The following is a 56705-nucleotide window of genomic DNA, read 5'->3' on the forward strand; positions in this document are numbered from 1 at the left end:
CCCCCCCCCCCCCCCCCCCCCCCCCCCCCCCCCCCCCCCCCCCCCCCCCCCCCCCCCCCCCCCCCCCCCCCCCCCCCCCCCCCCCCCCCCCCCCCGCCGAACGGGTCACGCGAATCGCGCCCCGGCGGTCGCTGCCCGAGGGTGGGGGTGTGAAGGCCACCGAGAGCTCCCGGGACGACGTCCCGGCCCCCGACGACCATGTCGTCGTGCTGTTCGGCGCCACCGGCGACCTCGCCCGGCGCAAGCTGCTGCCGGGGCTCCACCGCCTCGCCCGGGCCGGGCTGATGCCCGCCGGTTACCGCGTCGTCGGGTCGGCGCCCGCCGCGGCCGCGCTGACCGACGACGAGTTCCGGGCGCACGCCGAGAAGGCCGTCACCGAGTTCGGTGGCGGCCGGCCCACCGGGCCGGACTGGGAGGACTTCGTCGGCCGCCTGAGCTTCGGCGCCAGCGACCCCGAGGACTCCGGGCCGCTGCTCGACGCCGTCCGGGCCGCCGAGGCGGCCCTCGGCGGCACCCCGCGCCGGCTGTTCCACCTCGCCGTGCCGCCCAGCGCCTTCGCGTCCGTCATCGGCACCCTCGACGACACCGGGCTGGCCGAGGGCGGCCGCGTCATCATCGAGAAGCCGTTCGGCACCGACCTCGACTCGGCCCGGGCCCTCGACGCGACCGTCCACGCCGTCTTCGACGAGTCCCGCGTCTTCCGCATCGACCACTTCCTCGGCAAGGAGTCGGTCGACAACATCCTCGCCCTCCGCTTCGCCAACGGCCTCTTCGAACCCATCTGGAACCGCGACCACATCAGCCACGTCCAGATCGACGTCCCCGAGACGATCGGCATCGAGGGCCGGGCCGGGTTCTTCGAGGAGACCGGCACCTTCCGGGACATGATCGTCACCCATCTGTTCCAGGTGCTCGGCTTCGTCGCCATGGAGCCGCCCGTCTCCTTCGACGCCACCTGCCTGCGCGACGAGAAGGCCAAGGTCTTCCAGGCGATGCGGCCCATCGACCCGGCGCACGTCGTGCGCGGCCAGTACACCGGCTACCGCTCCGAGCCCGGCGTCGCCCCGGACTCCGACACCGAGACCTTCGTCGCCCTGCGCGCCGACGTCGACAACTGGCGCTGGGCCGGCGTCCCCTTCTACCTGCGCTCCGGCAAGGCGCTCGGCCGCCGCCGCCAGGTCGTCACCCTCCACTTCCGGCAACCGCCGCTGCGCATGTTCGAGGCCGCGCCCGGCACCCACGGGACGCGCGGCAACGCCCTCGTCGTCGACTTCGACGACCCCGGCTGGATCGCCGCCGACTTCCTCGCCAAGGAGCCCGGCCCCGCCATGCGGCTGGGGCCCGCCCGGATGACCTTCCGGTACGCCGACTCCTTCGGGGCCCGGCACGGCCTGGAGGGCTACGAGCGGCTCATCCACGACGCGATGCTGGGCGACCAGTCCCTGTTCACCCGCTCCGACGGCATCGAACGCCTCTGGGAGGTCGCCACCCCCTTGCTGCGCGCCCCGCGCCCCGTCGAACCGTACGCCCAGGGATCGTGGGGCCCGCCGTCCGCCGACGCGCTCATCGCCCCCCACCACTGGTACCTGCCGGACGACATGTCCGCCGACGCGCGGGGAAGCGGAACATCATGAGCAGACTCGGCCTTCCGGACCATATCCACGCCTGCCTCTTCGACATGGACGGTGTCCTCACCCGGACGGCGACGGTCCACGCCGCCGCCTGGAAGGAGACGTTCGACGACTTCCTGCGCCGGCGGGAAGGCCCCGGCTTCCGCCCCTTCGACCCCGTCGCCGACTACGACCGCTACGTCGACGGCATGCCCCGGGCCGACGGCGTGCGCTCCTTCCTCGCCTCCCGGGGTATCGAGCTGCCCGAGGGCGACGACGCCGATCCGCCCGCCCCGGACACCGTGCGCGGCCTGGGCGACCGCAAGAACGACCTCGTCCTCCGCAAGATCCAGGAGCTGGGAGTGGAGGCCTTTCCCGGCTCGGTGCGCTACGCCGAGGCCGCGCGCGACGCCGGGCTGCGCCGCGCGGTGGTGTCCTCCAGCGCCAACTGCGAGGCCGTGCTCGTCGCGGCCGGCATCGACCACCTCTTCGAGGTGCGGATCGACGGACTGGTCGCCGCCGAGCGGAAGCTGCCGGGCAAGCCCCACCCCGACACCTTCCTCGCGGCCGCCCTGGCCCTGGACACGCCCCCCGACCGGGCGGCCGTCTTCGAGGACGCCCTCGCGGGCATGGAGGCCGGGCGCGCCGGGAGGTTCGGTTTCGTCGTCGGGGTCGACCGGGCCGGGCAGGAGGAGGAACTGCGCCGGCACGGCGCCGACGTGGTGGTGGACGACCTCGCCGACCTGCTGGGAGACCTCCCGTGATCACACATCCGGCCTATATGGTCGAGCCCTGGTGTCTGCGCGAGACCGAGCTCAACCTCGACGTGCTCTCGCAGAGCGAGTCCGTCTTCGCGCTGTCCAACGGGCACGTCGGCTGGCGCGGCAACCTCGACGAGGGCGAGCCGCACGGCCTGCCCGGCACCTACCTCAACGGCGTGTACGAGTTCCGGCCGCTGCCGTACGCGGAGGCGGGCTACGGCTACCCGGAGTCCGGACAGACGATCATCAACGTCACCAACGGCAAGCTGGTCCGCCTCCTCGTCGACGACGAACCCTTCGACCTGCGCTACGGAAAGCTGCACAAGCACGAGCGCGTGCTGGACTTCCGCTCGGGACTGCTGCACCGCATCACCGAATGGACCTCGCCGAGCGGGCGCACCGTCCGCGTCCGCTCCAGCCGGCTGGTCTCGTTCACCCAGCGGGCCGTCGCGGCCGTCTCCTACGAGGTCGAGCCGCTCGACGGCGACGTGCGCATCGTGGTCCAGTCCGAGCTGGTCGCCAACGAGCAGCTGCCGTCGACCGGCGGCGACCCGCGGGCCGCCGCCGTCCTGGAGCAGCCGCTGACGTCGGAGCAGCACGCCGCCCACGGCCCCAAGATCCGGCTGCTGCACCGCACCCAGCACAGCGGACTGCGGGTGGGGGTGGCCGCCTCGCACGTGGTCAGCGGCGGCGAGCGCACCGAGATGTCGTCCGAGAGCAGCGACGACCTCGCCCGCTTCACCATCACCTCCCGGCTGAAGTCGGGGCAGCGGCTGCGCGTGGAGAAGTTCGTCGCGCACGGCTGGTCGGCGATGCGCTCGGCGCCCGCCGTGCGCGACCAGGTCGACGCCGCCCTGGCCGGCGCCGTCAGCACCGGCTGGCGGGGGCTGGCCGACGAACAGCGGGGCTTCCTGGAGGACTTCTGGTCCCGCTCGGACGTGGAGGTCGACGGCGACGCGGAGATCCAGCAGGCCGCGCGGTTCGCGCTCTTCCACGTCCTGCAGGCCGGCGCGCGCGGCGAGGCGCGGGCCCTGCCGGCCAAGGGGCTGACCGGCCCGGGCTACGACGGGCACTGCTTCTGGGACACCGAGACCTTCGTGCTGCCCGTGCTGACCTACACCGCGCCCATGGCCGTGGAACAGGCCCTGCGCTGGCGCTACAACACCCTGCCCGCGGCCCGCGAACGCGCCCGGCAGCTGGGCCTCCAGGGCGCCGCCTTCCCCTGGCGGACCATCAACGGCGACGAGTGCTCGGGCTACTGGCCGGCCGGTACGGCCGCCTTCCACATCAACGCGGACATCGCGGACGCCGCCGTGCGCTACACCAAGGCCACCAACGACGAGGCGTTCGAGAAGGAGGTCGGGCTGCCGCTGCTGATCGAGACCGCCCGGCTGTGGCGCTCGCTCGGCCACCACGACCACCACGGCGACTTCCACATCGACGGCGTGACGGGCCCCGACGAGTACAGCGCGATCTCGGACGACAACGTCTACACGAACCTGATGGCGCAGCACAATCTCCAGGAGGCCGCGGCCGCCGTCGAACGCCACCCCGACGTCGCGGCGCTGCTGGGCGCCGACGACGAGGAGGCCGCCGCCTGGCGCGACGCCGCGACCCGCATGACGCTGCCCTACAACCCCGAACTGGCCGTGCACGAGCAGTCCGAGGGCTTCACCCGGCACCAGCTGTGGGACTTCGCGCGCACCGGCGACGACCAGTACCCGCTGATGCTCCACTTCCCCTACTTCGACCTCTACCGCAAGCAGGTCGTCAAGCAGGCGGACCTCGTCCTCGCCATGTGCCTGCGCGGCGACGCCTTCACCCCCGAGGAGAAGGCCCGCAACTTCGCCTACTACGAGCAGCTGACCGTACGGGACTCGTCGCTGTCCGCCTGCGGGCAGGCCGTCATGGCGGCCGAGACCGGCCACATGCGGCTGGCCTACGACTACCTGGGCGAGGCCGCGATGATGGACCTCTCCGACCTGGAGGGCAACACCCGCGACGGCATCCACATCGCCTCGCTCGCCGGCACCTGGTTCGCCCTGGTCGTCGGCTTCGGCGGGATGCGGGAGTACGACGGCATGATCGCCTTCACCCCGCGGCTGCCCGAGCAGCTCGGCCGGCTGGCCTTCACGGTGCAGTTCCGCGGCCAGCGCCTGCGGGTGGAGATCACCGGCAGGACCGCGACGTACAGCCTGCTGGACGGCAAGGCCCTGGAGATCCTGCACTGCGGCGAGCGGCTGCGGGTCACCTCCGACGCGCCGGAGGCCCGCCAGGTGCCGCCCATCCCCACCGGCCCCGCCCCCGAACAGCCCGCGGGCCGCGCCCCCACCCGCCGCGGCCGCGCCGTCGGCCACGGCGAACAGGAGCCCGCCCTCCGCGCCCCCTAGGACCCGGTCAGCGTCGGCTGCTCCGGCGCCAGCCGTAGCCGCTGCGGCGCAGCCGGCGTCTGACGCCCGCCAGCACCGGATGCCGGTCCTGCTGCTCGCGGGAGCGGCGGTCGAGCTCCTCGGCCAGGCGCTCGGTGCGCTTCTCCACGTCCAGCTCGTCCAGGATGCGGTCCACCTCGGCCAGCAGCGCCCCGTGCAACTGCCACTGCCGGGGGTGCCGGCGCACCCCGTCGAGCAGCAGCAGGGCCGCCCGGTTCCGGGCGGCCCGGCCGGCGGCCAGCTCCCGTACGAGCCGGTCCTCGGCCTCCTCGGCGTTGGTCGTGACCTGAGTGGTGATCAGCACGGCGAAGGCCTCCACCGCGCGCCCCAGATGGTCGAACAGCTCCTCCAGGGCCGCCCCCACGTCCGGCGCGAACAGCTCCTCCTCGGTGCGCTCCTTGGCGAGGTCGGTCAGGGTCCGGCAGATCACCCGGAGCACGACCGCGGCGATCTCCAGGGCGTCCAGGCCGGTCCGCAGCACGACCCGGAAGAGCAGCCCCTCCCTGACCCGGGGGTTGAGGCGCAGGCTGTCCTCCGCCTGCCGGAGCGAGGCGTCCACCTGCACGATGTCGTGGTCCAGCCGCCGGGCCTCGTGCAGCCGGGCCGCGGCCTCGGCGACCGGCGTATGGCCGGTGACCTCGGCCCCGACGCGGTGCAGCAGCACCCGCATGCGGCGCGCCAGGTGCTGGATGGCGTCGCCCGCCGGCTGCACCCACACCGGTGGCACGAACAGCACGTCGAAGAGCAGCCCGACGACGGCGCCGATCAGCGTCTCCAGCACCCGGTCCCACGCGGTCTCCGCCACCCGGGTCACGCCCAGCACCAGCATCGCGCTGATCGCGACCTCGGGCACGAATTCACCCGCCCGGACGACCCGCCCGATGACCAGCGAGGCCAGGATGATCAGGCCCAGGCTCCACCAGGTCAGCCCCACCAGCGCGCTGAAGCCGATGGCGATGAGCACGCCGGCCACCACGGAGTTCACCCGGCGGATGCTCGTGGTGAGCGTGGAGTAGAGGGTCACCTGGACGACCAGCAGGGCCGTCAGCGGGGCGGTGAGCGGGGCGGGCTCGCTGCTCAGTTGCAGGGCCGCCACGTAGGAGATCACCGCGGCCAGCGTGGACCGCACCGCCTGCACGAAGGCGGGCTCCCTGCCGCGGCGGACCAGGGTCGTCAGGGGATCCGAGAAGTCGGGCACCCAGTGCGTCTTCCCGCCGGGCGGTGCCGGGGACACGAGGCCGTCACCGGCCTGGAGTAGTGGCACACCCCGCCGAGGGCGGTCACAGCGCCCGGACGACCCGCGCCGGATTCCCCACGGCGAGCACACCGGCCGGCAGGTCCCGGACGACCACGGACCCGGCCCCGACGACCGTGCCGGCGCCGATGGTCACCCCGGGGCAGACGATCACTCCGCCGCCCAGCCAGACGTTGTCACCGATCGTCACCGGAACGGCCTTCTCCCAGCCCTCCCGCCGGCGCGCGGGATCCAGCTCGTGCACCGGCGTCAGCAGCTGCGCACGGGGACCGATCTGGACGTCGGCGCCGATGGTGATGGGCGCCGTGTCGAGGAGGACGGCACCGAAGTTCACGAAGGTGCCCGCGCCGACGCTGATGTGGTGGCCGAAATCGCAGTGGAACGGCGGCCGGATCCGTACGCCGTCCCCCACGGCCCCCAGCAGCCGCCGGAGGATCGCCAGACGCTCGGCGGGGTCGGTGAGCCGGGGGTCGTTGTACGCGGCGCAGAGCGCCTCACGGCGCCGGGTGTCCTCGGCCAGCTCGGGATCGTCCGGGAGGTACCACTCCCCGGCCAGCATCCGCCGCTTGTTCTCACCCACGTCCCGCCCCCTCCGTCCGCCGGCCCGCCGTACCGCCGTCCCGCCCCGCGTACGCTCCCCGAGGCCGGTGGCGGCGTCAAGGCCTGCTTGAATCACCGGATGGACGATGTGACGGTGCTTCGGGTGTTCACCGGTCCGGACGGCACGGGAGGCAACCCGCTCGGGGTGGTCACCGACGGCGGCGCCGTGCCGGAGGGGCCCGGACGACGGGAGCTGGCCGCCCGGCTGGGCTTCAGCGAGACGGTGTTCGTCGACGACGCGGCGCGCGGCCGCGTCGACATCCACACCCCCGGCACCCGGCTGCCGTTCGCGGGGCACCCCCTGGTCGGCGTCGCCTGGCTGCTGCGCCGCCAAGGGCGCCCGGTGGACGTGCTGCGCCCGCCGGCGGGCGAGGTGCCGGTCTGGGAGGAGGGGGAGACCACCTGGATCCGGGGACGGGCCGCGTGGGCGTCCGACCGGCGCACCGAGCGGTTCGCCACGGCGGCCGCCGTCGAGGCGCTGCCCGGCCCACCGCCGGGGGAGGGCTGGCTGTACGCCTGGGCCTGGGAGGACGAGGCCGCGGGGCGGGTGCGGGCCAGGGGCTTCCCCCGGCGCGGCGACGGCATCGTGGAGGACGAGGCCACCGGCGCCGCCGCGCTGGTGCTCACGGCCCGGCTGGGGCGGTCGCTCGTGGTCCGGCAGGGCACCGGCTCGGTGATCCTGACACGTCATCACCCCGACGGGACGGTGGACCTCGGCGGCCGGGTGACGACATGACCGTTGGCTGTACGGGTGCGTCGCCGTGTGGCGTATGCCACGGCGATCCGTGCTCAACTTTCCCTGTCGTGCGGGAATGCGATGGGAGACAAAGGGGTTTCGCCTATGTCATTGGCTTGACGTAGCGAGCGGAGGACCATCCACCATGGCGACCACGAACCCCACGATCCCCGGAGCCGGTACCGACTCCCGTGCCGCGCGACTGCTCGGACGGCCCCTGGCCCTCGGCGATCTCACCCTGGCCAACCGCATGGTGATGGCGCCGATGACGCGGCGCTTCTCGCCGGGCGGCGTGCCGGGCGAGGACGTCGCCGCGTACTACGCGCGGCGCGCGACCGGCGGCGTGGGCCTGATCATCACCGAGGGGACCTACGTGGCCCGCGAGGCCGCGGCGGCGTACGACAATGTGCCGTACTTCCACGGCGAGGAGGCCCTGGCGGGCTGGGCCCGGGTGGCCGAGCGGGTGCACGAGGCGGGCGGTCGCATCATGCCCCAGCTGTGGCACACCGGCATCGCCCGCACCGACGGCGTCGCGCCGCTCGGCGTACCCGCCGACACCCCGTCCGGGATCGACCTCGGCGGCGACCCGCACGGCAGGGCGATGACGCAGGCCGACATCGACGCGGTCGTCGGCGCCTTCGCGCGGGCGGCCGCCGACGCCGAACGCGCCGGCTTCGACGGCGTCGAACTGCACGGCGCCCACGGCTACCTGATCGACAGCTTCCTGTGGAACGGCACCAACAGGCGCACCGACGCCTACGGCGGCGACGAGGCGTCCCGCGCCCGCTTCGCCACCGAGATCGTCACGGCGGTACGCGCCGCCGTCTCGCCCGGCTTCCCCATCGTCTTCCGCCTCTCGCAATGGAAGGCCGACCACTACGACGCCCGCATCGCCGGGACCCCGCAGGAGCTGGAGCGGCTGCTCGCCCCGCTCGCGGCGGCGGGCGTGGACGCCTTCCACGCCTCCACGCGCCGCTACTGGCTCCCGGAGTTCGAGGGCGCCGACCTCAATCTGGCCGGCTGGACGAAGAAGCTCACCGGCAAGCCCGCCATCACCGTCGGTTCGGTGGGCCTCGACCAGGAGTTCACCAGCGCGCGCCGGGGAGGCACCGACCGGGCGGGGGTCACCGGCATCGACGCGCTCCTGGACCGCCTGGAGCGCGACGAGTTCGACGCCGTCGCCATCGGCCGGGCCCTCATCGCCGACGCCGAGTGGCCCGCCAAGGCCCTCACGGACCGGCTCCACGAGGCGGCCCCCTACAGCGCGTCGCTGCTCGGCACACTGGTCTGAGCACGGCGCACCAGCACACCGAACAGCCCGGAAGGACGGTTCACACGATGACCTGGCCCGCGACCGCACGTTACGGCCTACGGGCGGCTCCCGGCGGCCTCGGGCTCGTCCAGGACCTGCTCAACACGGCCGCCGTGGAGGCGCCCGGAGCGGTGGACCTCCTGGCCGGCCCGGACGACGCCCAGGCCTGGGCGGACGCGGCCGTCGCCGGGTGGACGGCCGTCACGGGGCAGCCCGTGCCGCCGGTGGTCCTGGGCCCCGACGGCCCCGAGGAGCTGCGGGTGCTGCGCGACGACCTCCGGCGGCAGACCGCCGAGGGGGCGGGGGACGCGGCCGGGGCCGCGCCCCTCGCCCTGGTCCTGCACTGCACGGCGGCGGCGCTCCAGCTCGGCGAGGACGGCGTCGTCCGCCTGGAGCCGCGCGGCACGGGCTGGCGGCGGCTGGCCGCCCTGGTGCTGGTGGCGGCCTTCGAGGCGCAGCGGGACGGCACCCGGCACCGGCTCAAGACGTGCCGCGAACCGCGCTGCGCCGTCGCGTTCTACGATCGTTCGCGGAACAACTGCGGCGTCTGGCACGAGGTCAGGACCTGCGGAAACGCCGCCAACCTACGGGCGTCCCGCGCCCGCCGGCGGGCCCTGGAGTCCTGACCCAGGGGGCCGTGGCGCGCGGCGCCCGGCCTCACCAGCGGCAGTGCCGGGACGCCGGGGCGCGGTGCGAGGCCACGGCCCGGTCGAGGTTGGTCGCCGCGCTGATGAGCGCGAGGTGGGTGAGGGCCTGGGGGAAGTTGCCGAGGGACTCCCCGGCGGCGCCGATCTCCTCGGCGTACAGGCCGAGGTGGTTGGCGTGGGTGGTCATCTTCTCGAAGACGTAGCGGGCCTCGCCCACGCGCCCGGCCCGGGCCAGGGCCTCGACGTACCAGAACGAGCAGAGGTTGAAGGTGCCCTCGTGCTCCGGGAAGCCGTCCGTGCCGTCGGTCCGGTAGCGGTGCACGAGGCTGTCGCTGACCAGCCCGTCCTCCAGCCGCCGCACCGTGGACAGGAACCGCGGGTCGGACGGTCCCACGAACTTCACCAGCGGCATGACCAGCAGGGACGCGTCCAGGGTGGTGCCGCCCGCGTACTGCGCGTAGGCGCCGAGGTCCGGTTCCCAGCAGTGGTCCTGGACGTACCGGTAGGCGGCCGCGGCGGCGTCGCGCCAGCGCTCGACGGGCGCCGGCATGCCGCGGTGGCGCGCGATGCGCATCGCACGCTCGAAGGCCACCCAGGTCATGAGGGCGGAGTAGGTGAAGCGCCGGCGGCCGCCGCGGGTCTCCCAGATGCCGTCGTCGGGCTCCTCCCAGTGCTTCTCCAGCCACTCCAGCTGGCGGCTCAGGGCCTCCCACAGTTCGTAGGAGATGGGCTCGCCGTGCTTGTTGTAGAGGTAGACGGAGTCCATCAGCTCGCCGTGGATGTCGAGTTGCAGCTGCTCGGCCGCGGCGTTGCCGACACGGACCGGCCGGGAGCCGCGGTAGCCCGCGAAGTGCTCCAGGACCGTCTCCGGCAGGTCGGACCGGCCGTCGATGCCGTAGAGCACCTGCAGCCCGGTGTCCGGCGGCGCCTCGACGCAGCGCTGGTGGAGCCAGTCGATGAACGCCGCCGCCTCCTCGGTGAACCCCAGCCGCATGAGCGCGTAGAGGGTGAACGCGGCGTCGCGCACCCAGGTGTAGCGGTAGTCCCAGTTCCGGGAGCCGCCCAGGCTCTCCGGCAGGGAGGTGGTCGGGGCCGCGACGAGGGCTCCGGTGGGCTGGTGGACGAGGAGCTTGAGGACGAGCGCCGAGCGCTCGACCGTCTCCCGGTAGCGGCCCCGGTAGGTGGAGTTGCGCAGCCAGCCGTCCCAGTAGCGCAGGGTGTCGTCCAGCAGTCGTGAGGCCTCCTCACGGTCGAGGGGCCGGACGTCGCCGCCCCACTGCGCGGCCAGCTCCAGTGTCCCGCCGGGTTCGAGCGTCACCGTGGCCGTCGCGGCGTCGCCGTCGGCGCGCAGCGGCACGGACGAGCGCAGCAGCAGCGTGCCCGCCGGGCCGGAGAAGGCGGCGCCGACGCCCTCGATGACGGTGACCTCGTGCGGGGCCCGCGCGTAGTCGAACGCCGGACGGCAGACGATCTCGACGGTGCCGCTCCCGCGTACCATCCGCAGCTGCCGGACGATCTGCCGTACGTCGGAGGACGCGTAGGAGGGGTGGTCGGGCACCATGAGGTCGTAGAGCTCGGCGACGGCCTGCTGCGCGAGGAAGCGGGTCAGCAGGACGTTGGAGTCGGGCAGGTACATCTGCTTGGTGCGCTCGGTGCCGCGCACCCGTACGGAGAACGAGCCGCCGTGCCGCGCGTCGAGCAGCGACCCGAAGACGGAGGGCGCGTCGAACCGCGGCAGGCAGCACCAGTCGATCGTCCCGTCGACCCCCACCAGCGCCACGGTGTGGAGATCGCCGATGACGCCGTGGTCCTCGATGGGGAGGTAGTCGACCGGGAGGCAGGTGCCCTCGCGGGGCCTGGTGTCGTGCTTCATGGCCGGTCCCTTCCGTCCGCCGGAGCCGGGACACGCGACACCTTCCGTTATACCTCCGCGGCTGTGCCTCCGCGGCGGGGCCCGGGGCGTCGCGTCGGCGGGGGCGCGGGCGGGCCCGCCGCACGGATGGCCGTGACCGCCGCGCACGAGCGCGCCACGGGCCGTACCGTCGGCAGGGAGAGCCGACGGCAGCGGAGCGCAGAGGAGCACGGCGATGAGCGGTCCCGAGAGCGCGGACCATGTCAGCGTCCACCTGACCGAATGCGCCGACGGCGACGCGGCCGCGGTGTTCGCCGTCCTGGAGGACGCCTTCCCCGAGGTCACCGGCGAGCCCCGGACCGAGAACCGTCCGTCGCGCCCGGGAGCCGCGGCGCCCACCGTCTGGTGCATGGTCGTCGACGCGCGCACCCGCCGCGCTCCCCGGGGCGAGGGCGCTGGCCTGGCCGGCGCCGTCACCGTCGACCTCTTCGGCGCCGCCGACCCCGTGCGCCAGGTCAAGGAGGAGCTGGCCACGGCCTTCGCGCTGGAGGACCACGGCACCGTGCCCGGCGAGCACGAGCTGGAGGCCCGGCTCAAGCTCACCGCCAAGCCGGCCGGCTGACCGCTCGCCGACGAGGATCGTTGCACCGTACAGGAGTTGAGGGTGGCGGGCCTATGATGCCCTTCGGGCACCGGACGCCGTCGCCGGCCCGGTGAGGCGCGCGCGGTGCCACGAGCCGCTCCTGGAGGCACCGCAGTGTCGATCGAGCTCAACCACACCATCGTCCTCTCCCGCGACAAGCGCGAGTCCGCCGACTTCCTGGCCACCGTCCTGGGCCTGGAGAAGGGCGTCCCCTTCGGCCCGTTCGTCGCCGTGGCGATGGGCAACGGCGTCACGCTGGACTTCATGACCGCCGAGGAGGGCGAGACGATCGCGCCCCAGCACTACGCCTTCCTCGTGCCCGAGGAGGAGTTCGACGGGATATTCGAACGGATTCGCGGGGCCGGGGTGGAGTACTGGGCCGACCCCCACCGCACGCTCCCGGGGCGGATCAACCACCACGGCGGCGGCCGGGGCGTGTACTTCCCCGACCCGAGCGGCCACTACCTGGAGGTCCTGACCCGGACGTTCGAGGTGCCGGGGCAGGAGGAGCGGGAGTAGCGGGCCGCCCCGACAGGACCTCAAAGGCGCTCTTATTCCCAAAGAAATCCTTTGAGGTCGTGTCGGAATTCATTATTCGACTTATAGCGCCGTTCTCGGTAGCTTCGGCGATGTCCGCATCCCCGACCGAGACCGAAGGCGGTGTTTCCGGTGATGGACGAGCGCCGAACGGCGACCCCTTGGACGCTCATGGCCGCGACGGCGGTGCTGTGGGGCTCCGCGTTCCCCGCCATCCGCGTGGCGCTGGACGACTACCCGCCGACGGCCATGGCCGTCCTGCGCCTGGCCGTCGCCGTCGTCCTGCTGCTCCCCTTCGCCCTCACCGGCCGCGTCAGCCGGCTCCGCCGGGGCGACGTACCGCGCATGGCGGCCTTCGGCCTCACCGGCATGACGGCCTATCAGCTCCTGCTCTACGCGGGCGAGCGGCACGTGGAGGGCGGCACGGCCGCCATGCTCGTCGCCACCTCCCCGGTCTTCGTCACCGTCCTGGGCATGCTCTTCCTGCGCGAACGCCCCGGCGCCTGGGGTGTCACCGGACTCCTCACGGCCCTGTGCGGCGCCCTGATCGTCGCCACCTCCGGCGGCGACGGCGGCGGCTCGTGGGGCGGCATGGCGATGGTCGTGCTCGCCGCCGCCTCCCAGGCGACCTCCTTCGTCCTCCAGAAGCCCCTGCTGCGCCGCTACTCGGGCATGGACTGCATCTTCTACGGCAGCCTCTTCGGCCTCGTCCCGCTGCTCGCCGTCGCCCCCGAGGCGGCCGGGCACGTCGCGGCGGCCGGCTGGCAGCAGACCGCGGCCGTGATCTGGCTCGGGCTCGGCTGCACGGTCCTCGCCTTCTGCACCTGGTCGCGCGTCCTCGCCGTCGCCCCCGCCTCGACGAGCTCCCTCGTCCTGTACGCGGTCCCCGTCGCCGCGCTGGCCCTGGACGCCGTGCTCCTCGGGGTCCTGCCCACGCCCCTCGCGGGCCTGGGCGGCCTGACCGTACTGGCGGGCGTCGGCATAGCCGCCGTCCGCCGCCCGCCGGCACGCCCCACCCCGCCCGCACCGTCGCGGGAGACGGCGGAGGCGGAGCACGAGGAACGCACGCCGGCGGGGGTCTGAGGCCCGTAGGCCCCCTGAACGAACCAGCGACCTGAACGAGTCAGCGGCCGGACGCCCCGGAGGGGAGGCGTCCGGCCGCTCGGCGTTCCCCCGGTGATTCCCCGGTGATTCCCCGGTGATTCACCCGCGCGGGCGAGCCGGGTGCTTCGGGCGGGCGGCGGCGCGGAAGGAAGGGAGACATGTTCGAGAACACCCGGGCGTTCAGCGGATTCGCCGTACGGGACACCGACCGGGCCAAGCACTTCTACACCGAGACGCTGGGCCTGGACGTGTCCGAGGAGAACGGGCTGCTCTGGCTGCGTTTCCCCGGCGGCACCCGCGTGCTCGTCTACCCCAAGCCCGATCACACGCCCGCGACCCACACCGTCCTCAATTTCCCGGTGCCCGACGTCGAGGCGGCCGTCGACGAGCTCGGCCGGCGCGGGGTGACCTTCGAGCGCTATCCCGGCATGGAAGCCGACGAGAAGGGCATCTTCCGCGGCGGCGGCCCGCTGATCGCCTGGTTCACCGACCCCTCCGGCAACGTCTTCTCCGTCCTCCAGCAGGACTGATCCTCGTACAGCCGGGGGAGTGTCAGACCCGGGTGCGAGACTCCGTACGTGAGATGGGCACTGGCGGAAGCGGGGGACGAGGGCGTCCGGATCTGCCCGCTGGACGACGAGGGGCGGGCCGCCGGCCCGGTGGAGACGGCACCGGACGCGGCCGCGGCGGTGCGCGCCCGGCCGGACGCCGACCGGTGGGTGTGGCGTTCCACGGCGCGGCTGTACGACCGGATGCTCGCCGCCGGCGTCCGCGTCGAGCGGTGCTACGACGTCGAGGCGGCCGAGGCGCTGCTCATCGGGCACGAGGAGGGCCAGTCGGGCCAGCCGCGCTCGCTCGCCGCTGCCTGGGCGCGGGCGCGCGGCCTGCCGGTGCCGCCGGACCCGCCGCTGCGGGCCGCGGACGCCCAGCCGTCGCTGTTCGAACCGGGGCCGGTGCCCCTGCCGCCCGGCACGGACGAGCTGGCGGCGCTGCTGGAGGTCTACGCCGGCCAGCTGGCCCGCACGGACCGGACCGGGCACCCCGGGCGGATGCGGCTGCTCACCGCGGCGGAGTCGGCGGGCACACTGGTCGCCGCCGAGATGGGCCGCGCGGGCCTGCCCTGGCGCGCCGACGTGCACCGGGAGCTGCTCCACGAGCTGCTGGGCGAGCGCTATCCCGGCGGCCAGGACACCCGCCGGCTGGCCGAGCTCGCCGACGAGGTGTCCCGGGCCTTCGGCGACGACGTGCGGGTCCGCCCGGACCTGGCCACCGACGTCGTGCGGGCCTTCGCCCGTGAGGGCATCACCCTGTCGTCCACCCGGGCGTGGGAGCTGCGGGACATCGACCACCCGGCCGTCCCACCCCTGCTGGAGTACAAGAAGCTCTACCGCCTCCACACCGCCCACGGCTGGGCCTGGCTCCAGGCCTGGGTGCGGGACGGCCGCTTCCGCCCCGCGTACCTGCCGGGCGGCACCGTCACGGGACGGTGGACCACCAACGGCGGGGGCGCGCTGCAGATCCCCCGGGTGGTGCGGCGGGCGGTCGTCGCCGACCCGGGCTGGACGCTGGTCGTCGCGGACGCCGACCAGATGGAACCCCGCGTCCTGGCCGCCGTCTCCCGCGACCCCGGCCTGATGGACGTCGCCGGCAGCGGCCGCGACCTCTACGCCGACCTCGCCGACCGCGCCTTCTCCGGCGACCGCGACCGCGCCAAGCTCGCGGTGCTCGGCGCGATCTACGGCCAGACCTCGGGCGACGGCCTCAAACACCTGGCGGACCTGCGCCGCCGCTTCCCCCGGGCGGTCGCCCACGTCGACGACGCGGCCCGAGCGGGCGAGGAGGGCCGCCTCGTCCGCACCTGGCTGGGCCGCACCTGCCCGCCCGCCTCGACCGCCGTCCCCGAGGAGGCGGGCATCCCTCAGGAGGACCCGGCGGAGACATCCACCGCCGGAGCCCGCGCCCGCGGCCGCTTCACCCGCAACTTCGTGATCCAGGGCAGCGCGGCCGACTGGGCCCTGATCGTGCTCGCCACCCTCCGCCGGTCGATCGCCGGCCTCCGCGCCGAACTGGTCTTCTTCCAGCACGACGAGGTCATCGTCCACTGCCCGAAGGAGGAGGCCCCGACGGTCGCCGAAGCGATCCGCACAGCGGGCGACGAAGCGGCCCGCACAGCCTTCGGCGACACCCCGGCGCGCTTCCCCTTCACGACGGCGGTGGTGGAGTGCTACGCGGACGCGAAGGCGTAGAGACGTGAAAGGAGGGGACCGCGCCTCGCACCGACATCAGGTACGGTCCCCGAGCGCCTCCCGCACGGCGGACGGCCCCGGGAAGTCGGCCGGCAGGGCGTCCATCAACAGCTCGTCCACGGGCCGACCCAGCCAGAACCCGGACTGACGCAGCCGCCCGGAGTGCCGGAAGCCGGCCTTCTCGTAAGCCGCGATCCCGGCCCGGTTCGGCTCCAGCACCTTCAACCACACCATCCGCACCGCGCCCGCGTGGAAAGCCCAGTCCAGCGTGAGACGTGCCGCTTCCGCCGCGTACCCTTTCCCACGCTCCGCAGGAGCGATCACCAGAACGAACTCGGCGGTCCGGACGAACGTGTTGACGGTGAGGACCGCCATCCCCACAGCGGTCTCGTCCTTGAGACGAACGACCTCGAACTGCACGTAGTTGTGATTCGATCGCTGCCGCTCCCAGCCGGCATCACGAACCTCCCAGGACTGCGGGAACTGATTGCCGTAGCCCACCACTGTCGCCACGTCGTTCTCCCACCGGTGATACTCGGCCAGCATCTCCCGGCGCGGCTGCCCCAGGCCCAGAGTGTCGCCGGCCAGGAGGATCTGCGGACTGCTCATACCGTGCTCCCTTCGGACACCGGCCGGACCGGGCCGTCCGGCGTGAAAGTCGGGGTGTACAAGGCCGTGTCAGCCGGTTCTTCAACAGGAACGCCGTCCCGGTCTGCTATCCAGGCATGCAGCCGCCATGGATCAGCAGCGGCCCCATGCCGCCACTCCGCCCGTCGCCCCACCGCCGCCAACAACAGCACCGTCGCCGCCGACTGTTCCAAACACGCCCACCGCGCCGGAATCACCGCCGACGCCCAGCGGACAGCGCGCACCGCCTGCTCGGCCTGATGCCTGCTCGCCGGCCTCAGGGCATGCCCACAGCAGGAGAGCCGCACCATACGCCGGAACCGTCCTCGACGAGGCCCCGCCACCCTCACCACAGCCGTGACCGCCAGGACAGGCACAGCGCCCATCCGCCACGGCAGTGAAGCTCTCGGGAGCGGCTCCAGGATCGTGGAGACCTCGTTCGTCCCCCAGGACATCGGCGCGTCCCCGTGCGGGACCACCACCCCGACCGATGGAGCCCAGGTCCCATCCTGTGGCGTCGACAGCACCTGCGTCCGACCGGACCCGTAGTCGATGACGAGGCACGCGAAGGGCGTCACCACAGCCACGGACACGGTCATCACGCACCACCCTCTGCAAGCGGCGCCCATTCAACAGACGGCGCGGCCTCGACGGCTTCCAGCCACGCCTCGGCCGCCAACGCGGACAATAGCGGGGGCCACACAGTCCGCACACCCAGCGCCGCCCCACCGAGCGCGGCTCGCAACGGCCCCGGATCGATCAGCCCCAGGCCGGCCAGCCGCTCACCAGCCCGGGACAGCCGCCGCAGATTGACCCGGACGCCGCGGTGGAAGTCACCCGCGAACACACCTTTCGTCGCCCGCCGACGATGCATCGTCGGCAGCAGATCCCCGGCGGCGTCCACCAGCAGCGGTTTGTAGCGGCGCACACAGAATCGCTCCCACGGGGGAATCGACGCCACGGCATCCAGCAGCGCCCCGTCGAAGTACGGGTTGTGCAGTTCGAGACCAGCCGCAGCATCGGCCACCTGCACGTCCGCGTAGGCCAGGCGTGCTGATCCCCGCACCCCGGTGACGAGACGGTCACCGACGGACGCGCCCTCGCTCGTGGTGACGGGCACCGACAGCCAGGGCGGCCGCCTCATCCATGGCCGCGCCAACTGCTCCGCGTCCTGGCGCAACGCAGCACCGATCAACGGCCAGGGACTCACCCGCCGCAGTCGCGCCCATGCCAGAGCATCCGCCGCCAACCGCATCAGCCGGCCACGCCGCGCCAGATCGGCAAGATGCGTCGGTGGCGACAGAAACACGTTGTCCCCACCGTCCCCCGTCAGATGACAGGACGCTCCCGCATCCGCCGCAGCCCGCAGTTGCGCCGAGAACATCGCCCACGACGCCGAGCACGGAGCGGGCTCATCCGTCGCCGGCAGCCGATCCTCCGCCGGACTGAACGGAAGATGCCCGGACCGCAGAGGCAACAGCCGGTGTTTCAGGTCCGGCGAAGTGAGGCCGCGCGCATATCGCACATCACCGCCCTCGGTCACACCCTCGGGATGCACGGTCATGCCCATCACCGGGCCGTGCCGCAGCGCGATGGCCACGACTGTGGTCGAGTCCATCCCCGCCAGATCACAGGAGACCGCCATGCCCTCCACGCGAGCCCTGACACCCTCGAACAGTGCGCGCCGCACCAACGGCACAGCCTCGCCGTATGAGCCTCGCGACGGTGACCACCACGGCACGACCGCGGCGACTCCGCTCGGCCCCATCGCCAGCCGATGGCCCGCCGGAACCGGGACCACACCCTTCCACGCCGAGTGCCCCGGCAGAGCAGCCCGCTTGTCCCACAGATAGGAGGCCAACCACTCCTCGTCCAAACCACCACCCGTCAGCCCGGACAGAGCCCTCGAACTCGAACTCCATGCCGTGCCGTTGCGGCCGGAGACCGTGTACAGCGGGCAGGCGTGCGCCGCATCCGCGAGCACCTCGACCACACGCCCCCTGGCCCGCACCACCGTGTAGGAGCCGGCCCACGCACGACCCACGGCCGCCGGATCCTCCACTGCCAGGACACGCCTGAGATCCTCCGCCGACGCAGCACACGGCCCGAACACAGCAAGCCGCACGGGGCCCTCCGCCACCGTCCGCACCAGGCGCGCCGACCACGTCCCCACCGTCCACAGTGGCGGGTCCTTCCACAACAACCGGGCACCCACGGGCACAACGGGCTGACCGCCCGGTGAGCATCCCCCGAACCAGCCCATTCGACTTCTCCTTCGAACGAGTTGAGGCGCGGAAACGGCGACCCCCTCTCGGGTGGCCGCCGCAAGCGATCAGCTGTACGGTTCCTGTTTGCCTTCGACGGACTCGTTGTCGTTGCCCGTCGTCAGCTCGGCCGCGTCACCGAGATCGATCGCCATCGCATCATCCGTGTGCTCCACGTCAGTTCACCCCCTCTCGTCGTCAAGAGCGCAGTTGGCACGGGCGGATCAGGCGTGGAACAATTCTTGATCTTCAACTTGGATATCCAAGTAGCTCTCCGAAGGTAGCGCCGCTGTCACGGATCGTGCAAGTAGTGCGAGGGCGCGGGTGGTCGTGGGTACCGTCGCGGCATGGGACTCACTGATGACGAGCTGCGGGGGCGCTTCGCCGCGGCCAGAGTGCTGCGCCTGGGGACGGTGGATGCGACGGGTTCACCGCACCTTGTGCCCGCCACGTTCGTTGCCATGGGTGACACCGTGGCCATCGCGATCGATCACAAGCCCAAGCGGCATGCGAACCTGAAGCGTCTGAGCAACATCCGCGAGAACCCGGCCGTCACTCTCCTTGTCGATCACTTCGACGAGGACTGGGACCGCCTGTGGTGGGTGCGCGGGGACGGCGAAGCGCGCGTGGTCGAGAACGAACTGGCGCATGAACTTGTCGACGCGTTGGTGGACAAGTACGAGCAGTACCGCGATCACCGTCCAGCTGGTCCTGTGATCAGAGTTCATGTGAACCGCTGGTCAGGATGGGTGGCAAGGCAGGGGTAGGTGCAGTGCCATGGCGCCCGGTTACGCTCACTTGTGCAGCTGGTCCAGTCAGGAGCGTGATGTCAGGGAAACCGGCACGAGAGCACCCCTACGAGAAGGTCGCCAACCAACTGCGCGCGGAGATCCTCAGGGGACTCCTCGCGCCTGGCGTCAAGCTCCCGTCGGAGAACGAGCTGAAAGATCTCCATGGCGTCACCCGGGCCACGGTCCGGAAGGGGATCGCTCTGCTCCGCATGGAGGGCCTCGTCATCTCGTCCCAAGGCAAGGGCGCGTTCGTTCGCGAACGGCCGCACGTCAGCATGCGCCAGGCGGGGAGTGTCTACCGCGCTCGCCGGACCACCGGCGAGGCGAACTACAACGCGGAGGCCAAGGCCCAGGGGCAGAGGCCCAAGCAGGTGATCCGCGAAGTCGTCGAGTCGGCAGCGCCGGAAGAGGTGGCGGACCGCTTCGGCTTCGAGCCGGGCGCGCCGGTGATCGTGCGGCGGCTGCTCTTCACGGTCGACGACCGGCCCATGCAGCTGTGTGACGGCTACTACGAACGCTCCCTCGCCGCCGGCACGCCGCTCGCCGAGCCCAAGTTGATCAAGGGTGGGGCCAACGCCTTCATCGAGAACCCTGAGGGGCCCATCGGACGCCGCATCGTCCAGTTCGTCGAAGACCTCGACATCCGCATGCCGTATCCGCACGAGATCGACCAGCTCGACATCCCGGCCGGCGTGCCCGTCGCCAAGGTGATGCGCACGGCCTACGACTCGGCGGGCGACGTCCTTGAGGTGCTCGACTCGGTCGTGCCCTGTGATCGCCACACCTTCCGGTACGTGATTGACGTGCCGTGATGACGATGTGCTTCCTCGGGAGCGCTACTGCCCACCGACTGGCGTGAGTCGGTGTACCGTGGGGCGCGGGTTGCTTAACTAGAACTTGCGCACTACGAATTCGGCCATGCGGAGAGAAGGTATGGCGAAGCCCCCGCCGCGGTCGGTTACCGCGACGAGGGCCCCAGAGCCGGTCGGGGCTGGTTATCGGCCAGCCCCGACCTACCTCCCGAAGGCGGCGCCGTAGATCGCGGCTACCGCGGCGACCAGCTGCACGACCGGAAGCCATGCCGTTGCCGCGTACCTGAACTGCCGTAACGTCACCTTCCGCCGTCTCCTGCGGTTCATCTGCCACCCCTTTCTGTCAGGCTCGGGCGGGGTGGTGCAGTCGCAGGTCAGTCGTGCCAACAGCGTTGCCGTGGCCGACTGATGACGCTTATATTACTCGCCCCGAAATCCAGCCATCAGGGCAGGGATGTATTAATGGACACCGCCCAAAGCGTCTTTCCTGGTCTTAGTTAGCCTTTTCTATTAGTAGTTTCTCGTTGTCAGAACGGCAAGGTCAGCGCAGGTTGGGGATGCATGCTGCCTTTCGCCTGGTCTTGAAAGACTTCGACTCGGCTCATGAAGAAAGCGCTATGTCCTGGGGCGACAGCCAAGCGGTTGGCTTGAACCGAGCCATCACCTGGTGGACCATGAAGGCTTGATCAACTTTTCTGTGACGGGAGATTTTCGATGCGTCTGTTAAGGGTCCTGGCCGCGGCCGTTCTCGCCTGGGCGGGGTTGTCCCTCCCCGCCTTCGCGGCGGACGGCGCGGGCGGTGCTGTCCGCTACACCGTCTGGCAGTGGAACGTCTCCGGCGATGCCATGAACCACAACTCGACCACGAACGGCATGGTCGACGCCGCCGTCGCGTCGATCCGTGGTCGTGACGCCGACTTCGTCGCGCTCAACGAGCTGTGCGCAGGGCAGTACCGGGCGCTCGCGGCCAGGTTGCGGGATGCCGGCTGGCCGGTGGACGGTGCGAACTTCGCGCGTTTCGAGGGAGCCTACCCCGCGGGGTACACGGTGTGCGGTGGGGAGGAGTCGGGCGTCGCGATCTTCAGTAAGCGGCCGCTGGGGGTCGCGGAGCGGTTCCCGCTGCCCGACGACGGGAAGCGGGAGAAGCGCAAGCTCCTGTGCGCGGCCTTGAAGGACAGGCCGCACGCGAGGTTCTGCGCCACCCACATGACCGCCGTGGACGCCTACCGGAAGAGCCAGGCCGACGCCGTGCGCGCACAGCTGGAGGACTACCACCGCAAGGGCGACACGGTCATCGTCGCCGGCGACTTCAACATGCGGCCCGACTGGGGCCGGATGGACGACTTCTACTCGGCGAGCGTGAACACGCCCCACAACGACCGCAACACCGGGCACTACCACGAGCTCGACGACAACGACGCCGCCCACTGCGCCGGCTACGGGGAGTCGACCGTCAGCACGCCCGATCCCCAGGACGCCGGCCCGTGCGGCGGCGGCGCGAAGCTCGACTTCATCTTCGTCCGCGAGGACAGGATCGCGGGTGCCTACGAGGCCGACTCCCTGGCCCCGGCCACCCAGTGCGGCGGTGCGCTCTGTTCGGACCACCGCGTTCTGGTCGGTTCCGTCACCGTCTCCGTCGACGACGGGGCGTGAGCGGCCCCGCCGCCCACGCCCCTCGGTACCGCCGCCGAGCCGCTACGCGGACGCCAAGGCGTAACGATCCGCCGCGGTCCGGCGCAGTGCGTTCTTGTCGGGCTTGCCCGCCTCGGTGAGCGGCAGGGTCTCCGCGAAGGTGATGGACGCCGGCTCGTACATCGCGCCGCGCGCCCCGCGCACCAGCTCCCGCAACTCCCGCTCGCCGACACCGCTTCCGGGGCGGGCCACGACCACGGCGTGCACCTGCTCCATGTGGTCGGCGTCGCGGACGCCGAAGACGGCGCTCTGCTGGACGTCCGGGTGGGAGTTGAGGAGGTCCTCCAGCTCGGAGGTGTAGACGTGGCCGCCGACCACGATGATCATGTCCTTGAGGCGGTCGACGACGGTCAGGAAGCCCTCCGCGTCCAGCCGGCCCACGTCGCCGGTGTGCAGCCAGCCGTCGCGCAGCACCTCGGCGGTCAGCCTGGGCTGCTTCCAGTACCCCCGCATGACGTGCGGCGAGCGCACGCAGATCTCGCCGTGCTCGCCGTGCGGCAGGGCCCGGCCGGACTCGTCACGGATCTCCACCTCGACGCCGGGCAGCACCTGTCCCGCGGTCCGCAGGAGTTCCGGACGCCCGTCCGGGTCGTGGTGATCGGGCATCAGGATGCTGATGCCGCCGATCTCGCTCTGCCCGTAGAACTGCACGAGCACGGGCCCGAAGCGGCGGACCGCGTCGGCCAGCCGGGTGGGGGAGGCCTGGCAGCCGCCGTACATCAGGGCGCGCAGGCTGGAGGTGTCGGTGGTGGCCGCGTCCGGGTGGTCCATGAGGCGGTAGAGCAGCGGGGGGAGGAGGAAGAGGTCGGTGACGCGCTCGCGCTCGACCGCGGCGAGCACGGCGGCGGGGTCGAAGTCCTCCTGGAGCACGACGAGGCCGCCCATCCCCAGCGTGAGGTCGGCGAACATGCCCCCGACGTGGGCGATGGTGGTGCACACCAGCTGCCGGCGGTCGTACGGCTCGGACTCCAGCCGGAAGCCCTTCATCTGCTCGAACGTGGTGCATATCCCCTTGGGGTGCCCCGTCGTGCCGCCCGTGTGGCGGATGGTGCACACATCGTCCGGGAGCGCCTGGCCGGCCACCGGCTCGGCGGAGAGCCCGGCGGCGGCCGCGACCAGGTCGTCGCCCAGCGGCGCGGGGCCGAGCGTGAGGACGAGGTCCACCGGCGCCCGCCCGGTCACCTCGGCGGCGCGGTCCGCGTACCGGGGGTCGACGATCAGGGCGCGCGTCTCGACGTCCTGGACGATGACCGCCTGGGATTCGGCCGAGAGCTTGTTGTAGAGGTGGTTGACGCGGCATCCCAGCAGATGGGCGGCGTAGCGTACGGCGAGGGTCTCGGGGAGGTTGCCGCAGAGCAGGGTGACGGTCGTGCCCCGGCCGAGACCGCGCTCCCGCAGGGCACGCGCCAGCCGGTGGACCAGGGCGCGGAAGTCGCCCGCGGTGACGCGCCGGTCCCCATGGGCTAACACCTCGCGCTCGGGGACGGTGCTGAGGTGGTCGAGGATCTCCTCCGCGTAGGTGCGGAACGTGGGCTGGGTGCCGTGCATGGCGTCTCCTGGCGGCGGTCCATAGGGGTACCGGGGTACCTAGGGATGGTTACCTCGGGCAATCATATGGAGGGGGTGTACATCCATTCAACGCGCCATGATCCATTCCGGCCACGGCGCGTCCCACCGGGTGAGGGCGCCCGCCGGGCGAGGATGGGGCCCATGAACCCGCAGACACGGCTGACCCACATACCCGCCCCCGAGGGCGTCGCCCCCGCCACCGGCTACACCCACGTCGTCACCGGCACCGGCCGCCTGGTGGCGGTCTCCGGCCAGATCGCGCTCGACGAGCACGGCGAGGTCGTCGGCGCCGGGAACGCGGCCGCGCAGGCCCGGCAGGTCTTCGAGAACCTCCGCCGCTGCCTCGCCGCCGCCGGCGCGACCTTCGCGGACGTCGTCAAGCTCACCTACTTCGTCACGGACATGGCCCACCTGCCCGCCGTCCGCGTCGTCCGTGACGAGTACTTCGGCCCCGCGCCGCTACCCGCCGGCTCGGCCGTCCAGGTCGTGGCGCTCGTCCACCCGGAACTCCTGCTGGAGATCGAGGCGTTCGCGCTCGTCGGAACGGACCCCGCCGCGCCCTGACCCGCCCTACCCCCGTCCGGCGCCCATCACCCGGGCGAACGTCGCCGGGTCCGTGTCGAAGCCCTCGACCGTGCCGCGGAACTCCCACGCCCCCGAGCCGTCGCGGACGAACTCCGCGACGGTCGCGGCCGTGGCCGCCCCGACCCCGGCGAGGTCGTCCCGCAGCAGCTCGTTGCGCCCGTCCGTCACCCGCACACCCGTGCCGGCGATGTCGGCGAAGATCCGGCGCCCCGACCCCTGCTGGATCGCCACGCCCACCACCACCCGCCCGTAGCCGGCCGACAGGCGGTCGATCTCCAGGGTCATGACCTCGTCGAAACCGAGACCCTGCCCCGTCCGGCTGTCCCGGTCGAGCGCGATGGTCCCGTCGGGCGAGCGGCTGTCGAAGTGCACCACGTACGCGGGCGCGCCGTACGGGGCCTCCGCCGCGTAGACGGCGGCGATGATGTCGAGGTCGTGGTCGGGGGCGCCGTTCGGACTCGGGTCCCACCTGAGCGACACCACGGCCTTCCCGATCCCCTTGTTGGGACTGCTCATCGGACTCCCCTTCCGCTGAACGATCCTGCCGCGCAGGCTTCCTGGCGCCGCGTCAGCACATCACGCGGGACGTCACGCGGGACGTCACGCGACGCGTCGTGCAGCGCATCATGCCACGCGCCCGTCCCGCCGTGGGCGCCCTGTGGACGAGGGCGGCCGGGCGGGCGGTACCGAGCGGTTTCGACGTCCGACGAACACCGGTGACCGGCCGTGCGCGGGCGCCGCATCATCGCGCCACGGATGCCGTGCCGACCCCGGGAGGAAAACGTTGTCCAGTGCCCGTACACACCCCGACGTGCCGCCCGGAGTACGCGCCGGAATCGCCGTGTTCGACCGCCGCACCCGCGAGTTCACCGTCCGGGCCGACGCCCGCGCGCGGTTCCGCTCGGCCTCCGTGGTCAAGCTGCTGATCGCGCTGGACCACCTGTGGCACCGCGGCCCCGGCCACGCCGTGGACGCCGCCGACGGCGAGCGGCTCGACCTCATGCTGCGCAGCAGCGACGACGACGCGGCCAGCCACTTCTGGACGGTCAACGGCGGCGACGCGATCGTCACGCGCATGACGGAGCGGCTCGGTCTGGCCGACACCGTGCCGCCGCCCGCGGAGCACCCCGGCTACTGGGGCTACACCGGCCTCTCGGCGGCCGACACGGTGACGATCTACCGCCACCTCCTGGAGGCGGCCCCCGCGCCGGTCCGCGACCGGGTGATGGGCGGGCTGCGCCGGGCCACCCCGCTGGGCACGGACGGCTTCGACCAGTCCTTCGGCATCCCCGCGGCCTACCGCCGGCCCTGGGCGGTCAAGCAGGGCTGGTCCGGCTTCGACGAACAGGGCCGCTCCCCGGCGGCGCCCAAGGAACGCCCGGTCACGGCGGCCGGCGTGGACCTCGTGCGCGGCGCCCTCCACACCACCGGCACCGTCGGACCCGCCGACCGCTGCGTCGTGGCCGTCCTCACCCTGCATCCCGAGGGGACCTCCTACCGCACGGCGTGCGCGACCGTCGGCAGGCTCACCCGAGCCCTGGACGTGCCCGGCGGCGTCCCCACGAGCTGACCGGTCCCGGGACCGTACGGAACCGGGCCCACCCCCGGGCCGTACGGAACCGGGCCCACCCCCGAGCCGGACGGTGGGCCCGCGAGGCGGACGGCCGACGTGCCGAGGCCGCCGGGCACCCCCCACCGCGGCGCGTCCGGCCGCGCCGCGTGCCGCCGCAGGTCGGCCTCGCCGTAGCGGTGGCAGCCCTGGTGCCAGGTGACGATGGCGGACATCCAGTTCCGCAGCTCCCGGGCGTACCCGTCCAGCGCGGCCCGCGCCTCCGCGTCGAGCCCGAACTCGTCGCAGAGCGCGGGGAGCTGCGTGGACACGACATGGCGGAACTCGCGCATACGGGAGCGCATGAGGTCGGCGACGACGGCCAGGGCCTCCTCGCGCCCGCAGTCGAAGAACTTCTCGACGACGAGCACGGCGTTGTGCGTCTCGCCCTCGAACTCGATCTCCTTCTGGTACGAGAAGACGTCGTTGACCAGGCAGCCGTAGTCGGCGGCGGCGTCCTCCATGGCCCGTACCGGGCGCGAGCGGAGGATCTCGGGCGGGACGGCGTCGCCGTGGCCGATCCGGCCGAGGGCCATGGTGAGGTCGGAGCCGAAGGTCCTGCGGCGCATCTCGATGTAGTCGACCGGCTCGGGGACGCGGTGGAGGATCTGGTTGGAGAGCTCCCACAGCCAGCTCTCCAGCATGGCCGCGACGGCGTCCCGGAAGGCGCGCCGGGCCTTGGTGGTCAGGGCCGCCGCCGTGCGCGGCCACAGGTCGGTGAGCGCCAGTTCGAGGGCGTTCCGCGGACGGGGCATGTCGGCGGGGTCGTCGGGCATGAAGGCCGGCAGGCCCTCATTGCAGGCCTTGGCGGCGGCGAGGTCCCCGCCGCGGCCGAAGACGGCGGGGTAGAGGTCGTCCCCGTAGGTCCCCCAGGCGAGCCAGTCCGTGGCGAGGTCTAGGGTGGCGGCCGTGGCCTCGGGATGGATGCCCGCGGCGCACAGCGCGAAGTCGAAGTCCTTGATCTTCTCCTCGGTCCACACCCCGGAGAGGGGCAGATCGGGGCTGGGGGCGAGGAACCCCACCCCGTGGGCCCACCCGACGGTGTGCCGCCGGGAGCCGTCCAGATGGGGATTGAGCGTCGTCGCGTACGGCATCGCCAGGTCGGGCAGCGGCAGCGGCCCGGTCGGCCGGTACGCCTCGTGGGTGTGGCGGCGCGCCCGGGCGGGCAGGGTCGCGGCGAGCGAGGGGAGGATCCGGGACGCGGAGGTGCCCAGCCCGAGCGGTCCGCCCAGTGGCCGGCCGGTGACGGCGGGGGAGGCGCCGGCGTCGTTCATGTAGCGGCTGGAGCGCAGGTGCCATTCGTGGCCGCCCGCCTGCCAGTCCTGCAGCCCCTTGGCGTAGGCGAAGACGGCGGCGCACTCGGCGGGGCCGAGACCGTACTCGAGCAGCAGGGGGCCGACCTCGGTCAGGGCGGTGTGCTCGAACTGCTGGAGCCGGGAGGTGAGCAGGTCGTTGACGGTGTCGGCGGCCTGCTGGGTGTCGCAGTCCAGGAAGCGTTCGAGGACCAGCACGGCGTTGGCCAGCTCGCCCTCGGACTCGGTCTCGCGCTGGTACGAGAAGAGGTCGTTCCGCAGGTGGACGCCGTCGGCGAAGGTGTCCTTGAGCACCCGCAGGGGACGGCTGGCGGCGATGACGTCGGGCACCTCGGCACCGGCCGCGTACTCCACCAGGTTGGCGGACCAGGGGGCGCCGCCGACCTTGCGACGCATCTCGATGTACTCGACGGGGTTGGGGACCCGCCCCTCGGTGATGTTGGCCAGCTCCCAGAGGGATTCCTCCAGCAGGTGCCAGGTGCTCTCCCGGAAGCGGCGCCGCCAGCCCTCCGACATCGAGGGGACCGTGCGGGCCCACAGGTCCGCCAGTCCCGCCTCCACCGGATTGACGGGCTCCGGCGGCGCGTCGTCCCCGGGGAGCGGCATGAAGGCGGGGAGCCGGTCGAGGTAGGCCCGCGCGCCGGCCATGTCGCCGGTGCGCTTGAAGTGGTGGAGGAAGTGGTCGTCGAAGAAGAACACCCACACGTACCAGTCGGTGACGAGGTCGAGCTGGGCGGCGGTGGCGTCGGGGTGGGTGTACGAGCACAGCAGCGCGTAGTCGTGGGAGTCGAGGTCGCTCTGCTCCCAGACGCCCGAGCCCTCCAGCATGCCGAACGCGCGGGCCCACGCCGTGGAATGCGCCCGGGCGCCCTCCAGGTGGGGGTTGAGCCGGGCCGGGTACGGCACGTAGAAGTCGGGCAGCTCGAAGGGGTTCGGCATCGCGTGCGCGGCCTTTCGGGAGCGGAGCCGGGGCGGACGGTTCCTCCGCACGCTAGGCGGCGCGGCGGGACGGACGGGTGGCCGTAGTCCGATTTCCCCTCAATATGGTGAAGATGTGAGGGGCTCGGGTTAATGATCTTGAGAAGGGGTGGGGGCGGCCGCGCCGCCCGCCACGGGGCAGACGCCGGAGGCCCCCGGCGCCACCGCGGGGACGCTCCGCCGCAGAGCGCGCATCAGCAGCCCGCGCGGGCTCATCACCACGCCGAGCGCCGGCCGGACCCGGGCGCCCGGCACGGGTTCCAGCCGCCACCGGCCGGCGACGGTGGCCAGTGCGAGCGTGGCCTCGACGAGCCCGAAGGACTCGCCGATGCACTTGCGCGCCCCGCCGCCGAAGGGGAGGTACGCGCCGCGCGGCAGCCCCCGCGCGGGCCGGTCCGCGACACCGCCGGCCCAGCGGTCCGGGTCGAAGCGGCCGGGGTCGGGGAAGAGGTCGGCGCGGCGGTGGAGGAGATAGGGGCTGAAGGCGACCGTGGTGCCGGCCGGCACCGGGTGCCCGCCGAGCCGGGTGGCGGCGGTGACGGTGCGGGTGAGCAGCCATACCGGTGGGTGCAGCCGCAGGGTCTCGGTCACGACGCGGCCGGTCAGGTCCAGGGCGGGCAGGTGGTCGAGGCCGGCGGGCGCCCCGCCGAGCACGGCGTCGGCCTCGGCCCGCAGCCGCCGGGCGACCCCGGGGTTCCGGCCGAGCTCGTGCAGCGCCCAGGCCAGGGCGCCGGCGGTGGTCTCCGTGCCGGCGATGAAGAATGTGACGATCTGGTCGCCGATCTCGCCGTCGGTCAGGGCCCGTCCGGCGATGCCGCCTTCCCCCGTGGTGTGGTCGCGGGCGGCCAGCAGGGCGGAGAGCAGGTCACCCCGGTCGGCCCGGTCGGCGCGGCGGTCGGCGATCACCCGCCGCACGGTCCGGCGCAGCCGGGCCCGCGCCCGGGCGTAGCGGCGGTTGCCCACGGTGGGCAGCCGGTCGATCCCGGGCGGCATCAGGGCGCGCCGGGTGATGCCGGTCAGGACGGTGGAGAAGTCGTCCACGGCCGTGTCCAGGGCGGCGGGCGGCAGGCTGCCGGCGAACATCGTCACGACGGCGGTCCGGCCGGTGACGGCCATCATCTCGCGCATGACGTCGACGACCTGGCCGTCGTGCCAGGAGCGGGTCACGAGCGCCGCCTGCTCGGTCATCGCCCGCGCGTACCCCGGCAGGCGCGCGGGGTGGAACGAGGGCTGGATCAGGCGGCGTTGCCGGCGGTGGTCGCCGTACGGGCAGGAGCCGAGGCCGTTGCCGCCGACCTCCCGGATGCGGTCGTACAGGGGGCCGCCCTTGTCGAAGACCCGGTCGTCCAGCAGGACGCGGCGGGTCAGCTCGGGGTCGCACACCACCAGCGCGCGGAACGGGCCGAGCCGCACCCGGACCAGGTCGCCGCGCGCGGGCAGGGAGGACAGGAAGTCCAGGGGGCCGCGGCACAGCGGCACGGTGTGGCCGAGGAAGGGCCACGCGCCGGGTGCCGTGGCCGAGGTGTACGTGCTCTTCACACTGGCTCCGAGGGATCGTCACGACCGGACCGAAGCTCAAACCGCCTCGTTCACGACCGTGCCCCCCGTTTCCTCCCTCAATCCTCCGCAATGGGACCAGCGGTGGGAAAGGTCGCGAAACCGTTGTGCGGTGCACCTTTCGCGCCCCCCGGACGCGTGCGCTCCGGTCCCGCCGGGGCTTCCGGTCCCCCCGAGGCCTCCGCGCCCGTCGTGGCCTCGGTCACAAGCTCCAGCAGCAGGGTGGTCAGCGACGCCGTGGCCGGGGCCCGCGCCCCGGCGTCCGGCAGTACGAGATAGACGTCCCGCGCCGGGAACTGCCCACCCAGCGACCGCAGCGTGACGCCGGGGCAGATGCCGGGCACCGCGAGCGCGGGGAACAGCCCGATGCCCAGCCCGGCCGCCACCAGACGCTGCTTGCCGTACCAGTCGTCGCACCGCAGCCCCACCCGCGGCTCGAAGCCCAGCCCCAGGCACAACTCCCGCAACGGACCGAGGCAGTCGGGGTGCGCGCCCTCGATCCATGTCTCCTCGCGCAGCTCCGGCAGGGCGATCGGCCCCCTGCCGGCCAGCCGGTGGCCGGCCGGCAGGGCCACGAACTGCTCGTCCGCCATGAGCCGCAGCAGCCGCAGCCCGGTGAAGCGCTGGCCGTTCAGATCCCACTCCGTCACCAGCGCCACGTCCAGCTCCCCGGCCCGCAGCGCGGCCAGGTGGTCCGCGGGCCCGCCCTCGCGCAGCGACAGCCGTACGCCCGGATGCCGCGCCGAGAAGCGCCGGAACAGCTCCGGCACGATGCCCGCGTTGGCGCTGGCGAAGGCGCCCACCCGCAGCCGGCCGGCCGCCGCCCCGGCGAGCGCGCGGACGCTCTCCTCCGCGAGCGCCAGCTGCCGCATGACCACACCGGCGTGCTCGATCAGCGCCTCGCCCGCCCGCGTCGGCCGGACGCCGCGGCTGTCGCGCAGCAGCAGCGGCGTCCCGACGGCGTGCTCCAGCGCGGCGATCCGCCGGGAGACGGCGGACTGGCTGTACGACAGGGAGTGCGCCGCGGCCGAGATGGAGCCGTGCCGCGCCACCGCGAGGAGGACCCGTAAGTGAGGGACATCCAGCATGGGCCCAGCATGGCACCGCCCGCGCACCACCGGTCGACGCATGGCCGCCATTCCCGGAACGCAACGGTCCGCGCGGTTCGGGTGTTCCCACGGAAGGGAGGGCGGCGCAGCATGGCAGGCGAACTCGCCCGTGCATGCCGGAAGGACCGGCACAGACGATTGGGGGTTCCTCTTGACCACCCAGGCCCACGCGCAAGGCGGGACACAGCAGGAGATGTCCGCGGGCTGCATCAGCTACTCCTGGACACCGGAGGTGCTCGACTTCTACGGCGACCCCGAGGCCATCCTCCACAAGATGGACCGGCACGACATGGAGCTCTCCAGCCGCAGGATCTTCGTCCTCCTCACGGAGAGCCAGGGCGTCGCGGACGTCCGCTTCTTCGAGCAGACCGACGGTGGCGACTACAAGGTCTCCACCTGGTCCGGCGGTTCGCTCGACGGGCTCGGCGGGCGCCTGGCCGACACCATCCTCAAGAACCAGGGCGTCCACTGCGTCGGTGAGCAGACCCGCGCCCTCCTCGCCCCGCTCGGCATGACCGAGCAGGCGACCGTGCCCGCGCCGGCCAATCCCCGGGCCGCGTTCGCGCACACCGTGCGCAACCACGGCAAGGGCACGTTCACCCGCGCCACCTGCGCGCTGCTCTGCTGATCCGGCCCTCGCACACCCCGGGACGACCGCCGCCGGCACGGCCGGAGACGGTCGTCCCCCCGCCCGCCGCCGACCACCCAGGAGCCGCGGTGACCGCACCGGTACGAGGCACCGGGAAGCACGACTTCGCCGGACTGTGGACCGCCTACGCCGTCAGCAACCTCGCCGACGGCCTGGTCCTGATCACCTTCCCGCTGATCGCCCTCTCCCTCACCTCGTCGCCCGGCCTGGTCGCCGGCGTCAAATGGGCGCAGACCCTGCCCTACGTGCTGTTCACCCTGTTCATCGGCGTTCTCATCGACCGCGTCGAACGGGTCCGGCTGATCCTCGCCGCGCACCTGCTGCGGGTGGCCGCCCTGGTCCTGCTGGCCCTCGCCCTGACCGGCGGCGCGAGCCCGCTGCCCGCCCTGTACGCCACCGCGTTCCTGCTGGGCACCGCCGAGATCGCCGCCGACCTGTGCACCTCCGCCGTCCTGCCCGCGGTGGTCGGACGCGACCGCCTCGACACCGCCAACTCCCGCTTGGAAAGCACCCGCTCGTCGCTCAACGAGTTCGCCGGGCCGCCGCTCGGCGGGCTGCTCGCCGCCGCCGGGGCGACCGTCGCCGTCCTGGGCACCGCCGGCGCCTATCTGGTGGCGGCCCTCGCCCTGACGCTCCTCGTCCGGCATCCGTACCCCGCCCCCCGCGAGCCCGTCCCGCGCTCGCTGCCCACCGAGCTCGCCGAGGGCCTGCGCTTCCTGTGGGGGCACCGGCTGCTGCGCGCCGTGGCCGGAATGGTGTGCGTGATGGCCGGGGCGTGGAGCGCCTGGACGGCCGTCCTGGTCCTCTACGCGGTCGCGCCCGGGCCCATGGGCCTGAGCGGTACCGGTTACGGTCTGCTGCTCACCACCCTGGCCGTCGGGGGCGTGCTGGGCTCCCTCGCGGCCGGCGCCGTCCAGCGCGCCGTCGGCGTCCGCAACCTGCTGGCCGCCGACGTGGTCACCAGCGTGATCATGCTCGCCACGCCCGCGCTGACCTCGCGGGTGTGGGCCGTCGGCGCGGCCACCCTGCTGGGCGGGATCGGCAGCGGCCTGTGGAACGTCACGGTGGTCACCCTGCGACAGCGGCTGATCCCCGACGCGCTCCTCGGCCGGGTCTCCGGCGCCAGCCGCGTGATCGCCTGGGGCGGCATGCCCGTGGGCGCCGCCCTGGCCGGGCTGCTGGCCCAGACGTCGGGGCCCCGCGTGGTCTTCGCCCTCGGCACCCTGGCCTGCGCCCTGCTGCTGGTCCCCTTCCTGACGGTGGTCCGCGAGGACACCATCCGCGCCGCCGTCGCCGCGGCCGGCCCGTCGGACGCGCGCCAGGGCGGACAGGCCCTGGGCCGGCCCTAGGCCGGCCCGCCGCCCAGCGGGACGCCCAGCAACTCCTCCAGCCGGGCCACCGTGCCGGCCGGGTCCGTGTGCCGGACCACGGCCATCCCCAGGTCCTCGGCGGGCGTGAGGTTGCGGGCCGAGTCGTCCACGTAGACGCACGCGGCGCCCGGCAGCCCCATGCGCTCCAGCGCGATCGCGTACAGCGCGGGATCGGGCTTGCGCAGGCCGTGGTCGCCGGAGAGCACCACCACGTCGTACCGGGTGGCGAGCTCATGGCCCTCGTACGGGTCGAACGGGGTGGAGCCGAGGCTGTTGGAGAGCACGCCCACCCGCACCCCCGCCGCCCGGGCCGCCCGCGCGGCGGCGGTCAGCACCGGCTCCGGGCGCACGTCCGCCAGCACCCGGCCGAGCAGATTCGCGGCGTCCACGCCCAGCAGGGCGGCCGTGCGCGTGTTCCACTCCTCCTGCGACAGCGCGCCGCGCTCCAGGTCCGCGAACAGCTCCCGGCCCACCGGGTCCACCGAGACGACCTCCGTGAAGGCCTCGGCGGCCAGCCCCTCGCGCAGGCAGAAGGCCCGGGCGCTCGTGGCCACCGGGGTGGTCAGCACCCCGCCGAAGTCGAGGAGCAGCCCCTCGTGGCGCGGATCGGGCATCGTCGGCTCCTCGGAGAGGTGAACGGGCGCCGGTCGATCGTGGGGGATCCGGTCCGGTGACGTCAACGCGGCACACCCGTGCGGGCACCGTCCGCCGGTACGCCCCGCCGGACGTGCGGCGATGCGCCCCCGGCCCCCCTCGACTGGCCGAGCGGCCGGGACTCTGGTCCTCTGGAGACATTCCGCGGGCCCGAGGAGGATGACCGATGGACATCGGCGCACTGACCGACGAGACACTCCGTGACCTGCGTCGTCCGCGCGACTACCCGGCCGTGTCGCTCCAGCTGCCGACCACCCGGCGCTCGCCCTACAGCGCCGAGGACGCCGTACGGCTGCGCAACACGGTCGCCGAGGCCAAGCGGCGGCTCGCCGAGGACCCCCGGGTGACCCGGACCGCCCGCATCGACATCGAGGCCCGCCTGGACAAGGCGGCCGCGGAGGTCGACCTCACCCACACCGGTGACGGGCTGCTGATCCTCGTCGCGCGGGGTGAGCACCAGGTCTGGTACCTGCCGCGCTCGGTGCCCCAGCGGGTGGTCCTGGAGGACACGTTCCTCACCCGCAACCTCGTCGCCGCACGCAAGGTCGAGGAGCCGTACTGGGCGATCGCGCTCTCGGAGAGCGGGACCCGGCTGTGGGACGGCGAGGGCGAGACCCTCACCGAGGTCACGACGCGCGGCTTCCCCGTCCGGCCGGCTCTCCCCGACCACGAGGACGCGCTGCCCGGCCGCAACTTCGACAAGGTCGGCAAGCACGCCACCACCCCCCGCGAGGAGGCACACGTCGAGCGCGAACGGCAGTACGTGCGCGGCGTCGCCGGCGCCCTCGCCCGGGTCCTGGAGGGCGAGCCCCGGCCGCTGTACATCGTCGGCCTGCGCGAGCACATCGCCCTGTTCGAGAAGGTGTTCCCGAACTCCGGGGCCATCACCGCCCGCGTCGAGCACGGCGGGGCGAGCAACAGGTCCGCGCACGAGCTCTACGAGATCCTCCACCCCGCCTTCGACGCGCGCCGCGACTCCCGCCAGGACGAGGTGCTGCGCCGCCTCAGCGACGCGCGCGGCGCGAAGCGCTTCACCTCCGGCCTGGACGAGATCTGGCAGACCGTACGGCAGGGCCGCGTGGCGCTGCTCGCCGTCGAGGACCACTACCAGGTCACCGCCAAGGTCGACGGGAACGGCGGCCACCTGACGCGCGTGGACGCGCCCACCGAGCCCCTGCTCGCCGACCCCCACGTCCTGGAGGACATCGTCGACGAGATGATCGAGGCCGCGCTCGACAACGGCGCGGACATCGCGTTCGTCCCGGACGACGCCCTCGCCGACGCCGACCGGCTGGCGGCGGTCCTCCGCTACTGACACCACCCGCACAAGGAAGGCCCCGGTCTCGTGGACCGGGGCCTTCCTTGTTCTCACCCCGGGTTGTCCCGGTGGGTCAGGGCCTCCCACGCGACGAACAGATTGTCGGTGCCCCGCTCCCGCGCCTGCCGGGCGGCCGCCCTCGGGTCCGGCAGCGACCACCCCAGACGACCCGTCAGGTGGTTGAGGACGACCTCGGTGTCGGGGCCCATCCGCGTCTTCAGCCGCCCGTCGCACAGCCACGACGGGACCGGGTCGCCCAGCTGGTAGCGCGCGTGGAGGTCCAGTGCCGCGGCCAGCCGTTCACCGACCTCGTCGTAGAGGTCGAGGCCCTGGTGCCAGGCGGTCTCCGCGATGTGCGCGGTGGCGGCCAGGGCGTAGCCGACGTGCGTGAAGTTGCGGCACGTCTCCTGGGCCATGCCGTCCACGAACCGCCGCTGCCCGAACCAGTAGTCCCTGACCTCGTCCGCCGACCTGATCCGGCTGCCCCGCGGCCGTACGGGCAGCGGGCCGTCGGACCGCAGGTAGAAGTAGGCCGGGACACGGTCGCGGAACCGGCGGACGGCCGTGTCGAAGGCCTCCGTGTCCTCCAGGAACACCGCCATCCCCATCGTCGCGTCGGCCATGGTGAGGTCCCAGTTGCCGTTGTGGTCCGGGGCACCGGGCTCGGTGAGCGGCAGGTAGGCCTCGCGCAGCATCGCGGAGAACCGCCGCACCCGGCCGCGCGGCCAGGCGCGGTACGTCGAGCGCATGATCTCCCCGGCCCGCGCCCACGAACTGCCGGACCACGCCGCCTGCAACGGCGCGTTGCCCTCGGTGTGCTCCTCGACGACCGCCGACCAGGCGTCCATGATCTGGATCGACTTGCGGGCGTGCGCCGGATCGCGGGTGACGTACCACAGCAGGGCGTGGGTGTAGGCGGCGAGCGCGTCGCGCCGCTCCTCCACGCACCCCCGGCCCGGGCGCGAGCCGGGCGGGCACCGCACGACGGCCACCGGCGACGCCGCGTAGCCGAGCGACCCGTAGTCGCTCGACCGCATGGTGTCGAACGCCGACCGCCACGGCTCGGCACCCTCGGCGAACCGCGCGCGGAGCTCGTTCAGCTGCTTCCGGCTCAGCAGCACGCCGGGATGCCGGAAGTCACGGTCGCCGTCCTCGGCCGGCGCCCGGCGCGCCGGAGGGGCCGGCGCCGCCGACGCCCCGGGAGATGCCGGCGGGAACAGGGGGGCGAGAGCGGCGGTGAGCGCGGCGGTGACGGTCATGCGGGGCAGGACGCCACGCGGGCGGGAGCGGGGCAAGGGGACCTCCGGTGCGGTTCTCTGCAAGCCTCCGGCCCCACGGCCCGCGCCGCCGGATCTGTTGCGCCGATCGGTGACCTGCCGGAGGGCACCCGGCCGCCCGGCCCCGCAACGCGATGTCCGAATCCCGCCGGTCATCCCCCCGGCACCGCAGCAGAATCGGAGGCGGTGACAGCAGGGGGGACGACGAAAGGATCGGACCGATGACGGTCTGGACGACGACCGGCAGCCCGCTCGGCGAGCTGCTGCTGGTGGGCGAGGAGTCCACCACCGCCCCCGGCGGCACGGCACTGACCTCCCTGTCCGTACCGGGACAGCGGACCGCCCCCGCGATCCACCCCTCCTGGCGGCGCGACCCGCGGGCCTTCGCCGAGGCCGAGCGCCGGCTGGCCGCCTACTTCGGCGGCGAACTCCGGACGTTCCACCTGGAGTTCGCCCCCGGCGGGACCGAGTTCCAGCGGCACGTCTGGCAGGGCCTCGACACCATCCCGTACGGCACCACCACGACCTACGGCGAACTCGCCGCACGGCTGGGCGTCCCCAGGGCCGAGATCCGCGCCCTGGGCGCGGCCGTCGGCGCCAACCCGCTGCTGCTCGTCCGCCCCTGCCACCGCGTGATCGGCGCCGACGGCGGCATGCGCGGCTACGCGGGCGGTGTCGAGCGCAAGGTGCGCCTCCTCACCCACGAGGGCGCCCTGCAACCGATGCTCCTCTGACCCCGCCCCGATCCCGCTCCCACCCCGCCCCGTACCCCCGCCCGGAGAGAACGATGATCAGCGAGACCGTCGCCGCCGCCGACTGGCCGGCCGTCACCGCCGAACTCGACGCCCATGGCTGCGCCCTCACCCCCCGGCTGCTGACCCCCGAGGCGTGCCGGGAGCTCACCGGCCTCTACGACCGGGACGGGCTGTTCCGCACCACCGTCGACATGGCCCGGCACCGCTTCGGCTCCGGGCAGTACCGCTACTTCACCCACGACCTGCCCCGGCCCGTCGCCGAGCTGCGGGCCGCGCTCTACCCCCACCTGCTCGTCGTCGCCCGCGACTGGGCCGCCCGCCTCGGCCGCCCGGCCCCCTGGCCCGACAGCCTCGACGCGTGGCTGGCGATGTGCCACGAGGCCGGCCAGCGCCGCTCCGCCCAGATCCTGCTGCGCTACGAGGCGGGCGACTGGAACGCCCTGCACCGCGACGTCTTCGGCGACATGCTCTTCCCGCTCCAGGTCGTCATCGGCCTCGACGAGCACGGCACCGACTACACGGGCGGCGAGTTCCTGCTCGTCGAGCAGCGCCCCCGCGCCCAGTCCCGGGGCACCACGACCGTCCTCCGGCAGGGCCACGGGCTGGTGTTCACCACCCGCGACCGGCCCGTCCGCGGCAGCCGCGGCTGGTCCGCCGGCGCGGTCCGGCACGGCGTGAGCACCGTCCGCACCGGCCGCCGGCACGCCCTGGGCCTGGTCTTCCACGACGCGGCCTGACCCGTCGCGGCACCGCCCCCGACACCCCTTCCCCGAGGAACCACCCCGACCATGAGTCCCCGACACCCGGTACGGCCGCCCTCGCCCCTCCTCCCGGACGGCGAGGCGAGGGCCTACGGCGACCTCCCCGCGCCCGCCCCGCACACCGGCCCCGAACTCGCCGCCCTCCTGGACCTGCTGACCCGCTCGACGCCCCGGACCCGCACGGTCGCGGTCGGGCACGCCCGGGACGCCGCCTCCCGCGCCGCGGCCGCGGCCTTCGTCGCGGCGTGGGAGGCCCGCGACCGGCACATCGTGGCCGTGGTGGACTGGCCCGAGGCCGCCGCTTCCTGGCTGCGTCCCGCCCGCCGGCTGACGGACCCGGCGCCCGAGGCGTGGGTGGTGGCGGCCGCGCCCCTCGGCTGGGCCCTGATGAGCCGCCGTCTGCGCCACAGCACCGCCTGGGACCCGGCCCGGACGTTCGCCTTCGCCTCCCTCCAGGACTCCCGCCTGCCGGCCCTCGCCGGCCCGGACACCCTCGACGGGCTGCGCGGCGCGTCGGCCGACGGCGGCACCTGGGCCGTCGACGGCCGATGGGTCGTCTCCCACCCCGCGCCGCCGGAGCAGCCGCCGGAGTAGGGGACGACCGCCGCGCCCGGCTCAGCGCGCGTGGCCGCCGTGGTGGCCACCACCGGCGCCGTGGTGGAAGGCCAGTACCTCGGCGGGCATCACCACGAACGGCCGCATCATGCCCATGTCCTCGTGCTCCAGCAGGTGGCAGTGGTACATGTAGCGGCCCTTCGCCCCGTGGAAGCGGCCGATGACGTTCACCATCTGCCCGGCGGGCACCTGGATCACGTCCTTCCAGCCGGCGTCGCTGTCCGACACGGGGGCCGTGCCGCCGTATGCCAGCGGCGACCGTGTGCCGCCCAGGGTCGTGTCGAACGAGCCGCCGGGGGCCGCCGGATAGAGCCGTCGGCCGAGCACCTGGAAGTCGATGAGGTGGATGTGCATGGGGTGGGTGGGGCCACCGAGGTTGAGGAAGCTCCACTGTTCCCAGGTGTCGTGCGCCACCATGAAGCCCAGGGCGTCGTCGAACGTCCGGGCGCCCCTGCGGTACGTCCGCACCTGGCCGTCCGGGCCCTCGATCTGGATCACCCCCTCGCCCGGCACGGTCACCGAGCCGGGCTCGACCGGGTGCATCTCCCACAGCCCCGGGTGGGCGTCGCCGGCGGTCCCGGGCGGGGTGAGGACGACCAGCCGGTGACCGTGCTCGGGCGCCGTCTCGTGGGTGATCCGCCGGAACGACGCGGAGACGACCCCCGGCAGCACGAAGCCGTCCGCCACCTCCTCGTCGTCCACCCGGAACTGCATGACCTGCGGATACGCCACGCCGGGCGCGGCGTTGACCAGCCGGACGCGGCGGCCGCGCAGCCTGCCGAAGTCGACCAGCAGGTCCACCCGCTCGGCGGGCGCCACCGGCAGCGGCTCGTCCAGCGGCACGGGCCGCGGCAGCAGGCCGCCGTCCGTGCCGATCTGCCACAGCGCGCCCCGCACGGGCTCGCCGCTCTCGTCGTCGACCAGCCGGAACTGGAACGTCCGGGCGTTGGCGGCGTTCAGCAGCCGGAAGCGGTACCAGCGCGCCTCGACGTCCAGGTGCGGCCAGATCACGCCGTTGACGAGGGTGTACGGGCCCAAGAACGCCGCCGTGACGTTCCCGCCCCGGTCGTCCTGCCCCACGACGACCGTCTTGTGGAGCAGCCGGCCGGTCAGGCGGCCGTCCTCGTCCTGGTCGAGGTTGCGGTCCTGGACGACGAGCGGGATCTCGTACTCCCCGCGCGGCAGGCGCAGCGCGTCCTCCTCGTCGTCGCGCACGAGATACATCCCGGCCAGGCCCGCGAAGACGTTCCAGCGGGTGATGTCCATGGCGTGGTCGTGGTACCACCAGGCCACGGCGCGGTGGTCGTTGGGGTACTCGCAGAGCTGGGCGTCGCCCGGCGAGACGCCGTTCTCCGACCAGCCGTCGTTGCCGCCGCCGGTGGGCGCGCCGTGGAGGTGCGTCACCGTCCACGGCGGGAGGGCCGCCACCTCCGGCAGCGGCTCGGCACCGCCGCGGCCGGGCAGGTCGGACGGCGAGGGCGCGCCCGGTGCGCGGACGGCCTCCACGGCCGTGACCGGGTGGCGCCCCGTCAGGTGGTTGTGCCAGGTGATCCGCAGCCGCCGGCCGCGGCGGACCTCCACGGTCGGCCCCGGGACGTGGCCGCCGTAGGCCCACACCCGGGTCGGCGGCAGCTCGGAGTGCAGCCGTACCCAGGCGGCGGACAAGGTGATGCCGATGCCCTCGCGCGCCTGTTCGGCGTCGGGCCGCAGCACCGGCGGCACCCGCAGGGCGTCGAGGAACGGTGTGAGTCCGGCGGCGGACTCGGCGGATGGAGCAGGACTGATCGTCGTCTCGGTCATGCGGGACCCCCGTCACGCTTCCCCCGTGCCACCGGCCTCCCGGCGGCAGCTGTCACCCCTCAGGACGCGCGGAGGAACGTACGGGGTTGCCCGCCGGCGCGTGACGGGCCCGCAGGGTGGCCCGGAGCGGGGTGGCCGGGTGGAGCAGCAGGCCGACGGCGGGCGTGCCGTCGTGGGGTTCGGCCTCCAGGTGGAAGCGCTGGGCCAGGGCCGCGAGGACGAGCGTCGCCTCGACGAGGGCGAACCGCGCGCCCAGGCAGGTGCGCTGGCCCCCGCCGAAGGGGAACCAGGCGTGGTCCGGGACGGCGTCCGGCGCGTCCGGGCCCCAGCGCTCGGGCCGGAAGGACAGCGGGTCGGGGAACCAGCGGGCGTCGCGGTGGGTGGTCCACTGGCTGCACCAGACGACGGTGCCGGCCCGGACCGGCACCCCGGCCACGGCGGTGTCCTCCTTGGCCACGGCGGGGAGGAGCCAGCCGGGCGGGTAGAGGCGCAGGGACTCCTTGACGACCTGCCGGGTCCACGGGAGGCGTTCGTAGTCGTCGTGCGCCGGGGGCCGGCCGCCGAGGACCTCGTCCACCTCACGGGTGAGCCGGGCGCGGGCGGCGGGGGAGCGGGAGAGCAGCAGCCAGGTCCAGGTCAGGGCCGTGGAGGTGGTCTCGTGGCCGGCCGCCCACAGGGTCACGGCCTCGTTCCGCACCTCGGTGTCCGTCAGGGCCCGGCCCTCCTCGTCACGGGCGGTCAGCAGCCGGTCCAGCAGGTCGTCGTGGCCGTCGCCGGCGGGGCCCCCGGCCCGCCGGGCCTCGATCAGCCGCCGGATCTCGGCGTCGACCACGGGCACGGCGGCGAGCAGCCGGCGCCGCCAGGGCGGCCGGACCCAGCCGGGGAGGAAGAGGTTGGCGCCGCGCAGCTCGGTGCCCAGCTCGTGCTCGATGACGGCCATCGCGGCGCCGAGGCGGCCGCCGTCGTCGTCGCCGAGGTCGTTGCCGAAGAGGGTGCGGGCGACGATCCGCTGGGTGAGCCGGGTCATCTCGTGGCGGACGTCGACGCGCAGGCCGTCGTGCCAGTCGTCGGCGAGCGCCACGGCGCAGTCGACCATGGTGGCCGCGTAGGCGCGGACGTGGCGGGGCCGTACGGTCGGCTGGACCAGGGCCCGCTTGCGGCGCCAGTCGGCGCCCCGGCTCAGCAGGACGCTGTCGCCGACCAGCTGCCGGAGGGCCCAGCCGACCTCCAGCGGCTCGAAGGTCTGCTCGACGGCCCCGAGGAGCTCGGCGATGTGGTCGGGCCGGGACAGGAAGAGACTCCGGCGCGGGCCGAGCGACCAGGCGACGACGTCGCCGTGGTCGCGGAGCCGGTCGAGGAAGGCCAGCGGGTCCCGCCCGAAGGCGGGGAGGTTGCCGAGCAGCGGCAGGCCGCGCGGTCCGCGGACGGGACGCGCGGGTGCTTCGGACACGGCCATGTGGAGCATTCTCCCGGTCCTCCGGCGAGGTGTGGAGTACGGCGTACGGGTGAGGTCGCGGGCGTGTGTACGGGGTGTGCCGCGGCGCGTTCCGGGACGCGCGGGGGCGGTCTCAGGCGCGGCGCAGGCCCCGCAGCACCTTGCCCTCCGTGCTGAGGTAGCCGTGGGCGTAGTCGAAGCGGGGGGTGTCGGCGAAGGTGAGGTAGAGCCACTTGAAGTTCTCGGCGAAGACGTAGGCGGGGCAGTGGTCGCCCTTGGGCATGGGCCGCCGGGTGACGTCGGCGACGACGGTGTAGCCGCCCGGCACGCGGTGGTGCTTCACGAGGTTCTCGAAGTAGCGCCAGGCCGTGGTCCGGTAGTAGGGGTCGCCGGTCTGCCAGTACAGCTGGAAGGCGCAGTTGGCGTACTCGGGGCGCAGCTCGTTGCCGGGAGCGACGGCCTCCAGGCGGGCGTAGTCGATCTGCTCGGGGATGACGGCGTACTTGTCGAGCACGGCCGTCCACGAGCGGTAGTAGTCGGCGGCGAGGGCGTTGTCGCCGCCGACCGGCAGGATGGCCACGGCCAGGGAGGACTGGTGGCGGTTGACGAGGGCCCCGGTGCGGAAGTCCACGTGCCGGAACCAGAGCCGCCCGTCCACCCGCTCGGCCTGGTGGCGGCGCAGCGCGTCGGCGAACATCCGGAACCAGTCCCGGCACTCCTCGTCGCCGAACATCAGCCACGCGCCCCACAGGTACTCGTAGAAGGAGTCCGCCGGGGGGTCGACGGCGACGGCCTGCCGGTCCGCCCAGCGGCCGGTCTCCACGTTCATGGTGGTGGCGAGGAGGCCGAGCTCCGAGCGGCGCTCCACCAGGGCGCGCAGGGCGCGCTTGGCGGCCCTGCGGTAGCGGGCGTCGCCGGTGAGCTCGGACAGGACGCCGAACTCCAGCAGGTTGGTGCCGATCTCGGCGACGGGCGAGGTGGCGCCCGAGACCCGGCCGGTGCGGAGGTTGACGTGGCGGTAGGGCATGCCGGTGGGCGACCGGGTGAAGGCCGGCAGCAGCCGGTCCGTCAGGTCGGCGCACAGGTCGAGCAGGGCCCGTCTGCCGCTGGCCAGATAGCCGGCGAGGAGGCCGCCGACGAGGCGGATGGTCGTCTCGAAGACCTGGAAGTCGGCGTCGATGTCGAAGTCCAGGTGGTCCACGATCCACCGCTCGCACAGGTCCGCCTCGTCGTCGAAGCCCATCAGGTGGTGGGTGTCGAGCGCCTCGACGATGGACAGGCCGACTGGGTGGCCCTTGGCGAAGAACTCGCGGTGCCCGCCCGAGACCGGCAGCACCTCGTCGTGGCCCCAGGCGAACCGCTTGTAGCCGTCCCAGGCGTGGCGGAACTCGGCGCGGATCTCCCGGGCCCGGGCGGCGTCGGGCCGTGTGCCGGGCTCCGCGTGCCGGACGGCCGGCGCGGCGCGCGCGCCGGATCCGCCGCCCAGGGCGAGGCCGCTCGCGGCCGCGAGGGCGTACAGCATGCCGCGGCGGGACGCGTACGCCCCGGACGATGTGTTGATCATGGCGGTGCGAGTCCTCCTGACCACGGGTGCCGGGCCCGGGTGAGTGGTCGTTGCTCGCAGTATGGGGCGCCGCGGCCGCTCTCCTCCGCAGGCGCGGCGCCGGTACGCCCGGCACGGCCCGCGGTGTCATGGAGGATTGACCTCACGTCAACGCGGGATCCCGGTCGCGCGGCCGGACGGCGATCGGGCCGGCGGCGGTCAGCCCGGGAAGCGGAGGAAGGCCGGCGGCACCGCGTCCGTCAGCCACACACCGTTGTCCGTCACCCGGAAGACGTGGCCCGCCGCGCGCATCGCGGCGGCGTCCACCGACAGCACCACGGGTCTGCCCCGGCGCGCCCCGACGCGCGTGGCCGTCTCCCGGTCGGCCGACAGGTGGACATGGTGCCGGTCCATGGGGCGCAGCCCCTCGGCCCGGATCGCGGCCACGCTGCGGGCGACCGTGCCGTGGTAGAGGTACGCCGGCGGCTCGGCCGCCGGCAACCCCAGGTCGACGGGGACCGTGTGCCCCTGCCGGGCCCGTATCCGGTCGCCCTCCAGCGCGAACCGCCGCTTGTCGTTCGTCGCCACGGCGTGCTCCAGCTCCTCGCGGCTCACGGGGAAGCCGTGCGCGGCCGCGGCGGCCAGCAGGACGTCGACGTCGACCCAGCCCTGGGGGTCGAGCCGCACGCCGATGCGGCCCGGCTGGTGGCGCAGGTGCCGGGAGAGGTACTTCGAGACCTGTACGGTCCGTCGTTCGTCCATGCCCCCAGCCTCCCGCACCCCCGGGGGCGCGGTCATCCGGATTACCCGGCCGCGACCCCCTCGACGACGGACAGGACGGTGGGCGTCGGGACGATGCGTTCCAGCCGCAGCCCCGCCGCGTCGAAGAGCCGCGCGAAGTCCTCCTCGGTGCGCTCCCGCCCCTCCAGGGCCGCCATCATCATCACGTCCAGCGTCTTGCCCTGGTGCGGGGCGTTGCCCGGCGGGAGGACCGCGTCGACGACCATGACGCGGCCGCCGGGGGCCATCGCGCGGCGGCAGTTGCGCAGGATGCCGGTGCACTGGTCGTCGTCCCAGTCGTGGAGGATGCGCTTGAGGAGATAGACGTCGCCCGCTGGTACGGAGGCGAAGAAGTCGCCCTCCTCCAGCGTCCAGCGCCCCGCGACGTCCCCGGCGTCCGCGCCGCCGAGCCGGTGCCCGGCGAGGACGTGCGCCCGGTCGTACAGCACGCCCCGCAGCCGGGGCCCGCCGCGCAGCGCGGCCAGGAGGAGCCCGCCGTGGCCGCCGCCCACGTCCACGACGGTGGCGCCCTCGGGGAAGGCGCAACGGTCCGCGATCGGCTGGTTCTCGGCGTCGGACATGGCGGCCATGCCGTCGTGGAAGACCGCCGCGGTCGCCGCGTCCCGCGCGAAGTGGTCGAAGAACGGCATGCCGAAGATGCCCGGGAACGCCGATGTGCCGTCCCGCACGCACCGCCCCATCTCGCCGGCCGGCAGCCACATCGTCCGGTCCGTGATCATGAGCACGGCCGAGCGTGCCGAGGCCGGCGCGTCCGAGCGCAGCGCGTCGCCCGTCTCCGTCAGCCGGAAGCGCCCCCGCTCGTCCTCCTCGAACAGGCCGCGCGTGGCCAGCAGCCGCAGCACGCGGTGGAGGCTCCGGGCGTCCGTGCCGGTGGGCTTCGCCAGCTCCTCCGCGGTACGCGGCCCGTCGGCCAGGTGATCCGCCACCCCCACCTCCGCCGCGGCGCGCAGGGCGGCGGGGTAGAGGAAGCCGAGGGCTTCGTCGATGACGCGGGCGGCGCTGCGCAGTGCGCCCGCCCCGTCGTGGGCGTCGTTCACGGGACCACCTCCGTGCGGAGTGCTTCGCGGGACCGTACGGAGGCCAACGATGTCAGGCCCAGGGGGCCAGCGGGTACCAGATGAGATCGCGGCGCGCCAGGATCCGGACATCCCAGTACAGGACCATGAACACGCCCGCGGCGATGAAGCCGGCCGCCGTCAGCGCGGACGCGCGGCTGGGCTTCGCGGCGAGCCAGCCGTACAGCCGCTCGCCGGCCACGGCGGTGACGAGCAGCAGGAGCACCGCCATGATCAGGATGTTGCCGAGCGCCTGGAGGGCGAACGCCGCCGCGCCGTACAGGACGTCGTGGCTCTCGGCCGCGTCGCGGAAGAGTTGGCGGAACAGCGGGTAGGGGCGCCCGATGAGGAACGATCCGGTCAGGACGCCCATGACGACCATGGGGGCGTTCGGGAAGCGGGTGGAGACGCGGGCGAGCGGGTCGCGCACCAGGCCCAGCGCGGCGAGGCCGAGGCAGATCATCACCAGCCCCGCCAGCCCGAACACCACCATGGCCTGGATCAGCCGCGGGGAGAAGCCGCCCGCCCCGCCCGCCGCGCTGTTCGCCTGGAACTGCGGCATCCGCGTACCGGCCAGCGCGACGACCACGCCGTAGGCCGCGGAGACCGCGACCGCCCCGGCCGCCATCAGCCCGAGCGGCCGGAGCATGTGCCGCAGCCGCCCCCGCCGGGTGGTGACGCAGCCGGCGAGCGGGGCGAAGGCGCCGAAGGCGGCCACGTTGCAGGCCGTGAACGTGCCGGCCACCCCGGTGGCCAGGGCGAAGACGACACCGCCCAGGACGCCGTCGATGGGCGTGCCGCGCGTGTCGCGGCCGAGCAGGGTGTCGGCGACGGTGCCGCCGATGGTCGTGTCGACGAACCGCGCCGACCACACCACCGTGAGGGCGAACCCGGCGAGCGCCGCCAGCACGGCGACGAGGACCCTGCGGCGGGGCGGGAACCCGTTGACGAAGAGCGACGTGCGCCCGGGGTACGGGGGCGCGAGGGGGCGGCGGGCTTCGGTGCGCTGCGGTGCCTGGGTCATCCGGGGGCCTTTCCGCGGGGCGGCGTGCCGTCGGCCGGGAACCTACTCGCGGTCCGCCGTGCCGGGGATCGGCCGGGCGCGGATACAGCACACCGGAAGAAGGCCACCCCTCCGGCCCCGTCGGGCCTGCCCCCGGCCCTTACGGCAGCTGCTGCTCGGCCCAGATGACCTTGCCGTCGGCCGTGTACCGGGTACCCCAGCGCTCGGCCAGCTGCGCCACCAGGAACAGGCCGCGGCCGCCCTCGTCCTCGGCCGCCGCGTAGCGCAGGTGCGGCGAGGTGCTGCTGGTGTCGGAGACCTCGCAGATCAGCGCGCGGTCGCGGATCAGCCGGACCCGGATCGGGCCGGAGGCGTGCCGGATCGCGTTGGTGATCAGCTCGCTGAGGACGAGTTCCGTGGTGAACACCGCCTCCTCCAGGCCCCAGTCGGTCAGCTGCCGGGTGACGTCGGCGCGCGCGCCCGCCACCACCGCGGGGTCGGCCTCCAGCTCCCAGGTGGCGATCCGTTCGTCCTCCAGCCTCCGGGTGCGGGCGACGACCAGCGCGATGTCGTCGGCCTGCACCGGGGGCAGCAGCGCCTCCAGCACCGCGTCGCACGTCCGCTGCGGCGACCGGCCGGGATGCGCCAGGGTGTGGGCGAGGATCTCCAGCCCCACGTCGATGTCGCGCGTGCGGTCCTCGATGAGGCCGTCCGTGTACAGCGCCAGGCTGCTGCCCTCGGGCAGGTGCAGCTCCGCCGCCTCGAACGGCAGCCCGCCCAGGCCGAGCGGCGGCCCGGCGGGCAGCTCCGGGAACTCCACCGTGCCGTCCGGACGGACGAGCGCGGGCAGCGGATGCCCGGCCCGGGCCAGGCTGCACATCCCCGTCGACGGGTCGTAGATCGCGTACAGGCATGTCGCGCCCGCGATCGCGGCCTCCCCGTCGACCCCGGTCGCCTCCTGGTCGATCCGGCCGACCAGCTCGTCGAGGTGCCCGAGGAGCTCGTCCGGCGGCAGGTCGAGGGACGAGAAGTTCTGCACCGCTGTGCGCAGCCGGCCCATCGTGGCGGCCGCGTGGAGCCCGTGGCCCACCACGTCCCCCACCACCAGGGCCACCCGGGCGCCGGGCAGCGGGATGACGTCGAACCAGTCGCCGCCCACCCCGGCCTGCGCGGGCAGGTAGCGGTACGCGATGTCCAGGGCGCTCTGCTCGGGCACCCCGCGCGGCAGCAGGCTGTGCTGGAGCGTCACCGCCATCGCGTGCTCGCGGGTGAAGCGGCGGGCGTTGTCGATGCACACGGCCGCCCGCGCCGCCAGTTCCTCGGCCAGGGACAGGTCGTCCTCCTCGAACGGTCCGCTGTCCCGCGCCCGCCAGAAGTTGACGATCCCCATCAGGACCCCGCGGGCCCTGAGCGGCACCGTGATGAGCGAGTGGAAGCCGTATTCCAGTATCGCCCGGGTGCGCACCGGGTCCTGGGTGCGCCAGCCGGCCGAGACGCGCAGGTCCGGTACGAGCACGGCGTGCCCGCTGAGGAACCCCGTGGCCTGCGGGGTGGGCGCGGCGAAGCTGTGGAGTTCGCCCGCCCGGTAGAGCGGGTGGTCGTCCGGGGTGCCGCTCAGCGCCACCCGGCGCAGCACCGGTGCCTCGTGGCCCACCCCGGTCGGCGGCTCCTCGCCGCGCAGCACCGGCTCGGCCAGGTCGACGGAGACGTAGTCGGCGAACCCCGGCGCCGCCACCTGGGCGAGCTCCTCGGCCGTCCGCTGCACGTCCAGGGTGGTGCCTACGGCCACGCTCGCCTCGTACAGCAGCCGCAGCCGGCCGCGCGCCACCTCGGCCTTGCCGGCGAGCGCCCGCAGCTCGGTGGAGTCCCGCAGTGTCGCCACGCTGCCCGGCGGGCCGCCCCGGCGGTCCGTCGGCCGCTGGTTGACCGCCAGCAGCAGGTCCCCGACGGGCACCACCTCGTCCGTGGCCACCCGGCGGGACTCGAGGAGTTCCGCCATCCGGGGCTCCAGGCCCAGGTCGGCCACGCGCCGGCCCTCCGCGTCCGGGGGCAGGCCCAGCAGCCGGCACGCCTCGTCGTTGGCCAGCAGGACGTGGCCGTCCCCGCTGACGATGACGACGCCCTCGCGCACCGCGTGCAGAACCGCGTCGTGATGCTCGTACATCCGGGTCATCTCGAGCGGGCCGAGGCCGTGGGTCTGCCGCCGCAGCCGTCTGGTCACCAGGGCCGTGCCGCCCGTGGCCAGGGCCAGCGCCACACCGCCGGCGGCCAGGACGACCGGAAGCTGCCGGTCGACCGCGCTGCTCACCGAACTGATCTTCAGCCCGGACGAGACCATGCCGACGACATGGCCGCGGTCCGTCACCGGCACCACGACCTGCATCTCCTTGCCCAGCGGTCCGTTGACGTTCTCGACGGTGACATGCCCCTGCAACGACGGGCCGATGGTGCCCACGAACTTCTTGCCGATCTGCTTGGGATCGGGGTGGGTGTAGCGGATGCCGTCGCGGTTCATCACGACGATGAAGTCGACCCCGCCCGTCCTGGCGGCGGCCTCGGTCAGCGGCTGGAGCACGGCGGACGGGTGGGGTCCCCGCATGGTCTCCACCAGGCCGGGCCCGTGCGCGAACGCCTGGGCGGCCGCGAGCGAACGGTCGCGCGCCGCCTGGAACCTGTCGCTGCGCGCCTGGAGCAGCAGCGTCACCACCGCCGCCACGATGAGCAGCAGCACGATGAGCACCTGCAGCACGAACATCTGGGTGGCGAGGCTGCGGTCGGCGACCGACCGCAGGCGCCGGACCCACGGCATCCGTGAGCCCGTACGCGACTCTCGCCGCTCACGCCGGCTACCTCGGCGCCGGCCGGCGAACCAGCGACCCGACGGCCTCCAGGAGCGGCCCCGGATTCGGGCCATACGTCATGTCTACCCCGGGCCCTTCCGCGGCGCGAACGGTACGCGCCACCCGGAGTGGCCTTCCGGACGCGGACGGCATCCGGAGATGCTCAGGGGCCGGTCCCCGCGGCGGCGTCCTCCAGCGCCTGGACGTCGATCCTCCGCATGCCCAGCATGGCCCGCATGACACGGGTGGCCGTGGCCGGGTCGGGGTGCGCCAGCAGCTCGGTGAGCCGGCGCGGGGTGATCTGCCACCACAGTCCGAAGCGGTCCTTCAGCCAGCCGCACCGCCCCTCCTCCCCGCCCTCGCCGAGCCGCTCCCACAGCTCGTCGGCCTCCTCCTGGGTCGCGCAGTCCACGGACAGCGAGATCGCCTCGTTGAAGGTGAAGTGCGGGCCGCCGTTGAGCGCGACGAGCCGCTGCCCGGCGAGCTCGAACGTGATGGTCATGACCGTGCCGGGAGTGCCCGGGCCGGCCTCGCCGTAGTGCCGCGTGTCGAGGACCCGGCAGTCGCCGAAGACGGACGCGTAGTGCCGCACCGCCTCCTCGGCCCGGTCGTCGAACCAGAGGAACGGCGTGATCTTGTGCGGGGCGGCGCCCCGCGGGGAGGTGTCCCGCATGGAGATGTCCGGCATGGAGGTGTCATACCGGACGGGACGCGGCAGGCGCGGGTACGTCGGGCGAGGACACGCCGGGCACGGGCCGGACGAGGCGGTGCTGGAGCAGACAGGCGGCGCCGATCGCGGCGCCGAAGACGCCCCAGCCGAGGGGGCCGGTCGCGATGGCGGCGGTGACGGCCACGGGCCCCAGGGCGCGCTGGCTCGCCGTGGCCAGGCCGTGGACGCCGAGGTAGGCGCCCTGGGCCTCCTCCGGGGCGAGGGCGACGGACAGCTCCCAGGAGACGGTGGCGTGCAGCATCTCGGCGAGGGTGAAGCCGGCGGTCGCCACCACGAGGGCGGTGCCCGCGAGGACGGCCCCGGGCGCGGCGGCGGCCGCCATGGCGACGCCGGAGGCCGCGAAGACCAGGGAGAGCGGCGGCAGCAGGCCGCGCGCCGCGCGTGTCGTGGCACCGAAGCGGGACAGGGGCACCTGGAGGCCGACGACCATCACGTTGTTGAGGACCATCAGCAGCGGGACCAGGCCGTGCGGGGCGTCGGTGGCGTGCACGGCCCACAGGGACAGGCCGACCTTGAAGACCGCGTCGTCGAGGAAGAGCACGGCGTCCGTGGCCACGTAGGCCAGGTAGGAGCGGTCGCGCCAGGGGTTGGTGGCCCGGGCGGCCGGCGGGGGCCCGTCGCTCCGGCCGGCCACGCGGGCCGGGGCCGAGGCCTCCGAGCAGCTCAGGGTGAGCAGCGCGACCGCGACGAAGGAGAGCGCGTCGCCCAGGAGCAGGACGCGGTAGACCGTGGTGCTGCCGGCGGTGAGGGCCGCCGCCGCGCCCAGCCCGCCGAGGGCCCAGCCGGCGTTCGCGACGGTCCGGTTGACCGCCTGGTAGCGCACGCGCTCGGTGCCCGCGACGCGCGTGCCGTACAGCTTGGTGAGCACGCTCGCCGCCCGGTCGCCGAACCCGGCGACGGCGGAGCACACGAGCAGCGGTGTGAAGCGGTCCGTGACGAGCGGTCCGAGGGCCGCCACCGCGCGCAGCACCTGGAAGGCGGCGAGGACGCGGGTGAGCGGGAGCCGGTCGGCGAGCGCGCCGCCGACCGGTGCCCCCGCGATGCCGGCGACGCCGGCGACGGCCGCCAGCATGCCGATCGCCGCCACGCCCAGACCGGTGACGTAGGTGAAGTACAGCACCGACGTGGCGGCCCACAGGCCGTTGCCGACGCGGTCGACCAGTGAGACGACGAGCATGCGCCGCCCGTCCCGGCCTCCCGGTATGCGCGCGGCGAGCGCGTCGCGCCTCCGGTTCGTGCCCACGATTCCCCCTGAGATCGAGATCGACCGGGGCGACCGGCGACGGATGCCCTGACGATTTGTCACCCCGTATGTATTGATACATAATTGTGTGCGTGGCAATACAATATGGGATCACCGGTGGTACGGCCAAGGCCGTTTCCGCCTCGATCGAACGCGCGGTCACCGAGGGCGTCCTGGAACCCGGCACACCGCTCCCCCCGGTGCGCCGGCTGGCGGAGGACCTCGGCGTCAGCCCCGGCACGGTGGCGGCCGCCTACAAGGAGCTGCGGCAGCGCGGCATCGTGGTCACCCGCGGCCGCGGCGGCACCGTCGTGGCGGAGGGCCCCGGCGTCGCCTCGCGGCGGCCGCCCAGGGTGCCCGAAGGGCTCCGCGACCTGGCGGGCGGCCATCCCGACCCGGACCTGCTGCCCGACCTCGTGCCGCCCGTACGGCTGTCGCCCGGCAACCGCTCGCACCGCTCGGTGCCCCGGCTGCCGGCCCTGGAGGACGCGGTCCGGGCGTGGCTGGGGGCCGACGGCGTCCCCGCGGAGCACGTCACCTTCGCGCACGGGGCGCTGGACCTGATCGGACGGCTGCTCTCCGTCGAACTCCGGCCCGGCGACGCCGTGGCCGTGGAGGACCCCGGCTACCACCACCTGCTCGACCTCGTCACCGCCCTGGGCCTGCGCACGGTCCCGGTCGCGGTCGACGACGAGGGCATGCTCCCCGACGCGCTCGGCACCGCGCTGCGAGCCGGCGTCCGGGCCGTCGTGTGCTGCCCGCGCGCGCAGAACCCCGTCGGCGGCCACTTCTCGCCCGCCCGCCGCGACGCGCTGGCCGCCCTCCTGCGCGGGGCGCCCGACGTGCTCGTCGTCGAGAACGACTTCGCCGCGGGCATCGCCGGCGCCCCCCTGCGCTCGGTGACCGAGGGCGGGCTCGCGCGCTGGGCGCACGTCCGCACCGTGACCAAGTACCTGGGCACGGACCTGCGCTGGGCGGCCGCCGCCTGCGACGCGACCACCCTGGCCCGGCACGACGGACGGCTGCTGCTCACCTCCGGCTGGGTGAGCCACCTGCTCCAGGCCACGGTCCTCGGCCTCATGGAGGACACCACGACGGACGCGCTCGTGCGCGGGGCGCGCGAGACGTACCGGGAACGGCGCCTGGCCCTGCGCGCGGAGCTCACCCGGCACGGCATCGCCGCCCACGGCGAGAGCGGCATGAACGTCTGGGTGCCGGTCCGCGACGAGTCCGCCGTCGTCAACGGGCTGCGTACGCACGGCTGGTGGGTCGCCGCCGGGGCCCGGTTCCGGATCGGCGCCCCGCCCGGCGTCCGGATCACCACCGCCGCGCTGCCGCCCGCCGACGGCGCCCGGCTGGCCCGGGACTTCGCCGCCGTCCTGGGCGAGACCCAGGCCACGTACGGGGGGTGAGGGCCGCCCGGAGGGCCGCGTCCGGACCGCGCCTCGTCCATGCCGCCCCGGCGTCCGTGCCGTGCCGGCGTCTATGCTGCGCCGGAAGACGGACGACACGATGACGGGGGATACGGGACAGTGCTCACCAGCACCACGGAGACGGTTCGTTCGGTCAACGCCCTGACCGGCGCGTGGGCGCGGGTCGCGGCGGGCGGGGCCGGCGCGCGGGGCCGGGGGACCGTGTTCTCCGCGGCCGGCGTCTGGCCGCTGCTCGCCCTGCTGGCGGCCGGCGCCGACGGGCCCGCCCGCGCCGAACTCCGCACCGCCCTGGGCCTCGTGGAGGCCGACGACGCCGCCGCCCTGGGCGGCGCGGCGCTCGCGGCACTGCGCGGCGCGGACGGCGTGGACGCCGCCACCGGGCTGTGGAGCCGGGCCGGCCTCCCCGTCCGCCCCGCCTGGCGGGACGCGCTGCCCGAGGGCGCCCACGGTGTGCTGACCGGGGACCCCGCCCGCGACCGCGCGGAACTCGACGCCTGGGCGGACCGGCAGACGCGGGGCGCGATCACCGCCATGCCCGTGCCCACCGGCCCCGGCCTCCTGATGGTGCTGGCCGGGACGCTGCTCGTCCGCACCCGGTGGACCACGCCGTTCCACGACGGATGGCTCACCCCCTCCGGCGGCCCCTGGCGGGGCGAGCGCCTGGCCGGGCTCTACCGCAGGGACGGGCGGCTCGACGGGCTGCGGGTGGCCCCGCACACCCCGGCGGGCCCGCTGACCACCGTCGCCGTCGAGGGCGACAACGGCATCGACGTCCACCTGCTGCTCGGCGCCGAGGACGCTACGGGCGGCGAGGTGCTCCAGGCCGGAGTGGGCCTGCTCGCCGGGGAGTACGCGACGCTGCCCGGCTCGGCCCTGCCCCTCGGCGCGCCCGCCCCCGGCGTCACCGTCGAGGAGGTCGCCGGCTGGGACGAGCGCCCGGTGCTGGTCGTCGCCACCCCCCGGTTCACCGTGCGCGCCGAGCACGATCTGCTCCGGCACGCCGGACTGTTCGGCCTGCGGACGGCCACGGACCTCTCGCACGGCCACTTCCCCGGGATCAGCGACGTGCCGCTGGCGGTCTCCTCCGCGCGGCAGAGCATGACGGCGGGGTTCACCGCGGACGGCTTCGAGGCGGCGGCCGTGACCGCGTTCGGGCTCGCCGCGGCGGGTGTGCCCCGGAAGCGGGCGATGATGGTCCGCGCCTCCTTCGAGCGACCGTTCGGCTTCCTCGCCGTCCACCGCGCCTCCGGCCTGGTGCCGGCCGCGGGCTGGGTCACGGAACCGGCCGAGGCGCCCGCCCGGCGGCGCTGACGCCGATCCCGGACGGCCGGGCGCCCTCAGACGGCGTCCCGCCCCGTCGTGTGCCCCAGGATCGCGGCGGTCAGCGGCGCGATCACCTCGTGGGGGAGGGCGTGGCCCATGCCGGGGATCCGGACGACGCGTGCCCCGCGGACCGCCTGGGCCAGGTGCTCGGCGTGCGGCGGCGGGAAGACCGGCTCCGCGGGGGCGGAGATCACGAGCGTGGGCACCTCGGTCGCGGCCAGCTCGTCGGTGCGCAGCAGGCCGGAGTCGTCGGCCCGGGCGTGCGCGGTGCCGGCGGTGTACGTCCCGGTGTGCTCGATGATCTTCCGCTCGAGGGCGCGGAAGTACTCCGCGTCGAACGGCAGCCCGCCCCCGCTCAGCGCCCGCCAGTGCTCGACGCGCCGGTCCAGCTCGGCGACGAGGCCGTGGTCCTCGACGGGCCGGGACCACATCTCCAGGACCTCGGGAGCGATGCCGGGCAGCTCCTCGACCGGTGTGACGGTCCCGTCGGGGCGGGTGTACGGGGCGGTGCTGAGCGCGCACGTGCCCATCAGCGTGGCGCTGAGCAGCCGGTCGGGCCGGTCGGCGATCAGCAGCTGCGCCAGCATTCCGCCCAGCGAGAGGCCGGCGACGTGGGCGCGTTCGACGCCCAGCGCGTCCAGGACCGCGACGGCGTCCCGGGCGAGGTCGGCGATGGCGTAGGGGCGCTCCTCGAAGGACCACGTGGAGCGGCCCGTGTCGCGGTGGTCGTAGCGGATGACGCGGTGGTGGGCGGCGAGGGCGTCCACCAGCTCCTCGGGCCAGCCCATGCCGGAGGCCTGGGCTCCCATGATCAGCAGCAGGGGAGGGGCGTCGGCGGCGCCGCGCTCCTCCACCCACAGGCGGACACCGGGGGCGACGTCGGCGAAGTGCTGCATGAGGGGGTCCCTTCCTTGCTCCGGCTGTGAACGAGGAAGACGATACGAGACGTCTCGTCTCGCAGTCAAGGGCGGCCTCACGGAAAGCCCGCGAACGGGCCGGATCTGTGAGGCCACCCATAGGACCTGGGTCACGTACGAAGCCGCTTAGTGGACGGCCGCGGGCCCGTGGAGCAGGCGTCGGGCGTCCTCCGCGACCCCCTTGTTCCTATACGGGGTAGTAGGTCACATTTTTGCCAAGCGGATCTCCGGACCTCTACAACGGATCGAGTCGCACGGCGCCGTCGACCGGGAAACGGCGCTTCCTCTACGCGCCCACGACGGCCACTGCGACGCAAGCGACTGGGAAGGTCTTCCGCTCCATGGGTTCCACCACCTCCGGCCATACCGCTCTGTCCAAGGCCCACAAGATCTCCGCCGCCGGTCTCGTGACCGCCGCCGGTGCCGCGGCCCTGACGTTCGCGCTGGTGCCGCAGGCCTCGGCCACCGAGTCGGTCACGGCCGCGGTGAAGCCCGTCGCGCGGAATGCCCAGGAGTTCGGCGAGACGCACGACGGCGAGCTGGCCAGGGCCGCCGACACCGCCGCCGCGCGGGCGAAGGCGGGTGCCGCGGCGAAGAAGGGCGAGGAGCGCGCGAACCGCTCCGAGGCCCGTGCCCCCCTGAAGGCCGCCCCGGCGAAGAAGACCTACGCGAACAACCTGGACGGCTGGATCGGCGAGTCCCTGGACATCCTGCGCGCCAAGGGCATCCCGGCCTCGTACGACGGCATCAAGCGCAACATCCTGCGCGAGTCCAGCGGCAACCCCCGCGCCATCAACGACTGGGACATCAACGCGATCAACGGTGTGCCGTCGAAGGGTCTGCTGCAGATCATCGACCCGACGTTCAAGGCGTATCACGTCGAGGGCACGTCCTGGGACATCTGGGACCCGGTCGCCAACATCACCGCGTCCTGCAACTACGCCGCCGACCGCTACGGCTCGATGGACAACGTCAACTCCGCGTACTGATCCGCCCCGGCGGTCCCCACGACGCGGCGCCCGCCGAGGGCGCCGCGTCGTGTCATGTCTCCCGCGTCGTCCGGAACGACGGACGCCGTCCCGCGGGAGGGCGCGGGACGGCGGTGCTGATGGGCCGTCAGTAGCCGACGGTGAAGCGGGCCCGGTGGTGACGGGGCCGCTCGGCCTCGTCCAGGAGGGCCACGGCGAGGTCCTCCATGGATATCGCCGACACGCCCTGGTCGTCGACGAGGAGTTCGTCGGCGCCGAGCCGGTAGGAACCGGTGCGGGTGCCAGGCTCCAGGAGCGCGGACGGGCTGAGGTAGGTCCAGTCGGCGGTCGTCTCCGCCCGGCAGACGGCGAGCTGTTCGTCGCAGGCCAGGGCGATGGGGCGCCAGGCGGTGGGCACGAACGCGGGGTCGTCGAGCACGGCGCCTCCGTTGGGGGAGGTCAGGTTGCCGGCGCCGCCGACGAGCAGCAGGCGGACGCCGGCGCGGGCGGTGCCGGCGAGCAGCCCCTTGGCGGCCGCGACGAGCTCGCCCTCGCTGCCGGGCCGGGGCCGGGTGGCGCCGATGATCAGGTCCTGCCCGGCGCCGAGCGCGGCGACGGCGTCGGCGTCGCGGGCGTCGCCGGTGCGCACCGTGACGGTGGCGGGCAGCGGGCCGGTGCGGGCGGGGTCGCGGACGACGGCGGTGACCTCGTGGCCGCGGGACAGTGCCTCGGCGACGACGCGGCTGCCGACGTTGCCGGTGGATCCGAAGACGGTGATGCGCATGGGTGATCAGCTCCTGGAGGTGAGGGAACGGGAAGGGGACGAGGAGGAGGACGTGGTCGACGAGGCCGGGCCCGGGGGCTTCGCGGTCTGTGCCACGGCGAGGGCGGCGAGGACGACCAGGCCGCCCAGGAGCTGCGGCGCGCTGAGCTCCTGGCCGAGCGCCAGCCAGCCGAGCGCGGTGGCGACGAGGGGGCTGAGCAGACCGAGGAAGGCCACCTTGGTGGGCGGCAGGGCGCGTATCCCGCGGAACCAGAGGGCGTAGGCGACGGCGGTGCCGATGACCGCGAGGTAGCCGTAGCCCGCCAGGTGGGCGCCGGTCGGCGTGGGCGGCGTGCCCTCGACGAGGAGCGCGACGGGGAGCAGGAGCAGCCCGCCCGCGGTGAGCTGCCAGCCCGTCGTCGCCAGCAGGGGCGCGGGCGAGGTCCACCGCTTGCTGAGGACGACCCCGGTGGCCATGACGACGGCGCCGCCCGCGGCGGCCGCCACCCCGACGGCGTCCAGTCGCGCGTCCGCCCGCAGGACGAGCAGCGCGATGCCCGCCACGCCGGCGATCCCGGCCCCCGCGGTGCGCAGGGTCAGCCGCTCGCCGAGCAGGAGGGCCGAGAGGCCCGCCGCCAGCAGGGGCTGGATCGCGCCGATCGTGGCCGCGACCCCGCCCGGCAGCCGGTACGCGGCGACGAACAACAGGGCGAAGAACACGCCGATGTTGAGGGCGCCGAGCACCAGCGCCCGCCACCACCAGTCACCGCGCGGCAGCCGCCGTGTTAACGCGACCAGCACGAGCCCCGCGGGC

Annotated in this window: 51 protein-coding genes (1 of these 51 running past the window's edge); 25 read left to right on the forward strand and 26 right to left on the reverse strand. The window is 73.9% G+C overall.

The features are described from left to right. The first annotated feature begins 149 nt into the window (after positions 1 to 149). From zwf to AC07BS_RS28930, 3 genes are read left to right on the forward strand one after another with little or no spacing between them, the layout of a single operon-like run. Positions 150 to 1634, forward strand: coding sequence for a glucose-6-phosphate dehydrogenase (gene zwf, locus AC07BS_RS28920; RefSeq protein WP_478934948.1), 1485 nt, complete (start codon positions 150 to 152; stop codon positions 1632 to 1634). Continuing rightward, positions 1631 to 2374: a beta-phosphoglucomutase family hydrolase gene (locus tag AC07BS_RS28925; protein ID WP_478647936.1), complete on the forward strand. Its 744-nt coding sequence runs from the start codon at positions 1631 to 1633 to the stop codon at positions 2372 to 2374. Before zwf ends, AC07BS_RS28925 begins: the two co-directional genes overlap by 4 nt. Beyond that, positions 2371 to 4761: a glycoside hydrolase family 65 protein gene (locus AC07BS_RS28930; protein WP_478934949.1), complete on the forward strand. Its 2391-nt coding sequence runs from the start codon at positions 2371 to 2373 to the stop codon at positions 4759 to 4761. The genes AC07BS_RS28925 and AC07BS_RS28930 overlap by 4 nt, the downstream gene beginning before the upstream one ends. 7 nt (positions 4762 to 4768) lie before the next feature. On the opposite strand, the gene AC07BS_RS28935 is transcribed toward AC07BS_RS28930, so the two are convergent. Both AC07BS_RS28935 and AC07BS_RS28940 read right to left on the reverse strand, forming a co-directional pair. After that, positions 4769 to 5998: an FUSC family protein gene (locus tag AC07BS_RS28935; protein ID WP_478647940.1), complete on the reverse strand. Its 1230-nt coding sequence runs from the start codon at positions 5996 to 5998 to the stop codon at positions 4769 to 4771. Between the two features lie 82 nt (positions 5999 to 6080). Beyond that, positions 6081 to 6635, reverse strand: a complete 555-nt coding sequence (locus tag AC07BS_RS28940; protein WP_478647942.1) for a sugar O-acetyltransferase — start codon at positions 6633 to 6635, stop codon at positions 6081 to 6083. A gap of 99 nt (positions 6636 to 6734) precedes the next feature. Between AC07BS_RS28940 and AC07BS_RS28945 the strand changes: the two genes are divergently transcribed. The 3 genes from AC07BS_RS28945 (at position 6735) to AC07BS_RS28955 (ending at position 9329) form a co-directional block, all read left to right on the forward strand. Further along, positions 6735 to 7391, forward strand: a complete 657-nt coding sequence (locus AC07BS_RS28945; protein ID WP_478934950.1) for a PhzF family phenazine biosynthesis protein — start codon at positions 6735 to 6737, stop codon at positions 7389 to 7391. Between the two features lie 145 nt (positions 7392 to 7536). Beyond that, positions 7537 to 8682, forward strand: coding sequence for an NADH:flavin oxidoreductase (locus AC07BS_RS28950; RefSeq protein ID WP_478934951.1), 1146 nt, complete (start codon positions 7537 to 7539; stop codon positions 8680 to 8682). 47 nt (positions 8683 to 8729) lie between these two features. Further along, positions 8730 to 9329, forward strand: a complete 600-nt coding sequence (locus AC07BS_RS28955) for a CGNR zinc finger domain-containing protein (RefSeq protein WP_478647947.1) — start codon at positions 8730 to 8732, stop codon at positions 9327 to 9329. 31 nt (positions 9330 to 9360) lie between these two features. Here the strand turns inward: AC07BS_RS28955 and AC07BS_RS28960 are convergent, their stop codons facing one another. After that, positions 9361 to 11223 (reverse strand): glycoside hydrolase family 15 protein, encoded by a 1863-nt coding sequence (locus AC07BS_RS28960; protein ID WP_478934952.1) that lies wholly within the window; start codon positions 11221 to 11223, stop codon positions 9361 to 9363. Positions 11224 to 11437: 214 nt separating this feature from the next. Between AC07BS_RS28960 and AC07BS_RS28965 the strand changes: the two genes are divergently transcribed. From AC07BS_RS28965 to AC07BS_RS28985, 5 genes are all read left to right on the forward strand, one after another. Next, positions 11438 to 11824 carry a hypothetical protein gene (locus AC07BS_RS28965; RefSeq protein WP_478647949.1) on the forward strand — a complete coding sequence of 129 codons (387 nt, stop codon included), beginning with the start codon at positions 11438 to 11440 and terminating at the stop codon, positions 11822 to 11824. A gap of 135 nt (positions 11825 to 11959) precedes the next feature. Further along, positions 11960 to 12364 carry a VOC family protein gene (locus AC07BS_RS28970; protein ID WP_478647950.1) on the forward strand — a complete coding sequence of 135 codons (405 nt, stop codon included), beginning with the start codon at positions 11960 to 11962 and terminating at the stop codon, positions 12362 to 12364. A 153-nt stretch (positions 12365 to 12517) separates the two neighbouring features. Continuing rightward, a complete protein-coding gene (locus AC07BS_RS28975; RefSeq protein ID WP_478934953.1) occupies positions 12518 to 13465 on the forward strand; it encodes a DMT family transporter in 948 nt (315 codons plus the stop codon). Positions 13466 to 13644: 179 nt separating this feature from the next. Then, positions 13645 to 14016 (forward strand): VOC family protein, encoded by a 372-nt coding sequence (locus tag AC07BS_RS28980; protein WP_478647952.1) that lies wholly within the window; start codon positions 13645 to 13647, stop codon positions 14014 to 14016. Between the two features lie 48 nt (positions 14017 to 14064). Further along, positions 14065 to 15732, forward strand: coding sequence for a bifunctional 3'-5' exonuclease/DNA polymerase (locus AC07BS_RS28985; protein WP_478934954.1), 1668 nt, complete (start codon positions 14065 to 14067; stop codon positions 15730 to 15732). 36 nt (positions 15733 to 15768) lie between these two features. Here AC07BS_RS28985 and AC07BS_RS28990 read toward each other — a convergent pair whose 3' ends face one another. The 4 genes from AC07BS_RS28990 to AC07BS_RS29005 form a co-directional block, all read right to left on the reverse strand. Beyond that, complete coding sequence (locus AC07BS_RS28990; RefSeq protein WP_478647954.1) at positions 15769 to 16341, reverse strand: GNAT family N-acetyltransferase; 573 nt, start codon at positions 16339 to 16341, stop codon at positions 15769 to 15771. Beyond that, positions 16338 to 16988, reverse strand: a complete 651-nt coding sequence (locus tag AC07BS_RS28995) for a lasso peptide biosynthesis B2 protein (RefSeq protein WP_478934955.1) — start codon at positions 16986 to 16988, stop codon at positions 16338 to 16340. The genes AC07BS_RS28990 and AC07BS_RS28995 overlap by 4 nt, the downstream gene beginning before the upstream one ends. After that, complete coding sequence (locus AC07BS_RS29000) at positions 16958 to 18622, reverse strand: albusnodin/ikarugamycin family macrolactam cyclase (protein WP_478647958.1); 1665 nt, start codon at positions 18620 to 18622, stop codon at positions 16958 to 16960. The genes AC07BS_RS28995 and AC07BS_RS29000 overlap by 31 nt, the downstream gene beginning before the upstream one ends. A gap of 69 nt (positions 18623 to 18691) precedes the next feature. Further along, on the reverse strand, positions 18692 to 18799 hold the full coding sequence (locus tag AC07BS_RS29005) for an albusnodin family lasso peptide (RefSeq protein WP_478647959.1): 108 nt from the start codon (positions 18797 to 18799) through the stop codon (positions 18692 to 18694). Between the two features lie 171 nt (positions 18800 to 18970). Here AC07BS_RS29005 and AC07BS_RS29010 point away from each other — a divergent pair, with 171 nt between their 5' ends. The 3 genes from AC07BS_RS29010 to AC07BS_RS29020 all read left to right on the forward strand — a co-directional run bounded on the left by AC07BS_RS29010 (position 18971) and on the right by AC07BS_RS29020 (position 21879). Beyond that, positions 18971 to 19390, forward strand: coding sequence for a TIGR03668 family PPOX class F420-dependent oxidoreductase (locus AC07BS_RS29010; RefSeq protein ID WP_478647961.1), 420 nt, complete (start codon positions 18971 to 18973; stop codon positions 19388 to 19390). 59 nt (positions 19391 to 19449) lie between these two features. Beyond that, on the forward strand, positions 19450 to 20226 hold the full coding sequence (locus AC07BS_RS29015; protein WP_478934956.1) for a GntR family transcriptional regulator: 777 nt from the start codon (positions 19450 to 19452) through the stop codon (positions 20224 to 20226). A gap of 714 nt (positions 20227 to 20940) precedes the next feature. Further along, on the forward strand, positions 20941 to 21879 hold the full coding sequence (locus AC07BS_RS29020) for an endonuclease/exonuclease/phosphatase family protein (RefSeq protein WP_478934957.1): 939 nt from the start codon (positions 20941 to 20943) through the stop codon (positions 21877 to 21879). A gap of 42 nt (positions 21880 to 21921) precedes the next feature. Here AC07BS_RS29020 and AC07BS_RS29025 read toward each other — a convergent pair whose 3' ends face one another. After that, entirely contained in the window at positions 21922 to 23466 is a 1545-nt protein-coding gene (locus AC07BS_RS29025; RefSeq protein WP_478934958.1) for an AMP-binding protein, read from the reverse strand. Between the two features lie 162 nt (positions 23467 to 23628). Here AC07BS_RS29025 and AC07BS_RS29030 point away from each other — a divergent pair, with 162 nt between their 5' ends. After that, positions 23629 to 24051, forward strand: coding sequence for a RidA family protein (locus tag AC07BS_RS29030; protein ID WP_478934959.1), 423 nt, complete (start codon positions 23629 to 23631; stop codon positions 24049 to 24051). 6 nt (positions 24052 to 24057) lie between these two features. Here AC07BS_RS29030 and AC07BS_RS29035 read toward each other — a convergent pair whose 3' ends face one another. After that, complete coding sequence (locus tag AC07BS_RS29035) at positions 24058 to 24588, reverse strand: TerD family protein (protein WP_478934960.1); 531 nt, start codon at positions 24586 to 24588, stop codon at positions 24058 to 24060. A gap of 295 nt (positions 24589 to 24883) precedes the next feature. On the opposite strand from AC07BS_RS29035, the gene AC07BS_RS29040 reads away from it, so the two are divergent. Further along, a complete protein-coding gene (locus AC07BS_RS29040) occupies positions 24884 to 25642 on the forward strand; it encodes a serine hydrolase (RefSeq protein WP_478934961.1) in 759 nt (252 codons plus the stop codon). Here AC07BS_RS29040 and AC07BS_RS29045 read toward each other — a convergent pair. From AC07BS_RS29045 to AC07BS_RS29055, 3 genes are all read right to left on the reverse strand, one after another. Further along, positions 25567 to 27933, reverse strand: a complete 2367-nt coding sequence (locus tag AC07BS_RS29045; protein WP_478934962.1) for a terpene synthase family protein — start codon at positions 27931 to 27933, stop codon at positions 25567 to 25569. The two genes, AC07BS_RS29040 and AC07BS_RS29045, sit on opposite strands and share 76 nt — an antisense overlap. A 129-nt stretch (positions 27934 to 28062) precedes the next feature. Next, complete coding sequence (locus AC07BS_RS29050; RefSeq protein WP_478934963.1) at positions 28063 to 29511, reverse strand: cytochrome P450; 1449 nt, start codon at positions 29509 to 29511, stop codon at positions 28063 to 28065. Between the two features lie 77 nt (positions 29512 to 29588). Further along, positions 29589 to 30617 carry a LysR family transcriptional regulator gene (locus AC07BS_RS29055; RefSeq protein WP_478934964.1) on the reverse strand — a complete coding sequence of 343 codons (1029 nt, stop codon included), beginning with the start codon at positions 30615 to 30617 and terminating at the stop codon, positions 29589 to 29591. A gap of 172 nt (positions 30618 to 30789) precedes the next feature. Here AC07BS_RS29055 and AC07BS_RS29060 point away from each other — a divergent pair, with 172 nt between their 5' ends. Continuing rightward, complete coding sequence (locus tag AC07BS_RS29060; protein WP_478647976.1) at positions 30790 to 31266, forward strand: hypothetical protein; 477 nt, start codon at positions 30790 to 30792, stop codon at positions 31264 to 31266. 89 nt (positions 31267 to 31355) lie between these two features. Next, complete coding sequence (locus AC07BS_RS29065) at positions 31356 to 32636, forward strand: MFS transporter (protein ID WP_478934965.1); 1281 nt, start codon at positions 31356 to 31358, stop codon at positions 32634 to 32636. Here the strand turns inward: AC07BS_RS29065 and AC07BS_RS29070 are convergent. After that, on the reverse strand, positions 32633 to 33271 hold the full coding sequence (locus AC07BS_RS29070; protein WP_478934966.1) for an HAD-IA family hydrolase: 639 nt from the start codon (positions 33269 to 33271) through the stop codon (positions 32633 to 32635). The two genes, AC07BS_RS29065 and AC07BS_RS29070, sit on opposite strands and share 4 nt — an antisense overlap. Before the next feature lie 206 nt (positions 33272 to 33477). Here AC07BS_RS29070 and AC07BS_RS29075 point away from each other — a divergent pair, with 206 nt between their 5' ends. Continuing rightward, positions 33478 to 34626, forward strand: a complete 1149-nt coding sequence (locus tag AC07BS_RS29075; protein WP_478647980.1) for a baeRF3 domain-containing protein — start codon at positions 33478 to 33480, stop codon at positions 34624 to 34626. A 53-nt stretch (positions 34627 to 34679) separates the two neighbouring features. Here the strand turns inward: AC07BS_RS29075 and AC07BS_RS29080 are convergent, their stop codons facing one another. Beyond that, positions 34680 to 35888 carry an alginate lyase family protein gene (locus tag AC07BS_RS29080; RefSeq protein ID WP_478647982.1) on the reverse strand — a complete coding sequence of 403 codons (1209 nt, stop codon included), beginning with the start codon at positions 35886 to 35888 and terminating at the stop codon, positions 34680 to 34682. A 239-nt stretch (positions 35889 to 36127) separates the two neighbouring features. On the opposite strand from AC07BS_RS29080, the gene AC07BS_RS29085 reads away from it, so the two are divergent. From AC07BS_RS29085 to AC07BS_RS29095, 3 genes are read left to right on the forward strand one after another with little or no spacing between them, the layout of a single operon-like run. After that, the gene (locus AC07BS_RS29085) at positions 36128 to 36640 is read left to right on the forward strand and encodes a methylated-DNA--[protein]-cysteine S-methyltransferase (protein ID WP_478934967.1); all 513 of its coding nucleotides are present in this window, start codon (positions 36128 to 36130) and stop codon (positions 36638 to 36640) included. 53 nt (positions 36641 to 36693) lie between these two features. Continuing rightward, positions 36694 to 37398: a 2OG-Fe(II) oxygenase gene (locus AC07BS_RS29090; RefSeq protein WP_478934968.1), complete on the forward strand. Its 705-nt coding sequence runs from the start codon at positions 36694 to 36696 to the stop codon at positions 37396 to 37398. A 51-nt stretch (positions 37399 to 37449) separates the two neighbouring features. After that, complete coding sequence (locus AC07BS_RS29095; protein WP_478647987.1) at positions 37450 to 38016, forward strand: hypothetical protein; 567 nt, start codon at positions 37450 to 37452, stop codon at positions 38014 to 38016. 21 nt (positions 38017 to 38037) lie between these two features. Here AC07BS_RS29095 and phsA read toward each other — a convergent pair whose 3' ends face one another. The 9 genes from phsA to AC07BS_RS29140 form a co-directional block, all read right to left on the reverse strand. Continuing rightward, positions 38038 to 39837: an O-aminophenol oxidase PhsA gene (phsA, locus tag AC07BS_RS29100; RefSeq protein ID WP_478934969.1), complete on the reverse strand. Its 1800-nt coding sequence runs from the start codon at positions 39835 to 39837 to the stop codon at positions 38038 to 38040. 52 nt (positions 39838 to 39889) lie between these two features. Then, complete coding sequence (locus AC07BS_RS29105; protein WP_478647990.1) at positions 39890 to 41293, reverse strand: cytochrome P450; 1404 nt, start codon at positions 41291 to 41293, stop codon at positions 39890 to 39892. A gap of 112 nt (positions 41294 to 41405) precedes the next feature. Continuing rightward, positions 41406 to 42836: a glycoside hydrolase family 47 protein gene (locus tag AC07BS_RS29110; RefSeq protein ID WP_478934970.1), complete on the reverse strand. Its 1431-nt coding sequence runs from the start codon at positions 42834 to 42836 to the stop codon at positions 41406 to 41408. Between the two features lie 198 nt (positions 42837 to 43034). Further along, positions 43035 to 43577: an RNA 2'-phosphotransferase gene (locus AC07BS_RS29115; protein WP_478647993.1), complete on the reverse strand. Its 543-nt coding sequence runs from the start codon at positions 43575 to 43577 to the stop codon at positions 43035 to 43037. Between the two features lie 41 nt (positions 43578 to 43618). Beyond that, entirely contained in the window at positions 43619 to 44653 is a 1035-nt protein-coding gene (locus AC07BS_RS29120) for a methyltransferase (RefSeq protein ID WP_478934971.1), read from the reverse strand. Between the two features lie 52 nt (positions 44654 to 44705). Beyond that, the gene (locus AC07BS_RS29125; protein ID WP_478647995.1) at positions 44706 to 45695 is read right to left on the reverse strand and encodes a hypothetical protein; all 990 of its coding nucleotides are present in this window, start codon (positions 45693 to 45695) and stop codon (positions 44706 to 44708) included. Between the two features lie 139 nt (positions 45696 to 45834). Beyond that, positions 45835 to 48588 carry a SpoIIE family protein phosphatase gene (locus AC07BS_RS29130; RefSeq protein WP_478934972.1) on the reverse strand — a complete coding sequence of 918 codons (2754 nt, stop codon included), beginning with the start codon at positions 48586 to 48588 and terminating at the stop codon, positions 45835 to 45837. A gap of 89 nt (positions 48589 to 48677) precedes the next feature. Continuing rightward, the gene (locus AC07BS_RS29135) at positions 48678 to 49202 is read right to left on the reverse strand and encodes a VOC family protein (RefSeq protein WP_478934973.1); all 525 of its coding nucleotides are present in this window, start codon (positions 49200 to 49202) and stop codon (positions 48678 to 48680) included. A gap of 7 nt (positions 49203 to 49209) precedes the next feature. Next, positions 49210 to 50487: an MFS transporter gene (locus AC07BS_RS29140; RefSeq protein ID WP_478648000.1), complete on the reverse strand. Its 1278-nt coding sequence runs from the start codon at positions 50485 to 50487 to the stop codon at positions 49210 to 49212. 92 nt (positions 50488 to 50579) lie between these two features. Here AC07BS_RS29140 and AC07BS_RS29145 point away from each other — a divergent pair, with 92 nt between their 5' ends. Both AC07BS_RS29145 and AC07BS_RS29150 read left to right on the forward strand, forming a co-directional pair. Beyond that, positions 50580 to 51899 (forward strand): aminotransferase class I/II-fold pyridoxal phosphate-dependent enzyme, encoded by a 1320-nt coding sequence (locus AC07BS_RS29145; protein ID WP_478934974.1) that lies wholly within the window; start codon positions 50580 to 50582, stop codon positions 51897 to 51899. 120 nt (positions 51900 to 52019) lie between these two features. Next, positions 52020 to 53231: a serpin family protein gene (locus AC07BS_RS29150; protein WP_478934975.1), complete on the forward strand. Its 1212-nt coding sequence runs from the start codon at positions 52020 to 52022 to the stop codon at positions 53229 to 53231. Between the two features lie 26 nt (positions 53232 to 53257). Here AC07BS_RS29150 and AC07BS_RS29155 read toward each other — a convergent pair whose 3' ends face one another. Further along, the gene (locus AC07BS_RS29155) at positions 53258 to 54139 is read right to left on the reverse strand and encodes an alpha/beta fold hydrolase (RefSeq protein ID WP_478934976.1); all 882 of its coding nucleotides are present in this window, start codon (positions 54137 to 54139) and stop codon (positions 53258 to 53260) included. 362 nt (positions 54140 to 54501) lie between these two features. On the opposite strand from AC07BS_RS29155, the gene AC07BS_RS29160 reads away from it, so the two are divergent. After that, complete coding sequence (locus AC07BS_RS29160; RefSeq protein WP_478648006.1) at positions 54502 to 55149, forward strand: transglycosylase SLT domain-containing protein; 648 nt, start codon at positions 54502 to 54504, stop codon at positions 55147 to 55149. 127 nt (positions 55150 to 55276) lie between these two features. On the opposite strand, the gene AC07BS_RS29165 is transcribed toward AC07BS_RS29160, so the two are convergent. Continuing rightward, complete coding sequence (locus AC07BS_RS29165) at positions 55277 to 55912, reverse strand: NAD(P)-dependent oxidoreductase (protein WP_478648008.1); 636 nt, start codon at positions 55910 to 55912, stop codon at positions 55277 to 55279. A 6-nt stretch (positions 55913 to 55918) separates the two neighbouring features. After that, a protein-coding gene (locus tag AC07BS_RS29170; protein WP_478934977.1) for an EamA family transporter crosses the window boundary here: on the reverse strand, positions 55919 to 56705 show its 3' portion. It continues 131 nt past the right edge of the window; the window shows 787 of its 918 coding nt (coding positions 132–918); its start codon lies beyond the right edge, outside the window; its stop codon occupies positions 55919 to 55921.

The organism is Streptomyces sp. NPDC044063 (assembly GCF_056434285.1).

Bases quoted from the DNA above. Each gene is read 5' to 3' on its own strand.
- AC07BS_RS28925 (WP_478647936.1), top strand. From the start codon at position 1,631: ATGAGCAGACTCGGCCTTCCGGACCATATCCACGCCTGCCTCTTCGAC.
- AC07BS_RS28945 (WP_478934950.1), top strand. From the start codon at position 6,735: ATGGACGATGTGACGGTGCTTCGGGTGTTCACCGGTCCGGACGGCACG.
- AC07BS_RS28950 (WP_478934951.1), top strand. From the start codon at position 7,537: ATGGCGACCACGAACCCCACGATCCCCGGAGCCGGTACCGACTCCCGT.
- AC07BS_RS28955 (WP_478647947.1), top strand. From the start codon at position 8,730: ATGACCTGGCCCGCGACCGCACGTTACGGCCTACGGGCGGCTCCCGGC.
- AC07BS_RS28960 (WP_478934952.1), bottom strand. From the start codon at position 11,223: ATGAAGCACGACACCAGGCCCCGCGAGGGCACCTGCCTCCCGGTCGAC.
- AC07BS_RS28965 (WP_478647949.1), top strand. From the start codon at position 11,438: ATGAGCGGTCCCGAGAGCGCGGACCATGTCAGCGTCCACCTGACCGAA.
- AC07BS_RS28975 (WP_478934953.1), top strand. From the start codon at position 12,518: ATGGACGAGCGCCGAACGGCGACCCCTTGGACGCTCATGGCCGCGACG.
- AC07BS_RS28980 (WP_478647952.1), top strand. From the start codon at position 13,645: ATGTTCGAGAACACCCGGGCGTTCAGCGGATTCGCCGTACGGGACACC.
- AC07BS_RS28990 (WP_478647954.1), bottom strand. From the start codon at position 16,341: ATGAGCAGTCCGCAGATCCTCCTGGCCGGCGACACTCTGGGCCTGGGG.
- AC07BS_RS28995 (WP_478934955.1), bottom strand. From the start codon at position 16,988: ATGGGCGCCGCTTGCAGAGGGTGGTGCGTGATGACCGTGTCCGTGGCT.
- AC07BS_RS29000 (WP_478647958.1), bottom strand. From the start codon at position 18,622: ATGGGCTGGTTCGGGGGATGCTCACCGGGCGGTCAGCCCGTTGTGCCC.
- AC07BS_RS29010 (WP_478647961.1), top strand. From the start codon at position 18,971: ATGGGACTCACTGATGACGAGCTGCGGGGGCGCTTCGCCGCGGCCAGA.
- AC07BS_RS29015 (WP_478934956.1), top strand. From the start codon at position 19,450: ATGTCAGGGAAACCGGCACGAGAGCACCCCTACGAGAAGGTCGCCAAC.
- AC07BS_RS29020 (WP_478934957.1), top strand. From the start codon at position 20,941: ATGCGTCTGTTAAGGGTCCTGGCCGCGGCCGTTCTCGCCTGGGCGGGG.
- AC07BS_RS29025 (WP_478934958.1), bottom strand. From the start codon at position 23,466: ATGCACGGCACCCAGCCCACGTTCCGCACCTACGCGGAGGAGATCCTC.
- AC07BS_RS29030 (WP_478934959.1), top strand. From the start codon at position 23,629: ATGAACCCGCAGACACGGCTGACCCACATACCCGCCCCCGAGGGCGTC.
- AC07BS_RS29035 (WP_478934960.1), bottom strand. From the start codon at position 24,588: ATGAGCAGTCCCAACAAGGGGATCGGGAAGGCCGTGGTGTCGCTCAGG.
- AC07BS_RS29045 (WP_478934962.1), bottom strand. From the start codon at position 27,933: ATGCCGAACCCCTTCGAGCTGCCCGACTTCTACGTGCCGTACCCGGCC.
- AC07BS_RS29055 (WP_478934964.1), bottom strand. From the start codon at position 30,617: ATGCTGGATGTCCCTCACTTACGGGTCCTCCTCGCGGTGGCGCGGCAC.
- AC07BS_RS29070 (WP_478934966.1), bottom strand. From the start codon at position 33,271: ATGCCCGATCCGCGCCACGAGGGGCTGCTCCTCGACTTCGGCGGGGTG.
- AC07BS_RS29075 (WP_478647980.1), top strand. From the start codon at position 33,478: ATGGACATCGGCGCACTGACCGACGAGACACTCCGTGACCTGCGTCGT.
- AC07BS_RS29080 (WP_478647982.1), bottom strand. From the start codon at position 35,888: ATGACCGTCACCGCCGCGCTCACCGCCGCTCTCGCCCCCCTGTTCCCG.
- AC07BS_RS29085 (WP_478934967.1), top strand. From the start codon at position 36,128: ATGACGGTCTGGACGACGACCGGCAGCCCGCTCGGCGAGCTGCTGCTG.
- AC07BS_RS29090 (WP_478934968.1), top strand. From the start codon at position 36,694: ATGATCAGCGAGACCGTCGCCGCCGCCGACTGGCCGGCCGTCACCGCC.
- AC07BS_RS29095 (WP_478647987.1), top strand. From the start codon at position 37,450: ATGAGTCCCCGACACCCGGTACGGCCGCCCTCGCCCCTCCTCCCGGAC.
- phsA (WP_478934969.1), bottom strand. From the start codon at position 39,837: ATGACCGAGACGACGATCAGTCCTGCTCCATCCGCCGAGTCCGCCGCC.
- AC07BS_RS29105 (WP_478647990.1), bottom strand. From the start codon at position 41,293: ATGGCCGTGTCCGAAGCACCCGCGCGTCCCGTCCGCGGACCGCGCGGC.
- AC07BS_RS29110 (WP_478934970.1), bottom strand. From the start codon at position 42,836: ATGATCAACACATCGTCCGGGGCGTACGCGTCCCGCCGCGGCATGCTG.
- AC07BS_RS29115 (WP_478647993.1), bottom strand. From the start codon at position 43,577: ATGGACGAACGACGGACCGTACAGGTCTCGAAGTACCTCTCCCGGCAC.
- AC07BS_RS29125 (WP_478647995.1), bottom strand. From the start codon at position 45,695: ATGACCCAGGCACCGCAGCGCACCGAAGCCCGCCGCCCCCTCGCGCCC.
- AC07BS_RS29130 (WP_478934972.1), bottom strand. From the start codon at position 48,588: ATGGCCCGAATCCGGGGCCGCTCCTGGAGGCCGTCGGGTCGCTGGTTC.
- AC07BS_RS29135 (WP_478934973.1), bottom strand. From the start codon at position 49,202: ATGCCGGACATCTCCATGCGGGACACCTCCCCGCGGGGCGCCGCCCCG.
- AC07BS_RS29155 (WP_478934976.1), bottom strand. From the start codon at position 54,139: ATGCAGCACTTCGCCGACGTCGCCCCCGGTGTCCGCCTGTGGGTGGAG.
- AC07BS_RS29160 (WP_478648006.1), top strand. From the start codon at position 54,502: ATGGGTTCCACCACCTCCGGCCATACCGCTCTGTCCAAGGCCCACAAG.
- AC07BS_RS29165 (WP_478648008.1), bottom strand. From the start codon at position 55,912: ATGCGCATCACCGTCTTCGGATCCACCGGCAACGTCGGCAGCCGCGTC.